This is a genomic window from Rhizobium sp. BK316, assembly GCF_014193695.1.
Lineage (GTDB): Bacteria > Pseudomonadota > Alphaproteobacteria > Rhizobiales > Rhizobiaceae > Rhizobium.
This window is the reverse complement of the sequence record NZ_JACHZR010000010.1, coordinates 1-56768: the sequence shown is the minus strand read 5'-3', so window position 1 is coordinate 56768 and position 56768 is coordinate 1. Positions and strand designations below refer to the sequence as shown.

The window sequence follows — 56768 nt, the reverse complement described above, 5'->3', positions numbered from 1 at the left end:
GGCACGCCGCTGAACGAATCGTTGCGAGCGCTCAACCGAGCCGATGCCTCCTTCGACCCCAAGGAATTCTTGAATGGCGCCCGCATGGCCTACGAGATGATTGTCATGGCCTTTGCCGATGGAGACCGTAAAACGCTGAAGAATCTTCTCTCCCGGGAAGTCTATGACGGCTTCGACGCGGCGATCAGCGATCGCGAAAACAAAGGCGAGAAGATGAAGTCCACCTTCGTGGGTATCGACAAGGCCGAGATTACCCATGCCGAGACCAAGGGCAGCGAGGCGCAGATTACCGTGCGCATCATCAGCCAGCTGATCTCAGCGACTTACGACAAGAGCGACGCACTGATCGACGGCGATGCCGAAAATGTCGCCGAGGTCAACGACCTCTGGACCTTCGCTCGCGATACGCGATCGCGAGACCCCAACTGGAAACTCGTCGCGACCGAATCGGAACATGAGTGACGCAGCCGGCTTTGCCCTTCAGGCAGTCAGTTTCGACGCAATGGAAGGCTGGAGGGATGACGATCCCTCCAGCCTTTTTGAAGTCATGGCTAGCTGTCGCCGTCATATTTCCGAAACGAACCCTTATCGTACCGGTTCGCTGGGGCTGAGTTCAGCCGATCTTCTTCCATTGCTGGAGGAAGCAGAGGCGTTTCGTCCGTCCTCGGCAGAGGAAGCCCGCGCCTTTTTTGAAAAGCACTGTCAGCCGTTCCGGATTGTCCGGGCCGACGGCGTCAGTGGTTTCGTCACTGCCTTCTACGAACCGGAAATCGACGTTTCCGACAGACAGGATGCGACCTACCGTTTTCCCATCTACCGGCGCCCGGAGGACCTCATCGACCTCGATGATCAAAATCGTCCAGGCAAGCTCGATGGTTCTTACGTATTCGGGCGGTTGCGTGACGGGCTGATCGATGCCTATCCGGATCGTCGTGACATCGATCAGGGCTATCTCGAAGGCTGCGGTCTTGAGATCGCCTGGGCGAAATCGAAGGCCGATCTTTTTTTCGTCCATGTCCAAGGCGCCGCTCGTCTGCGTTATCCGGATGGCAGCATCGGACGTATCACCTATGCCGCCAAAGCCGGCCATCCGTTCTCGGCCATCGGCAAGCTGCTGATCGACCGTGGCGAAATTGACCGCGCCGACATATCCATGCAGTCAATCCGCGCCTGGCTCGCTGCCCATCCGGACCAGGTCGACGAAATCCTCTGGCATAACCGCTCCTATATCTTCTTTCGGGAAGCGCCGGTGGACGATCCGAATGCGGGGCCGATCGCCGCAGCGAAGGTACCATTGCTTGCGGGTCGCTCGCTCGCTGTTGACCGCCTGGTCCATACTTTCGGCTTTCCATTCTTCATCCGCTCCGAAAGCCTGACGCATCTTGATGGCGGCAAGCCGTTTCAGCGGCTGATGCTGGCCCTGGACACCGGTTCGGCAATCGTCGGCCCCGCACGCGGCGACATTTTCACCGGTTCGGGTTATGCTGCGGGAGAACTGGCAGGGACGGTGCGCAACGATGCCGATTTTGTAATTCTCATTCCGAATACCGCTGCAGCGAGGTTCCTCTGATGGCGAAGGACCGCAAGCTCAGCTCGGACGAAAGAATCCTCTGGGGCAGGGTAGCCCGCAGCACCCGGCCTATGCCTGGCAAGACGGATGAGCTGACCGCGCTCGACGCATTCCTGCTGGAAGCCGAAGCAGCGGCCGAACAGGAAAAGGCCGAAAAGCAGAAGACGGCTTCACCTCATCTGCAGCAGCCAGCACCGCAAATGCCCGCAAAACAGCCATCGGGCGTCCACCATCCGCTGGAGCGGCCGGTCAAGCGCAAGATCGCAAAGGGCAAACTGGCACTGGAAGCGCGCATCGACCTTCACGGCATGGTGCAGAGCGAAGCACATTCTTTCTTGCTCGATTTCCTGATCCGGGCTCATGAGCGCGGTATGCGGCATGTTCTCGTCATTACTGGCAAGGGTAGCTCCATGGGTAGCGAAGGCGCCTTGAAACGTGCCGTGCCGCTCTGGTTCTCCAAGCCGGAATTCCGCTTTCTGATTTCGTCCTATGAGTCGGCGGCCCAGCATCATGGTGGCGAGGGTGCGCTCTATATCCGCCTCTCCCGGCGCTCCGGAGAAACGTCGTGACGCCGTTTGCTGAAGCAGTCCGCAAGCTGCGCGCCCGCAAGGGCGTGACGCAGAAACAGATGGCGGCCGCCCTGAATGTTTCGCCTGCCTATCTCTCGGCGCTCGAGCATGGAAGGCGCGGCGTGCCGAGCTTCGATCTCCTGCAGCGCATCGCCGGCTACTTCAACATCATCTGGGATGAGGCGGAGGAACTCTTCCTCGTTGCAGGCTCTTCTGATCCGCGTGTGATCGTGGATACTTCGGGCCTGCCGCCCGAATATACCGAATTCGCCAATCGCCTTGCCAAGCGAATTCGCAACCTTGACAGCACCGATATCGCCCGGCTATCGGCGTTTCTTGAAAATGGCGGCAAAGGGGACGGAAAAGCGTCATAATCCCCTGATTTATGCCTTGTTTTAGGGCCTTGCCATTGGGAACTCGCTGCAAAAAACCTATATTCAACATTGAAAAAGCCGGTGATTCGCAAGGCGCGCCGTTGCTGACGACAACAGGGAAAATCTCGACAGAATGACCGATGCACCCGCGACGGAAAACGGCGTAAATACCGAATATGGCGCAGATTCCATCAAGGTTCTGAAAGGCCTTGATGCCGTGCGCAAGCGCCCCGGCATGTATATCGGCGATACCGACGACGGCTCCGGCCTTCACCATATGGTCTACGAAGTCGTTGATAACGCGATCGACGAAGCGCTCGCCGGTCATGCCGATATCGTTACCGTTTCGCTTAATCCTGATGGTTCGGTGACTGTGACGGATAATGGCCGCGGCATTCCGACGGATATCCATAGCGGCGAAGGCGTATCGGCTGCCGAAGTCATCATGACCCAGCTGCATGCCGGCGGTAAGTTCGACCAGAATTCCTACAAGGTTTCGGGTGGTCTGCATGGCGTCGGCGTTTCGGTCGTCAACGCGCTCTCGGTGTGGCTGAAGCTGAAGATTCGCCGCCACGGCAAGATCCATGAGATGAGCTTCACCCACGGCGTTGCCGATGCGCCGCTGAAGGTGACCGGCGAAGCCGGTAACGAGACCGGCACGGAAGTTAGCTTCATGCCGAGCTCCGGAACCTTCACCATGACGGAGTTCGATTATGGCACGCTTGAGCACCGCCTGCGTGAACTGGCCTTCCTCAATTCCGGCGTCCGCATCCTGCTGACGGACAAGCGTCATTCCGACATCAAGCAGGAAGAGATGATGTATGACGGCGGCCTCGAGGCCTTCGTCTCCTATCTCGATCGCGCCAAGAAGCCGCTCGTCGAAAAGCCGGTCGCGATCCGCGGCGAGAAGGACGGCATTACCGTCGAAGTCGCCATGTGGTGGAACGATAGCTACCACGAGAACGTGCTCTGCTTTACCAATAACATTCCCCAGCGCGATGGCGGCACGCATATGGCCGGTTTCCGCGCCGCATTGACACGCCAGATCACCTCCTATGCCGATACCTCTGGCATCACCAAGAAGGAAAAGGTGACACTGACCGGTGATGACTGCCGCGAAGGCCTGACCGCCGTCCTGTCGGTAAAGGTGCCGGATCCAAAATTCTCGTCGCAGACCAAGGATAAGCTCGTTTCCTCGGAAGTGCGTCCGGTTGTCGAAAGCCTGGTCAACGAGGCGCTCAGCACCTGGCTCGAAGAACATCCCGGTGAAGCCAAGGTTCTCGTCGGCAAGGTCGTCGAAGCCGCTGCTGCCCGCGAAGCCGCCCGCAAGGCGCGCGAATTGACGCGCCGCAAGGGTGCGCTCGATATTGCTTCGCTTCCTGGGAAGCTTGCCGATTGCTCCGAGCGTGATCCGGCCAAGTCCGAAGTTTTCCTCGTCGAGGGCGACTCGGCAGGCGGTTCGGCCAAGCAGGGGCGCTCGCGCGAAAATCAGGCGATCCTGCCGTTGCGTGGCAAGATCCTGAATGTCGAACGCGCCCGTTTCGACAAGATGCTGTCGAGCCAGGAAATCGGCACGCTGATCACTGCACTCGGCACCGGCATCGGCAAGGACGAATTCAACGCCGAAAAGCTGCGTTATCACAAGATCATCATCATGACGGACGCTGACGTCGATGGCGCCCACATCCGCACGCTGCTGCTTACCTTCTTCTTCCGCCAGATGCCGGAACTGATCGAACGCGGCCATCTCTATATCGCCCAGCCACCGCTCTATAAGGTCTCGCGCGGCAAGTCGGTGCAGTACGTCAAGAATGAAAAGGCATTGGAAGACTATTTGATCGGCCAGGGTCTCGATGACGCGGCGCTGAAGCTCGCCAGCGGTGAGGTCCGCGTCGGGCAGGACCTGAACGAGGTCATTCACGATGCCCTGCGTCTGCGTGCACTGCTCGATAACCTGCATTCGCGTTACAATCGCGCGGTCGTCGAGCAGGCAGCCATTGCCGGCGCGCTCAATGCTGAACTGGTCAGCAATGCCGAACGCGCTCAGGAACTGGCGATAGAAGTGGCCAAGCGCCTCGATATTATCGCCGAGGAAACTGAACGTGGTTGGGAAGGCAGCCTCACCAGCGAGGGCGGCATTCGTCTGGAGCGCATGGTCCGCGGCGTCAAGGAAGTCATTGTGCTCGATATGGCACTGATCGGTTCCCAGGATGCTCGCCTTATCGACCAGCTCACGCCGCGCATGAAAGAAATCTATCAGATACCGCCCGCACTGAGCCGGCGGGACGGGGATCAGGAAATTTCCGGCCCTCGCGCTTTGCTCGATGCAATTTTTGCAAGTGGTCGCAAGGGCCTGACAATGCAGCGCTACAAGGGTCTTGGCGAAATGAATGCCGAGCAGCTTTGGGAAACGACGCTCGATCCGAACGTTCGCTCCCTGCTGCAGGTAAAGGTCAGCGATGCGACCGATGCCGACGGTCTCTTTGCTCGTTTGATGGGCGATGAGGTCGAGCCACGCCGCGAATTCATCCAGGAAAATGCACTGAGCGTCGCAAACCTCGATATCTGACCGAAACCGCTCACGAAAGAGCCCCGCAGCCATCAGGCTTGCGGGGCTTTTTATTTGTAATCAATCGTTGCCGATGAAATGACCGTTGAAGGCGACTTCCGAAAGCGGCTTGCGCTGGCTCGGAAATTCGCGCTCGCGGTTGCGCTCGGAAAGGGTGTTCTTGTCGGCGATGCGACCGACGGCAATGCCGGCTTCGACGCGATAGCCATCGGGAACACCAAGCTTTTCCTTGATCTCGTCATGCTTGATGCCGCCCATGCCATGGGCATAGAAGCCGGAAATACGGGCTTGCATGGCAAGATGGCCCCAGGCTGTCCCAGCATCGAAAGAGTGCGTATAGCTTGAGCGTCCCTCGCTGCGAGCGCCGTTGAAGCTGCGCGAGACCACAAAGATCAGCGCCGAAGCGTTCTTCGCCCATTCCTGGTTGGATTCGACGAGCAGGCTCACGAATTCTTCCCAATGCTCGGAGCCCTTCAATGCATAGAGGAACCGCCACGGCTGCATGTTTGCGGAGGACGGTGCCCAGTGTGCGGCATCGAGCAGTGTCAGCAGCTGAGCCTCTTCGATGATCTCGCCGGTAAAGGCGCGGGGCGACCAGCGGTCGAGAAACATCGGATCGATTGCATATTCGGATTCGCGGCTATTGGCTTTCGTCATACTGGCTTCCGGAAGTTGGCGATGGACGGGGATTCCATCGCGGAGATCACTTAAGTGATATTTCCGCGCTCGCTTGCTTGGCAAGCAGAGTTTGGTCGCAGCCAGTGCACAATCTGTTTCCAGAAACTGGCCTTACGCGCGCGAGGAACTCCCGGTAAAGCAGCGTCAAATCCGATCGATCAGGAAATACGGCATGCTGGTGAATGGGAAATGGACCGAAGACTGGCAGCCGGTCCAGGCGAAGGACGAGAAGGGTGGTTTCGTCCGTCAGATATCGAGCTTCCGCAGCTGGGTGACGCCTGACGGCAGCGCGGGTCCGACGGGCGAGGGTGGTTTTGCCGCCGAGGCAGGGCGCTACCATCTCTATGTTGCCTATATCTGCCCCTGGGCTTCGCGCACGCTGATCGGCCGCAAGCTCAAGGGGCTTGAAGACGCCGTTTCGGTTTCGATCGTCGAACCGGCGCTCAGCAAGCAGGGCTGGCGTTTTGGCGATTATCCCGGCGCGACTGCGGATGAGTTGAACGGCGCCACCTATATGCATGAGATCTATACCAAGGCGGATCCCGATTTCACCGGGCGAGCGACGGTCCCAGTTCTCTGGGACAAGAAGCGCGCAACGATCGTCAACAACGAATCCTCCGATATCCTGCGCATGTTGAACAGCGGCTTTGGTGATCTCGCGGATGGCGACATTGATCTCTATCCGGCCGCTCGGCGCAGCGAGATAGATGCCTTCAACGAGCGCATTTATCCGTCACTGAACAACGGTGTCTATCGCACTGGCTTTGCGACGACGCAGATCGCGTATGAGGAGGCTTTTGCGGAGGTCTTCGCATGCCTCGACTGGATCGAACCGCAGCTTGAGGGACGCAGCTTCCTTTTTGCTGACCATCCGACGGAAGCCGATATTCGCCTGTTCGTCACGCTGGTGCGTTTTGATATCGCCTATCACGGCCTCTTCAAATGCAATCTGCGGCGCCTCTCCGATTATGCCAACCTCAGGGCTTTCTGCCGCCGGATGCTGGATTGGCCCGGCATCGCCGAGACCGTGAATTTCGATCACATCAAGCGGGGCTATTATTCGATCGAGAGCCTCAATCCCATCCGCATCGTTCCCGTCGGACCGCAACTCACCGAAATTTTCTAGCCGGGCGTACCGCTTCCGCGGAAAGGCATAATGACACCGATGAATAATTCGTTCATAGGTTGCGCACCCGCTTTCCATGAGGAGGATATTCATGAAGCTGATGCGCGTTGGAGAAGCGGGCCGCGAAAAGCCGGCCCTGCTCGATGCCGATGGCAAGATCCGCGATCTTTCTGCCCATGTCGCCGATATCGGCGGCGAAGCGATCACGCCCGCTGGCCTTGCGAAGATTGCAGCCCTTGATCCGAAGAGCCTGCCGGAACTGGCCCCTGGCCGTATCGGAGCCTGCGTTGCCGGCACCGGAAAATTCATCTGCATCGGCCTGAATTACTCAGACCATGCGGCCGAAACGGGCGCGACCGTGCCCCCCGAACCCGTCATTTTCATGAAGGCAACGTCGGCGATCGTCGGCCCGAACGACAATGTCCAGATTCCGCGCGGTTCCGAAAAGACCGACTGGGAAGTCGAGCTTGGTGTCGTTATCGGCAAGACCGCCAAATATGTGAGCGAAGCCGAGGCCCTGGATTATGTTGCCGGCTACTGCGTCTCCAATGACGTCTCCGAGCGCGCCTTCCAGACCGAGCGTTCCGGCCAATGGACCAAGGGCAAGTCTTGTGACACCTTCGGGCCGATCGGCCCCTGGCTCGTCACCAAGGATGAGGTCGAGGATCCGCAGAACCTCGGCATGTGGCTCAAGGTCAACGGGCAGACGATGCAAGACGGCTCCACCAAGACCATGGTCTATGGCGTTGCCTTCGTGGTCTCCTATCTCAGCCAGTTCATGTCCCTGCAGCCTAGTGACGTCATTTCTACCGGCACGCCTCCCGGTGTCGGCATGGGCATGAAGCCGCCGCGTTTTCTGAAGGACGGCGATGTCGTCGAACTCGGTATCGAAGGTCTCGGCACTCAGAAGCAGCTCTTCGTAGCAGATCGTTAACTATTTTTCCGGCTAAAAAGCTTAAACTTTGTGCACCAAGATAATGCCGGGGATCAATTTTCCGGCATTTTTCTTTCGGATTGTAATGTTATGTTGCTGTGCAACAAAAACCTGTTAGCCTACGTTGATGTGCCAGCGTTAACGGAAAGAACCCGGTGCCCTTCAATTGGCGCCGTCTTTGCCGGATAGAGAAAGGTGGCGCCCTTCATGTTCTACCAGCTTTATGAATTGAACCATGCAGCGTTGGCACCGTTCCGCGCTGCAGCCGATATCATGCGTTTTGCCTATTCCAATCCGCTGAACCCCTTTTCACAGACTCCGATGGGCCGCACTATTTCGGCCAGTCTCGAAATGTTCGAGCGAACGACCCGCCGTTACGGCAAGCCGGAATTCGGGCTCAACGAAACTTTGATCGACGGCAAGAAGGTTGCGGTGCGCGAGGAAATCGTCTGGGCGCGCTCCTTCTGTAACCTTCTGCATTTTTCCCGCGATGTGCCGGCCGGCAATAACGGCGATCCGCGCATTCTCATTGTCGCGCCGATGTCCGGCCACTATGCGACCCTGCTGCGGGGCACCGTCGAGGCATTGCTGCCGAGCGCCGATATCTACATCACCGATTGGATCGATGCCCGCATGGTGCCGATGACGGAAGGCACCTTCGATCTTTCGGATTACATAGACTACGTTATCGAGATGCTGCATTTCCTCGGTCATGACACCCATGTCATCGCCGTCTGTCAGCCCTCGGTGCCGGTGCTGGCGGCGGCGGCCATCATGGAAGAAGCCAAGGATCCGCTCTCGCCGTCGTCCATGACGCTGATGGGTGGGCCGATAGACACTCGCATCAATCCGACGGCCGTCAACAAGCTTGCCAAGGAGCGCCCGCTCGAATGGTTTGCCGATAACGTTGTCATGAACGTGCCCTGGCCGCAACCGGGCTTCATGCGCCCCGTCTATCCCGGTTTTCTGCAGCTTTCAGGCTTCATGTCGATGAACCTCGATCGGCATCTGATTGCCCACAAGGAATTCTTCATGCATCTCGTGAAGAACGACGGCGAGCCAGAAAAGCACCGTGATTTCTACGACGAATATCTCGCCGTCATGGACCTGACTGCGGAGTTCTATCTGCAGACTGTCGAACAGGTCTTCATGAAGCACGCGCTGCCGAGGGGCGAACTGATGCATCGCGGTAAACGCATCGACCCTTCAGCGATCCGCAACGTCGCTTTGTTGACGGTCGAGGGCGAGAATGACGATATCTCGGGTGTCGGCCAGACGCAGGCTGCGCAGACCATCTGCATGAACATTCCCCAGGAGATGCGCATGCATTACCTGCAGCCGGATGTCGGCCACTACGGCGTCTTCAACGGTTCCCGCTTCCGCCGCGAGATTGCGCCCCGTATCGTCTCCTTCACGCGCCAGCATTCCCGTGCGACGAAACCACCGGTCCAGCGGGTCATCAAGGGCGGCAAATCGGTGTGAGTTAGAAAACGCTGATTTAATGTCATCGATTCAAAGCCTTGTCCGATTTAACCTGAAATCGTCTTGAAGGCCGGTTCAGCGGTAACCATCTGGTTTTCCAGCACTCGGCATCGTGTCGGGTGTTGAACGCAAGGATACCGCACGATGAACCAGTCAGCATTGCTTCGCCCGGATTGGACTCCGGCTACCGTTGCCTTGATGATCCTTGGCTTCATGGTTTTCTGGCCTCTGGGGCTGGCCATGCTTGCCTACATCATCTTCGGCGAGCGCCTGCGCGGCTTCAAGCGTGACGTGAACCAGGCGACCGATGGCTTCTTTGCAGGCTGCCGCCGTTCGCATGGCCGTCACCGCCCGCATTTCTCGACGGGCAACGTCGCCTTCGACGATTGGCGCAAGGCCGAGCTCGATCGTATCGAGGAGGAGCGCCGCAAGCTCGATGAAATGCGTGAGGAATTCGATTCCTACCTGCGCGAGCTCCGCCGCGCCAAGGATCAGGAAGAATTCGACCGCTTCATGCGCGAGCGCAAGAACGGCAGACGCGACGACAATGGTCCAGTCGCAGAGTACCAGACGCCGTAAAGTGTGATCACAGAAAATCTACGGCCGGCATCGCTTCCGATGCCGGTTTTTCTTTGCGCGGATTTCCGCCGAATCGTATAGAAAATCCCTATGTTTCCGCTTCCGAAGATCCGCCGCCCGACAAGAAAACCGGCGCCGCCCGAAACGCGGACGCTCGATGTCGCCGGCCGCCTCATGCCCTTGACGATCAAGCAGCATGATCGGGCAACCCGGATCACGCTTCGCATTGAGCCAGGCGGCCGGGCACTGAAGATGACGGTGCCGAAGGGGCTTGCTGCCCGCGAAGTCAACGCTTTCCTCGATCGGCATCAGGGCTGGCTGCTGACCAAGCTCGCGAAATTCTCGACAGATACGGGTCTGCGCGACGGTGGCGAAATTCTCTTTCGCGGTATCAGACATCGCATCGAGCACACCGGCAGCTTGCGCGGCCTGACTGAGGCCGTCATGCTGGACGGCAAACCGGTGCTTCGCGTCAGCGGCATGTCGGAACATATCGGCCGGCGCATCGCGACCTTCCTCAAGAAGGAAGCCCGCGCCGATCTTGAGAGACTGTCGCGCCTGCATGCCGGCTCCATCAAGGCGCCGATCCGCTCGATTTCCATGAAGGATACCCGCAGCCGCTGGGGTTCCTGTTCTTCGGAAGGAAATCTGAGCTTCTCCTGGCGCATTGTCATGGCGCCACCTTCGGTGATCGATTACCTCGCCGCCCATGAGGTTGCGCATCTGAAGGAAATGAACCACGGTCCACACTTCTGGGCGCTCTGCAAGAGGCTTTGCCCGCACATGGAAGAGGCGAAGTCCTGGCTGAAGCGTCACGGCAGCCAATTGCACGCGATCGACTTCGATTAAGCGCCGCGTTAAATGCGGCCAGCATTGCAAATTGGCTCGACTCTTCGCCCGTTTCGTGTCACTTCGCTGCCATGAGACCGGATATCAAAATCTGCGGTTTGAAGACGCCTGAGACTGTCGAGCGCGCATTGAAGCGCGGAGCGACACACATCGGCTTCAATTTTTTCCAGAAGAGCCCGCGTTACGTTGAGCCCGATATTGCCGGCAAGCTCGCTGAGCCGGCGCGTGGCAAGGCGAAGATCGTTGCTGTCGTGGTTGATCCAACCAATGACGATCTCGATGAAATCGTAGCCCTTTTGCGCCCCGACATGCTGCAGCTCCACGGTAGCGAGAGCCCCGAGCGCGTGCTGACCATCAAGGCGGTGTATGGCATCCCGGTCATCAAGGCGTTGTCGGTCCGTACTGCCGATGACTTGAAAAGGGTTGAGGCCTATATCGGCATTGCCGACCGCTTCCTTTTCGACGCCAAGCCGCCCAAAGACTCTGAACTACCGGGTGGTAATGGCGTTTCCTTTGATTGGGGTCTGCTCACCTGGCTTGACGGCAGCGTCGACTACATGCTGTCAGGCGGGCTCAACAAGGCCAATGTCGGGCAGGCGCTGGCGATGACCAGGGCTCCGGGTGTCGATACCGCTTCCGGTGTCGAGAGCGCTCCGGGTGTGAAAAGCCTGGACATGATCGATGAGTTTTTCGATGCGGTTGAACAGGCGTGTATGCCTGAAACGACCTCAGGGAGTTGAAAGTGAACGAGACGCCTAAACCGAATTCCTTCCGCGCCGGTCCCGACGAAGACGGCCGCTTCGGCATTTACGGGGGCCGCTTTGTGGCCGAAACCCTGATGCCTCTGATCCTCGATCTGCAGGAAGAGTGGAACAAGGCGAAGGATGATCCGGAATTCCAGGCGGAATTGAAGCATCTCGGCGCCCACTATATCGGCCGTCCGAGCCCGCTCTATTATGCCGAGCGCCTGACGGAGCATCTCGGTGGCGCCAAGATCTATTTCAAGCGTGAAGAGCTGAACCATACCGGTTCGCACAAGATCAACAACTGCATCGGCCAGATCCTGCTTGCCAAACGCATGGGCAAGACGCGCATCATTGCCGAGACCGGCGCCGGCCAGCACGGCGTGGCCTCCGCCACCGTCGCCGCCCGCTTCGGCCTGCCCTGCGTCGTCTACATGGGGGCGACCGACGTCGAGCGCCAGGCCCCGAATGTGTTCCGCATGAAGCTGCTCGGTGCCGAGGTAAAGCCTGTTACGGCTGGCAGCGGCACGTTGAAGGATGCGATGAATGAGGCGCTGCGTGACTGGGTCACCAACGTTGACAACACTTACTACCTGATCGGCACCGCCGCCGGCCCGCACCCCTATCCGGAAATGGTGCGCGATTTCCAGGCCGTCATCGGCACGGAAGCCAGAGAGCAGATCCTTGAGGCCGAAGGCCGCCTGCCTGATCTCGTCATCGCTGCCGTTGGCGGTGGTTCGAATGCGATCGGCATCTTCCATCCCTTCCTTGATGATAAGGACGTCAAGATCGTCGGCGTCGAAGCCGGCGGCAAAGGGCTGCAGGGTGATGAACATTGCGCCTCCATCACCGCCGGCTCGCCCGGCGTGCTGCATGGCAACCGTACCTATCTGCTGCAGGACGATGACGGGCAGATCAAGGAAGGCCATTCGATCTCGGCTGGTCTCGATTATCCCGGTATTGGCCCGGAACATTCGTGGCTGAACGATATCGGTCGTGCCGAATATGTGCCGATCATGGATCATGAGGCGCTCGATGCCTTCCAGACGCTGACGCGCCTCGAAGGCATCATTCCGGCGCTTGAGCCTTCGCATGCGCTTGCCGAAGTTATCAAGCGTGCGCCCAAGATGGGCAAGGACGAGATCATCCTGATGAACCTCTCCGGCCGTGGCGACAAGGACATCTTCACCGTCGGCAAGATCCTGGGAATGGGTGAGTAAAGAGATATGACCGCACGTATGGATAAACGCTTCGCCGATCTGAAGGCGGAAGGCCGCCCGGCGCTCGTAACCTATTTCATGGGCGGCGATCCCGACTACGAGACCTCGCTCGGCATCATGAAGGCGCTGCCGGAAGCCGGTTCAGATATCATTGAACTCGGCATGCCGTTCTCTGATCCGATGGCCGATGGTCCGGCGATCCAGCTGGCCGGCCAGCGCGCCCTGAAGGGCGGTCAGACGCTGAAGAAGACGCTGCAGCTCGCTGCCGACTTCCGCAAGAGCAATGACACGACGCCGATCGTCATGATGGGTTACTACAACCCGATCTATATCTACGGCGTCGAGAAGTTCCTCGACGATGCGCTGGCATCCGGCATCGATGGCCTGATCGTCGTCGACCTGCCGCCGGAAATGGACGATGAGCTCTGCATCCCGGCGTTGAGGAAGGGCATTAATTTCATTCGCCTGGCGACGCCGACGACGGACGAGAAGCGCCTGCCGACCGTTTTGAAAAACACGTCGGGCTTCGTCTATTATGTTTCGATGACCGGCATCACCGGTTCGGCCCTGCCGGATCCGTCGCTGGTTTCGGGTGCGGTCAAGCGCATCAAGGAGCATACTGATCTGCCCGTTTGCGTCGGCTTCGGCGTCAAGACGGCGGAACATGCAAAGGTCATCGGCGCCTCGGCTGACGGCGTGGTCGTCGGTACCGCGATCGTTAATCAGGTGGCCACCAGCCTGACGGCGGATGGAAAGGCGACGGCTGATACGGTTCAGGCCGTTGCGACGCTGGTTCGGGGTCTTTCCACAGGAACGCGTTCGGCGCGCCTTGTTGCTGCCGAATAGTTTCCCCACATTGGCACTAGTCAATCAGGAGTATTCGAGTTGAACTGGATCACCAACTACGTTCGCCCGCGGATCAATTCCATGCTGGGCCGTCGCGAAGTGCCGGAGAACCTCTGGATCAAGTGCCCGGAGACGGGCGAGATGGTCTTCCACAAGGACCTGGAAAGCAACAAGTGGGTTATTCCTGCCTCCGGCTATCATATGAAGATGCCGGCCAAGGCGCGCCTTGCCGACCTGTTCGACAAGGGCGAATACGAAGCCCTGCCGCAGCCGAAGGTCGCCCAGGACCCGCTGAAGTTCCGCGATTCCAAGAAATATAGCGACCGTCTGCGCGACAGCCGCCTTAAGACAGAGCAGGAAGACACGATCCTTGCCGGTCTCGGCAATGTGCAGGGCCTGAAGCTGGTCGCGGTCGTACATGAATTCAACTTCATCGGCGGCTCGCTCGGCATGGCTGCCGGCGAAGCGATCGTCAAAGCCTTCGAACGTGCGATTGCGGAAAAGTGCCCGCTCGTCATGTTCCCGGCCTCCGGCGGTGCGCGCATGCAGGAAGGTATCCTGTCGTTGATGCAGCTTCCGCGCACGACGGTTGCCGTCGATATGCTCAAGGAAGCGGGCCAGCCCTATATCGTGGTTCTGACCAACCCGACCACCGGCGGCGTGACCGCATCCTATGCCATGCTTGGCGACATTCATCTGGCCGAACCGGGTGCCGAAATCGGCTTTGCCGGCAAGCGCGTCATCGAACAGACGCTGCGTGAAAAGCTCCCCGAGGGCTTCCAGACATCGGAATATCTGCTGGAGCACGGCGTGGTCGACATGGTCGTCAAACGTCACGATATCCCCGAGACGCTGGCGCGCCTCTTGAAGATCCTGACCAAGAAGCCGGTTTCGGCTGCAAATGATGCCAATGGGGTGATTGCTCTGGCGGCGAGCGCCTGAGCAGCAGACCTCACAAGATAGGGCGGGCCGATGACGGACAGAGGCCAGATCTCGGTGAGTGAGGCGGCGCAGGAGATCGAAAAGCTCATGGGATTGCATCCTAAGGGCTACGATCTGTCATTGGACCGCATCAAGCGTCTTCTGGAAGCACTCGGCAATCCCGAGCGCAATCTTCCTCCCGTCATTCATATCGCCGGCACCAATGGCAAGGGTTCGACATCGGCCTTTTGCCGCGCACTTCTGGAGGCAGGCGGCTATGCCGTTCATGTCCATACGTCCCCACATCTCGTAAACTGGCATGAGCGCTACCGTCTGGGCGTTGCCGGTGGGCGTGGGCAACTGGTTGACGATGCCGTCTTTGCCGAAGACTTGCGGCGGGTGGCGAAGGCCAATGATGGTGAGAATATCACCGTCTTTGAAATACTGACGGCCGTCACTTTCATTCTTTTTTCCGAACATCCGGCTGATGCCGCGATCATTGAAGTCGGCCTTGGCGGTCGTTTCGATGCGACAAATGTCATCGAAGATCCTGCCGTTTCAGTCATCATGCCGATTTCGCTGGATCATCAGCCGCATCTCGGTGATCGCGTGGAACTGATCGCGGCGGAAAAGGCCGGAATCATGAAGCGCGGCCATTCCGTCGTCATCGGGCATCAGGAATATGACGCGGCGCTTGACGTGCTGATGTCGACCGCCGAGCGGCTGAACTGCCCGAGCGCCGTCTTCGGTCAGGATTTCATGGCACATGAAGAATATGGCCGACTGATCTATCAGGATGAATTCGGCCTCGCCGACCTGCCATTGCCGCGCCTTCCCGGCCGGCATCAATATGCGAACGCCGCAGCCGCCATCCGGGCCGTCAAGGCTGCGGGCTTTACCGTCACCGAGCCGATGATGGAAAAGGCGATGGAGACGGTGGAATGGCCCGGTCGCTTGCAGAGGCTGACGAAAGGCAAGCTGTTGAGCCATGCACCGGCGAAATCGGAAATCTGGGTCGATGGCGGCCACAATCCGGGGGCTGGTGAAGTGATCGCCGAAGCCATGGCGAATTTCGAAGAGCGTCAACCGCGCCCGCTGTTCCTGATCTCGGGCATGATCAACACCAAGGATCCGGTCGGTTATTTCAAGGCTTTTGCCGGATTGGTGGAAAAGGTCTATTGCGTGCCGATCCGTGGCAGCGAAGCGACGATCGATCCGGTCATTCTCGCCAATACTGCCTGCGATGCCGGCCTTGTAGCAGAACCGATGTCATCCGTCACCGACGCTCTGGATGCTATCGCCTCGGCCGTTGACTCGGCAGCGCCACCGCCGCGTATTCTGATCGGCGGCTCGCTCTATCTCGTCGGCGATGTGCTGGCGGAAAACGGCACGCCGCCCAAATGAAAAAGCCCGACAGATGCCGGGCCTTTCTCATCGAATTCATCGATATCGTTAGGATGCGCTGGAAATCCAGTTGGAAAGCGCCGTCTTCGGCTTTGCACCGACAGAGATGTCGGCAACTTCGCCGCCCTTGAAGATCGCAAGCGTCGGGATCGAGCGAACGCCGAACTGGGCAGCCAGTTCCGGGTTTTCATCGATGTTGAGCTTGGCAACCTTGACCTTGCCGGCCAGTTCCGTGGCGATTTCTTCGAGGCTCGGAGCAATCATTTTGCATGGACCGCACCACTCGGCCCAGAAATCGACGACGACGGGTTCTGCCGATTCCAGAACTTCTGACTGGAAGTTGTTGATATCGACCTTAACGGTAGCCATAGGCTGCTCCTTTACCGGAATTTGCTGTTGGACAAGATGTGAGGGTGCGGTGCCGGAATTTCAATGTCCGATATTTCACTTTGTGTTGAGTCCTGCAAGTGCAGAAGCCAAAGCCTGCTCACTGAGCATATGGATGGTAGCATTTTCCGTATATACCAGGATGCAATCGATCCGCTTGGCAGGATAGAGCGGCTTCAGAATTTCCCGGTAGATCGCAAGCTGAGCCTTGTGCGCGAAGGGGATGGCCTCGTCGCTCACCGGCGGCACACGATTTGTCTTGTAGTCCATGATAACGACGCTTTCGGGCAGGACAGCAAGCCGGTCGATACGGCCGGAAACCGCATAGTCCCGTCCCTCCAGCGTCAACGTTCCCATGATCGAAATCTCGGCCTGCGCATGGACGTTGAAGACGGCTCGTAGCCTTTGATCTTCCAAAAGTTTCATAACCGAATCGACCAGAGCTCTCCGTTCGACTGTCGGCCAGAATCGCGCCGCGCGTTCGGCATAACGTTTTGCCGCCTCAGTCCGCTCCTCCTCTGGAATATCCGGAAGTGCCTGCAGCATCCGGTGAATGAGGCGGCCCTTTTCCAGGGAACGATCGCTGCTTTCAGGGTCGCTGAAGAGCGGTGAGGTCACCAGCAGATTATCGGCCTCCTCATCAATGATCGTGCCAGCGCCGGAAGGACTGAGGGGCCGCGGCAATTGTTTCTGCGGCGGAAGAGGGCGGAAAAGGTCCGGCGGGACCGTTTCGCCGCTTGCCTGTTCCGGGCTGCGATCCATCCGCTCGAAGCTGCGTTCGACCTGTTGCACACGCCAGCGGACGCCCTCCCATTCCCCATCAGGGCCTGAAAAGCTCGCTTTCTGGACATGCGGATGCTCTTCGCTGAGCGCGGTGGAGATCATCAGATGCCAGGTATCGTTGTTCAGGCGCACGCCGCGATAACCGCAGACGATCAGCCGGTCGGCGGCGCGCGTCATCGCGACATAGAGCAGGCGCCGGTATTCCTCCTCGGCAAGCAGCTGAATGCGGGCCGCATCGCTCGATGTCAGCGAATTGCCGAGATCGCTGACCGGAATCCAGACCGGTATCGGCGGCTCGCCCGGTTCGGCGTCGATCAGCCGCAGTTTTGGCAGATGCGTGTGAGTAAAGGCCTTGGAACCTCCGTCCACCAGAAAGACGATCGGCGCTTCAAGACCCTTGGAGGCATGCACCGTCATGATGCGCACCTCGTTTCGACCCTTGTCCTGCTCGCGTTTCACTTCCGGCGCCTCGAGTTCCAGCGTCGAGATGAAGGATTGCAGGCCCGGAAGCGTTGACGTCTCATGATCGAGCGCAAAGGTGAGGAATTCGTCCAGGATATCGCTGACCTCGGTGCCGAGCCGAGCCAAAAACTGACGCCGGCCGCCATGGCTGCCGAGAACCCGGGCATAGAAATCATGGACTGAGAGGTTTCGGGACTGGGCGAGAAAGAGTTCCAGCCTTGCGACGGCCGCGCCAAGCCGCTCATTGCCGTCGGCCGCATATTTGCGAAGGTGGTCCCAGACACTTTCATTGTCGTTGCGCAGCGCAGCGATCGCGAAAATATCCTCTTCCGAGAGATTGAAGAGCGGGCTCTTCAAGACGGCAGCAAGCGAGAGATCGTCTTCCGGCAAGAGAAGAAAACGCCCAAGTGCCATCAGATCCTGCACGGCGATATGGCTGGTCAGCACAAGCCTGTCCGCGCCGGCAACGGGAATGTCGCCGCGCCGTTTAAGTTCGCGCGTCAGCGCATTGACGAAGGCGTCGCGTTTGCGGACGAGAACGAGGACATCACCGGCCTCGATGAAGCGTTCCTTGCCCTTTTCGATAATCGTTTCGCGGCCGACGAGAGTACCGATCGTATGGGCGATGCGCCGCGCCAGGATGGCAGCCGGGGCGCTTTCTGGTGTCGCGTCGAAGGGAGCGGTCCAGTCTTCATCCTTCACGATGACATCAGGCACGACCATTTCCCAGAGATCGACGGCGCCGGGATGGCCGATACGGCTGGACCGATGAACGACCGGCTCCATGCCGAGACCTCGCGCATTGTCCGGCGGGGTGAAGATATGGTCGACAGCGAGCAGGACGTCAGACGTGGAGCGGAAAGAGAGCGGCAAACGAACCGTCGAGAAGTCAAGGCCGCTATTCTGCACCCGGCGCTGCGTCCGCTCCTTCTCCTCGGAAAACCGCTCCGGCCGTGCGCCCTGGAAGGAGTAGATCGACTGCTTTTCGTCGCCCACCGCAAACAGCGTGCGAACCGCGGGCCGCGAACTTTCGCCGGAGAAGAAATCCTCTGCCAGCGACTGGATGACGCTCCATTGAATGGGGCTGGTATCCTGCGCTTCGTCGACGAGGATATGGTCGATACCCTGGTCGAGCTTGTAATGGATCCACGGGCCGACGCCGCTCTTGGTGAGCAGATCGGCAGTGCGGGTGATCAGATCTTCGAAGTCGAGATGGCTGCGCTGCTTTTTCAGTTCCTCGTAATCCCCGTTCAGGCGATCTGCGAGCACGAGAGCGGCATGCGTTGCCGTATGCATCCGCATTATCTTTAGCCGGTTCCGACAATTGACGACATGAGCGCGTGCCGTGGCGATCGCATCGGCAAGCTGTGGCGCCTCGGCAAGCATGGCCTTTACGAAGAATTGCCCGTCCGTCTTCGGCTCACCCTTCGACGTCAGAAAAACCTTCTCCAGAATCTGCATCCGTATCGCGATGTCGGATTCGCGCGCTGCACTGCGCAGGCCTTCGGCGACGTCCTGCGCCTTCGCTCCGCCCTTGCCAGCTGCGAGCGCCAGGTAGAGCTCAAGCACCGTACCCGAGAGCCCCGGAAGCGGCCAGTATCGTTCGGCCAGTCCCTCTTCCGTATCATCGGGTGAGAGCCCGAGCTTCTTTCGCAGCAACATGTCGGCGCCGCCGTGCTGTTCGGCTGCGGTCATGAAGCTGCGTATGGCGTTGCGGTTGGCAACGATCTCGCCGAGCAAATTTTCAAGCCCGAATTCATCGCCGAGATTGAGCACATAGGCGAAGGCCTCAGCGAGGGGCGGGTCATTCTCCGGCGCCGTTGCCGTCAGCAGCGAGCGGCGCGCATCGGCCAGCAGCGTTGCGGCTGCCCGGTCGTCGAGAACCGAGAAGTGCCCGGCGACGTTTGCTTCCAGCGGAAACTGGTGCAGAAGCGCTTCGCAAAAGGCGTGGATCGTCTGGATCTTCAGCCCGCCTGGCGTTTCCAGCGCTTTGGCGAACAGGTGCCGAGCTTCTGCAAGTTTCAGAGAATCCGGCTCACGACCTTCGATCTGGGTGATGCGCTTGGAGAGTTCTTCATCGGGAAAAATCGCCCACTCCGCCAGCCGCTCGAAGACACGGTTCGACATTTCGGAAGCGGCGGCCTTCGTATAGGTGAGGCAGAGGATCGCAGACGGACGTGCGCCGGCAAGCAGCAGCCGGATGACCCGCTGCGTCAGGACGTGTGTCTTGCCGGAGCCGGCATTGGCCGATACCCAGGCCGAGCGGGTGGGATCGGAGGCAATCGCCTGCTGGATCGTCGTCCAGCCGATCCAGGTGCCGGGATCGTCACCCTCGGGAAGCGCGGTCGGATCAATCATCGCCGCCTCCATCCGGATCGGCGGTCGCCCATTCCGCACCGCGGGCGAGATGGTCGTAATCGCCACCGAAGTCGAATTGCTGGGCGGGGATCAGCCGGGAGGTAAAGCCCTTTTCGCCCGACTGCAGCAGGGTGACGAATTTCACGAGTTGATCGATCGATTCCTCGGCAAGCTGCATTGCCGATTTTGCCTTGTCGCTGTTGGCCTCCTCATTATTGACCTTGTCCACCAGGAAGCGGCTGCCCGGCCGCAAGCGGACATAGAGCAGGTCATTCGGTACGAGGCTGCCGGCATCACGGAAGGCGCCGGCCTGAAGGGCCGCGGCCTCAAGCGCGAGCTGCGGGTCGAGCAAGGCGCGGGCCTGTGTCGGAGAGGGGTTGTAGCCAGTCTTGTAGTCGATGATGTCGGCGCTGTTTGGCCCCTTGATATCGATACGGTCGGCAACGCCGGTGAGCCGGATATCGATCCCATCGAGTTCGATGCCGCCCCTGACTTCCGTCAGCCTCTTCTGCACATCAGGCTGCCGCCCAGCCTCCCAGTTCAGGAAAGCGCGCGCGACTTCGCGGAAGCGCGGCCGCCAGACGGCGTCGATATGCGGCGGCAACTGCTCCATGTCGAAGAGTTCGGTCAGGACGATTTCCATCGCCGCTGCCGCCTCCGGCGTTCCTGCTATATGGCCTTCGCGAACAAAACGATCGATGATCTTGTGGTAGAGCGTACCGCGTTCTGCCGCGCCCGGATCGCGATTGAACGGGTCGACGGGATCGAGCCGCAGCACGCGTCGCGCATAAATCGCATAAGGGTCGCGGCGCAGCCGACCGACTTCGCTGAAGGAATAGGATTTGGGCTGCAGTTCCCGTGGCGGCTTTGGAGAGGGCCTCTGCGCTGGCGCCTGATTGTCACCGATGTCTATCTGGTTTGCCCAGTGAACGAAGCGCGCGCCCCGCTTGCGCAATTGCTCTTCGAAGTCCTCGCCACCGAGAGCCATCAGCCGTTGCAGCCACCGGGAGGCGACCGTTGGCGTCGAACCTTGGCGCAAGGCGCGTGAATAGATCAGATGGCGTGTGCCATTCGCCATCTCGAAGTCATGTGCCAGCTGGCCGATGCGCCGTTCCGGCGGCTCCAGCCCGATTTCCGTCTTCATCATGCGGGAGATGAAGGGGTTGTTGGCGGTCTGGCCGGGCCACGATCCTTCATTGAGACTGCCGAGGATCAGCGTATCGACATTCTGCAGGCGGGCTTCCAGCGTGCCGAAGATGAAGAGGCGAGGGTGACTGAGCGCACCGGGCTTGACGGCATGTCCGGCCGACAACGCCTGCATGATATCGATCCATTGCGGCCCCTCCGCCTCCATCTGGCCGTCAGTATCGATCACCTCACCAAGCAGGCTTGCAAGGGCATCGCCAGCCTCTCCGGACCAGAGGCCGGCCAGATTACCGTGTTCATCGGCAGCGACGCCTTCCAGAGCGCGGCCCGTTCGTTCGGCCCATTGCGAAAGCATAATGCCTTTCGAATGGCCGTCGTTACCGGGATGCCGCGCCAGTACCGATACGAGCGGCTCGACGGCGCATCCCACCTGCCGGGCAAGCTGTCGGGCCATATCGATAGCCCCTGGCGGCAACGATTTGCGCCAAACCGGCGCATGCCTGTCGAGCGCCTGTTCAGCAAGCTGGTGGTCGAGCAACGGCTCGAGTGATCCTATATCCACCTCCGCCACACCGCCGCGCAGCGCCAGAAGTTCCAGCGCTTCCACCGAGCTTGTCAGAAAGTCGCGCTCCAGCCTGAAGCGGGCAAGCGGGTGTTTCAGCAGCGAGACGATGGCAACGGGATCGCCGGGACGTAAACTCGCCTCCAGCAGCAATTGCAGCAGCGTTCCCTGTGGCGTTGCCGAAAGCGGCGTGCCGGCCGAATCGTCGGCGAGAATGCCGAACCGGGAAAGCTCCGCCATGACCCGGCGGGCAAGATTGCGGTCCGGCGTGATCAGCGCCGCCCGGCTTTCATCGTCGCTGCCCGGCCGCTCGAGCGCAAGCCGCAGGGCAACGGCGATCGCGGTTGCCTCCTCACGTTCATTTGCGGCTTCGATCATCGAAACATCCGCGAATGCGTCGGCGACTGCGCCTTCGGTCAGGCCTTTTTTCCATTCGCCCCATCCGCTTGTCGCTTCGGATGGCGTCAGCGCGCACGAGAGCATTTCGGCACGGAGGCGCAGGTCGGCCTCCGGTTCCTCGATCGGATGCACATCCCCGCGAGCGAGCTTCAGGCGCTTCAAGAGTACGGCAAGACCATATTGCGGATGCGTGCGGCTTGCCGGATTGGCCCGCTGGCCCGGTAGGAGATCGGGCGCGACCAGACGCCAATGTTCCTCCGGCATGGAAAGATCGAGACCAGGGAGTACGATAACGCCTTCAGGCAGGCAAGCCACGGCGCCGATGAGGTCGGCGGTGGCAGGAAGCGAACCCGTCGAACCGGCGATGATGATCGGCCCGGCAGGCTTCATCGTCGAGAGCCTGGCGGCCTCGGCGCGCAGAATGGCATTGCGATGGCGGGCCGGTGAGGAACGGCCGAGCTCGACAAGTCGATCCGGCCAGAAAGCGCTGGCGATCTGCAGGAATTCGGCCGTCAATTGCCACCAGGCTGCATGGTCGCCGGTATCGAGCTTTGCGAGCTCAGACCATGCGAGGTCTTCGGTCTCGATCGAATCGATCAGTTCCGCCAGATTGCGGGCAAGCCAGATGGCGTCCGCCGGGCTGGCGGGCGCGACGAGGGGCGATTCCGAATGGATGTGCCGGACGATCTCGGGCAGCTTGTTGCGCCAGGCAAGGATCAGCCGCGCCAGCTCCAGAAGCCGTGCCGTATTGGAAAGCGGCTGCTCAAGGTCGATCGTTGCGGGCAGCGCCTCGTCAAAATAGCCGCTGTCGTCATCTGTCTCTCCCAGCGGGCGAATGACCGGCAGGATTGCCGAACGGCCGCCGAGTAGATCGACGAATTCCGAACGCAGCACGCGTACGGCACGCCGCGTCGGCAAATAGATCGTCACCTTGGCAAGAGACAGCGGATCGCCAGGATCATGCCGGAAGAGTGGCGTCAGGCGTCCATCGCAGAGCGATGCCGCCAGCGTTTTCAGGAAGGGAACGCCAGACGGGATCGTGAGAATGCGTGGCTGGTGCCGCTCCGCCATTCGTCACGCAAACGTCCGGAACCGCCGGATCGTTTCCTCTGCTTCGCCGATCGCATCAGGCGTGCCAACGGTCAGCCAATGGCCGTTCATCAGCATGCCGAAAAGCCTGCCTCGGGCAATCGCCTTATCGAAATAGATATTGAGGTTGAAGGCGTCTTCAGGCGCATCGTCGAGCAGCGCAGGGCTCATGACGATCGCGCCGGCATAGACGACTGGGTTGGAGGGATCGTCGCGATAGCGCGTCAGCCGTCCGTCGGCGGCAAGGCTGAAATCGTTCTTGCCGTTATGACCCGTCGTGTCTTCGATACGCACGCAGAGAAGCGCCATATCCATGTGCTTCGCATCGAAGAATCCGGCTAAGCGCTGTAGATTGCTCGGTTGCCCCGCGGGTTCACCGATCCAGAAAAGGTCGGCATTCATCACGAAGACCAGCTCCCGATCGAGCAGCTTGAGACCTTTTGCCAAACCGCCGCCGGAATTCATCAGCGCATCGCGCTCATCGGAAATGAGGATATCGAGCCCGCGATAATGTCTCAGATGGTCTTCCATCTGATCGGCGAAATGATGAACATTGACGGCAGCGCGTTCAACGCCGGCACCAACAAGTGAATCCAGCGCATAGTCGATCATCGGCTTTCCACCGATTTTCACCAGAGGTTTCGGAATCGTGTCGGTGATCGGGCGCATGCGGGTTCCGAGTCCCGCGGCCAGCACCATGGCTTGTCTGACGGTCATGCTGATCCGGTCTTATGATTCGACTTGGACTATTCCAGTCCTTGTGCACCATTCGCGCAAGGGGGCAAGCGCGTCGTGTTCCAGCGCCACCTTCAGATAGGACAGCGTGCGCGGCATATGTTGCAGATAGCCGGGTTTACCGTCTCGCTGCAAGAGCCGTACCCAGAGTCCGGCGAGTTTGCAGTTGCGTTGCGCTGACATGATTGCCCATGCCTTCATGAATCCGGCTTCGTCGAAACCGCGCTCAGTACGCCGCAATAACAGATAATCGTCCATCAGATGCCTGAAGAGATCGGGCTCTATGGTGACACGGGCGTCTTGAACGATGGAAGCAAGATCATAGGCAGTCGGCCCGATCATCGCATCCTGGAAGTCGATGATGCCGATCTTGCGGATGCCGCTTTCGTGTCCGCGCCAGATGATATTCGGCGAATGGAAATCGCGCAGCAGGAGATTGGTTTCAGCCGGTTGCAGTTCGTCGATCAAATGATCCCAGATCGCGAGATATTCCTCGCGCTCTGCGTCGGTGGGCGGGGTGCCGCGCTTCCAGCCGATATGCCAGTCGAGCACGAGCCGCACTTCCATCGTCATCGCCGTGCGATCGAAGTCTGGAATGTGATGGATATGCGTGGACGAAACCGGGATATCCTGCGGAATCTGCATGGAATGAAGATAGGCAAGACAGGCGACGCTTTGCCGGTAACGCTCGGCGATCGGTCGCCCGCTGGCATCGAGCACGCCTTCAGTGCCGAGATCCTCGATCAGCAGTATGCCCTGGTCGTAATCGACCTTGTAGATCTCCGGCGTCGCAAAGCCCCGCTGCCGCAACGCATCAGCGATTGCTACGAACGGATAGGCGTTTTCCGCAAGGTGTGCGACCTTAGGGTAAGGCTTGCCGTCCAGTACCGGCGGACCGTCGGGTAACGGCGGCCAGTCCATCAGGATCTTGCGATCGCCCTTCCCGGGATAGATCGATTCATAGGCGCGGAGTGACGCGTCGCCAATCAGGAACCTCCGCTTGGCATTACCATAGCCGGCAGCGGCGAGGAAGTTGCGTATCGCCAGCACGCGACGGATACGTGCCGCAGTCTTCTCCGGTGCCGTGATCGTCACCCGCCGGCCGGCGGCCTCGTGTTCAAGCCGCAGCGAAATGCGTGTTTCAGGCAACTCGCCTTCTGCCATCTCGGGCCATTCGACGATACAGATGCCGTTATCGAGCGCCTCGTCGAAGCCGAGCTCAGTCAACTCGGAGGGATCGCCGAGCCTGTAGAGGTCGAAATGCGAGATCGGAATGCGCAGCTCGTAGGATTGAACCAGCGTGAAGGTGGGGCTTGGAACTTCCAGCCCGTCGTCATCCGCCATCGTGCGCAGGAATGCGCGTGCGAGTGAGGATTTTCCGGCGCCGAGATCGCCTGATAGTGCCAGGCAATCACCCGCTTTCAGCGCCAGCGCCAGATCGTTGCCGAGGCGGATGGTTGCTGCCTCGTCTTCCAGAAAAAGCGAGATTTCGTCGCGCTGCGTCATTCGGCGGCGACGGAATGCGGCATGTTGATGGAAGGGATGCGGCAGGTCACCGTCGTCCCCTTGCCCGGTTCGCTGTCGATGCCGACCTCACCGTTGTGCAGGCTGACGAAGCTGTCGACGATCGAAAGGCCAAGCCCCGCTCCGCCGCGCTTTCCGCTCTTGGCGCCGGTCGCGAAGCGATCGAACACCGTAGCAACCATCTCGGGAGAAATGCCGGGGCCGCGATCCCTGACAGAGAAGACGAAATCCGTGCCTTCCCGGCGGCATTCGAGCGAAATGGATGCACCTTCCGGCGAGAAGTTGGCGGCATTGGCGAGAAGCTTCAGCAGGATCTGCTTCAGCCGCTGCGGATCGGCAACGATCGAGCCGAGAAAGGCCGGAGCGGTGATTTCAAGCGAAACACCACTTTCCTGCAGCCGGTCGGCGATCTGCATGGAGACGTCGTCCAGAAGATCGGCAAGATCGATTTCCGCATAGTTGAGCCGCATGATGCCGGCATCGACGGTCGCGAGATCGAGGATGTCGTTGACGAGCGTCAGCAGCACCGAGGACGAAGTGGCGATATGGTCGATATATTCCGCCTGCCGTTCATTCAGTGGGCCGACGCCCGGCGTGCGCAACAGATCGGTGAACCCGATGATATTCGTCAGCGGCGAGCGCAGCTCGTAGGAGACGTGCTGCACGAAGTCATTCTTCAGCTCGTCTGCCTTGCGCAGCGCCTCGTTCTTTTCCGTCAGTGCCCGTTCGGCGCGAACGCTGTCGGTCATGTTGACGAAGGTCAGCATGGTCTGCGCGTTCGGCAGCGGGATGACGGCGAAGTCGAGAACGAGGCCGGACAGCAGTTCGAGCGTTCCCTGGCTGGAGCGGCGCTCATCATCGAAGCTGGTGATCAGCTCGGCAAAGGTCTTCCAGCCGTCGGGTTGGTCATAGGACGGCGCGCAGGCCTCGCCGATCGCACGGATATGCGTGCCGGGCTTGGCTTCCGTCTCGGTAATGCCCCAAAGAGCCCGGAAGGCCGGGTTGGAGAGACGGATACGGCCGTCAGGCCCGAAGACCGCGACGCCTTCCGACAGATGATCGATCGTTTCGCCTTGTACCTTCACCAGCGTGTTGTAGCGCGTTTCGAGATCGACCTGCTCCGTCAGGTTCTCGAAGACCCAGGTCGCACCGCCCTGCGGATGCGCCGTGGCGAAGACGCGCAGCGTCTGCCCGTTCGGCAGGTGCCAGAGGTCGGATTGCGTATCGAGCGAGCGATAGACGGAAAGCGCTGTTTCCTTCCACGATTTCCAGTTCAACTGGTCGGGCAATTTCTTGGCGGCGCGCAGGCGCTCCAGAAGTTCGCTATTGTCGGGCTTGCTCTCGAGGAACGCGATATCGAGTTCCCAGAGTGCGACGAAGGCCTGATTGTAGAACTGCAGTCGGCGGTCGCCGTCGAAGATGGCAACGGGCGTCGCCAAATGGTCGAGCGTCTCGGCATGGCTTTTCAGCGTGCGTTCCAACTCGGCGCGAACTGCTTCGACATCGGAGACGTCGACGGCAATGCCGGCAGAGCCACTCGGGACCTTGACGTCAACCACATCGAAGAACGTGCGGTTGCCACGCACGACGGTCGAAATCGTGTCATGGAAAGGCGATTCCGGCATTGCCGTGGCGCGGATGCGCTCACGGGCAACGGTCGTCAGGATTTCGCGGCCTTCATTAACGGCCTGTTGGGGTGATTGCGCTTCGACGGCATCGCCATAGGCATGGTTGACCCAGGTCAGGCGGCCGGCGGTATCGCGCTGCCAGGCCGGCATGTCGATCGCGTCGAGCATGGTCTGGAAGGCGGAAATCGACGTCATCAACCGATCGCGCTCGATCTTCAGTTCGGCGAGTTCAGCGCGCAGATTGTTGAGCGCCACGAAACGAACGAAGGCGCGGCCACCGGAAACCCGGCCCTGGGCCTCAAGCACCTCGTCCCGGATTGTTTCGACCACCATGTCGAAGCTTTCGGCCTGCTCACGCAGCCGCCCGATCGCCCGTTCCAGTTCGGAAGCCGAGCGTGCCTTCAGCCAGAGACCAAAGGCAAGGAATTCATTGTCCTGCGGCGCGCCGGTTTCCGGTGGAAGCTGACCGAGGAGTTCAGGCCGAGCGACGCCGTCCCAGATGACGATACGCCGGTTCTTGTCGGCAATAAGCGCCTGATATTGGGAAATGCGCTGCTGCGCATCCGACAGCGCCGAGCGAATCTCGCGGCTCTCATTTTCGAGATTGCCACGCTGGCGCACCAGCCAGAGCGTCGAAAGCAGGGCAGCCGAAATCACGCCAATGACGACGGAAAGGCCGACAACCTGCGAGGAGGTGAAAAGATGCGCCGACCCGCCGATGACGGGCTCTGCTTGCGCCAGAACCGGCCAAGCCGGGACGAAGATCGCGGTGCTCACAGCGCACAGCTTTGCAATACGTGCCACAGACCAGTTTTTTTGCCCTGCAGTCACGGGGACTGCGGCAAACCCATATTTTTGGCCTGCCGGAAGCGGGCGATCAGCAGCATAAGCGCTATCCTCCGCCTGACCGAGCAGGCTGTGTTTCATTTCCGACATCGGCGGTATGTCTCCGTCCTTTAATGTGCCGCATCACGACAAGACATCCCATTTTCGTGGAAAACGAAGAGCTCCGAGCCACGAATCAAGTCTTAAAATAATACTTCGGAAGGGAATCGTCGGAAAGAGAGCGCCTAAAAAATAAGCCCCGGCATTTGTCAATGCCAGGGCCACCACATCTTGTGGATATCTAGGATTTGATCAGTACCTGTAGTGGTCAGACTTGAAAGGACCCTGCGGCTTCACGCCGATATAGGCAGCCTGCTCTTCGCTGAGCTGGGTGAGCTTCACGCCGAGCTTGTCGAGATGCAGGCGCGCGACCTTCTCATCCAAGTGCTTCGGCAGGATGTAGACCTTGCTTTCATACTGGCCGGGCTTGGTGAAGAGCTCGATCTGCGCCAGCGTCTGGTTGGTGAAGGAAGCCGACATGACGAAGGACGGATGGCCCGTCGCGTTGCCGAGGTTCAGCAGGCGGCCTTCGGAGAGAAGGATGATGCGATTGCCCTTCGGGAACTCAATCAGGTCGACCTGCGGCTTGACGTTCGTCCACTTGAGGTTACGAAGTGCTGCAACTTCGATTTCGTTGTCGAAGTGGCCGATATTTCCGACGATCGCCATGTCCTTCATCTGACGCATGTGGTCGATGCGGATGACATCCTTGTTACCGGTGGTGGTGATGAAGATATCGGCCGAGGAAACGACGTCCTCGAGCAGAACGACCTCATAGCCGTCCATGGCGGCCTGCAGGGCGCAGATCGGATCGGCTTCGGTCACCTTGACGCGGGCGCCGGCGCCGGAAAGCGAGGCAGCAGAACCCTTGCCGACATCGCCGTAACCGCAAACGACGGCAACCTTGCCCGCCATCATGACATCGGTGCCGCGGCGGATGCCGTCGACCAGCGACTCCTTGCAACCATACTTGTTGTCGAACTTCGACTTGGTGACGGAGTCGTTGACGTTGATGGCCGGGAAAGGCAGCAGGCCCTTCTGGCTCAGCTGATAGAGGCGGTTGACGCCCGTCGTGGTCTCTTCGGTCACCCCCTTGATGGCATCGCGCTGCTTGGTGAACCAGCCGGGCGTTGCTGCAAGGCGCTTCTTGATCTGGGCGAAGAGGATTTCCTCTTCTTCGGAGTGCGGGTTGGAAAGAACGTCCTCACCGGCTTCGGCACGGGCGCCAAGCAGGATGTACATGGTGGCGTCGCCGCCATCGTCGAGGATCATGTTGGAGAGGCCGCCATCGGCCCACTGGAAGATCTTATCGGTGTAAACCCAGTAATCTTCAAGCGACTCGCCCTTGATCGCGAAGACCGGAACGCCGGAAGCGGCGATTGCTGCTGCGGCATGGTCCTGCGTCGAGAAGATGTTGCACGATGCCCAGCGGACTTCGGCGCCGAGGGCAACCAGTGTCTCGATGAGAACGGCGGTCTGAATTGTCATGTGCAATGAGCCGGTGATGCGTGCGCCCTTCAGCGGCTTCGATTCACCGAATTCAGCGCGGCAGGACATGAGGCCGGGCATTTCGGTTTCAGCGATGGTGATTTCCTTGCGTCCGAAATCTGCAAGGCCGATATCGGCGACGACATAATCTTTTTCAATGCTCATAGGGCTCTCCAGGCTGAAACGTCTCAAAACCATCGCAAGGACGCGACGATGACCGCAACGGAACGAACGCGTGCGGAATGCACGTCATGCTCGCCGTTTAGCAGGCTTCGGTCGGGAAGGCAACGGGGATATAAAGAAGTCTTTATATCTTTATATGGCGCTGGAGATCAGATCTCTTCGCCGAACTTGTTCTGGATGAGCTCATCGAGGGCATTCAGCGCTTCGGCCGCCTGGTTGCCGGTCGCCGAGACGACGACGCTGGAGCCGGGGCTTGCCGCAAGCATCATCAGCCCCATGATCGAGGTGCCGCCGACCGTCATGCCGTCCTTGGAAACGGTGATCGTTGCATCGAAGGCATCGACAGTCTGGACGAATTTTGCCGAAGCGCGTGCGTGCAGGCCACGCTTGTTGATGATGAGGAGTTCCCGGGAAAGCGGTGTCATGGAGGTTTCTTACTTTCCGCTCAGGACCCGGCTCGCAACGTTGATGTATTTGCGGCCGGCCTCGGAAGCCTCGGCAAGCGCCTTTTCCATATTGTTCTCGCCGCGCACGCCGGCGAGCTTGATCAACATCGGCAGGTTGACGCCGGCGATGACTTCGGTATGGCCGCTGCTCATGACAGAGATTGCGAGGTTGGAAGGTGTACCCCCGAACATGTCGGTAAGAATGACGACGCCATGGCCGTCGTCTGCGCCGGAAACGGCTTCGAGAATGTCCTGTCGTCTCTGGTCCATATCGTCTTCCGGTCCGATGCAGACCGTTTCGATGAATTTCTGAGGACCGACGACGTGCTCTACGGCATGACGAAACTCTTCAGCCAGCTTGCCATGAGTGACAAGCACAAGTCCGATCATGATATTACTGCTCCCATGGCATACGCAAACCGTGGCCCCAATATCGCAACGCAGCAATTACGTCCACCGGTGGGGGCACATCTTGGCGATCAAAAGCCGAAGTGCAAGATAAAAATATAAATATATAGGCCGTATCAGGCCGTCCGGAAGGCCTCAACTTCCTATTTCCGGCGCTTTTGCCATCAACACTGCAAGGGGCAGGGAGAGGTTGGGCAACAATCGCAGTGCAGGCAACTCGAAACCCTCGGCAAGAACGGCGGTTTCCCCTTCCGCAGGAAGCCGGTTCTCGCCCCTGGCGCTGCCTGGCAGGACTGCAAAATGCATCGCCGCCTGGGTAATATGATCGTGCTTCACGATGCCCGTGCCGCGCAGTTCGATAAGCCCGGCAATGGCAGGCGGACAGGCGGCAGTGATTGCTCCGTCCTGTTTCGAAAGAAGCACCTGATCATCGGCCACGAGGACAGAAAATATTCCCTGCCGCCGCGCCTCCGCCATGCACGTAAAAGCGGTCATCGACTTGCCCCAGCCCGAAGGGCCGGTGAACAGCAGGCCGGTCTTTCCAATGACGATTGCGGTGGCGTGGATGTTGATCATGCCGCGGTATCGGCCGGGAGGGCAAGGATGAAGCGGGCACCAAGCAATTTACCGCTTTCGTCGTCGACGATGTTTTCGGCCCGTAATGAACCGCCATGCGCCTCGGCGATCTGCCGGCTGATGGAAAGTCCGAGGCCGGAATTCTGGCCGAAACCTTCGGATTCCGGTCGGTCGGTATAAAAGCGTTCGAAGATGCGGTCGATATTCTCTGCCTGGATCCCCGGACCGTTGTCTTCGATATAGACGACGCAACGGGAGCGGGTACGGACCAGGCGCACCGTGATCTTGCCGTCCTGCTCCGGCACGAAGGAGCGAGCATTTTCAATCAGGTTGGTGATGATCTGGCCGATACGCAGGTCATGCCCTTTGACGACAAAGCGCGTCTTGACGTTCGGCTTGCGATCCACGGCATAGTCTATGTCGACCTTTTTCTTGGTGCTGCGGATCTGGCGCGACACGTCGATGAGATCGCGCAGAAATACTTCCAGATCGACAGATCCCGCATCGACGCGCGCAAGCTCGGCATCGAGACGCGATGCATCCGAGATATCGCTGATCAGCCGATCGAGGCGGCGGACATCGTGCTGGATGACATCCATCAGCCGCTTCTTGGAATCGTCGGATTTGGCGAGCGGCAGTGTTTCGACGGCACTGCGCAGCGAGGTTAGCGGGTTCTTTAGCTCATGGCTGACATCGGCCGCAAAGCTCTCGATCGCATCGATCCGGTCGTAGAGGGCCGTCGTCATTTCGCGCAGCGCAATGGAAAGGTTGCCGATTTCGTCCTGACGCGCGGAAAAGTCTGGAATTTCCTCACGTTCCTTGGCGCCGCGGCGCACCCGGATGGCCGCCGCCGAAAGCCGTCGCAGCGGATTGGCGATCGTCGAGGAAAGCACGAGCGCCATCAGCACGTTGACGAGCGTTGCAACGCCGAAGACGCGCATGATGGCGAGACGCTCGGCATGCACGATATTGTCGATATCGCCGGCCTGCGTCGACAGCAGCAACACACCGAGCACGGCCCGGAAACGCTGGATCGGTACGGCAACCGAAACGATGAGCTCGCCCTTTTCCGTCGTGCGCACGACTGCGCCGCGCACACCCGTCAGCGCGTTCATCACCTCGGGATAGATAGAACCATCACCACCTGGTGCTTCCTTGTAGACAGGAAGATTGCCCGGCTGCAGAGCCTTGTTGAAGAGGGCCGTGAACCATTCGCCCCAGGTCTGCTTTTCTTCCTCCACCGGCGGCAGGTCGAAACGCAGCACCTGGCCACGAGAATAGAGATGGCGGGAATCGAGCAGCAGATTGGCGTCGGCATCGAAGATGCGGGCGCGGGTGCGGGTCGGAGAGATCAGCCGTCGAAGAACCGGCGCCACCTTTTCCGGATCGATCGGGAATTCGAGATCCTCGTCGTTCGGCACCGGTGTGATGCTCTGGCCGGCCTGCAGTTCGAGCAGCTTCTGCGGATCGATGGTGATCGAGTTCGTATCGACGGAAGCCGAAGCCGAAACCGCGCCGGCGATGATTTCGCCCTGAGTCAGCAGGCTCTCGACGCGCGCGTCGATCAGGCCTTCTCGGAACTGGTTGAGGTAGAGAATACCGCCGACGAGGACGAGCAGGGCCGCGAGGTTGAAGAAGACGATGCGACGCGTCAGGCTCGAAAAGACAGCATTGCCGAAGATACGGCGGATCAGGGTGAAGGGATGCGACCAACGCCTACCCCTGACGCGTCGGGTGCTCACGCCCTCCGCATCATCCAGATCCCTTTCCTGCACCAACTGTGCCAATCACGGCCCTTTCGGAGGGCAGGGCCAGCTTGGCCGGCCCGCCGCCCTCATTCGTCTCTCCCTGCGCTTTGAAGCGTCAGGCTGCTTCGCGGAAGCGGTAACCCACACCGTAAAGCGTTTCAATCATATCAAAGTCTGTATCGACCATCTTGAACTTCTTCCGCAGCCGCTTGATGTGGCTGTCGATGGTGCGGTCGTCAACATACACCTGTTCGTCATAGGCGGCATCCATGAGGGCGTCGCGGCTTTTCACCACACCCGGGCGCTGGGCCAGCGAATGCAGGATCAGGAATTCAGTGACGGTGAGGGTGACGGCCTCACCCTTCCAGGTGCAGGTGTGGCGTTCCTGGTCCATGACCAGCTGGCCGCGCTCGAGCGAACGGGCCTGCTGAACCGCACCTGCCTTTGGCGTACCGACGGTCGCAACGCCGCCGGTAGCGGCGGCCTCACGGCTCGAAGCGCGGCGCAGCACTGCGCGAACGCGCTCGACCAGCAGTCGCTGGGAGAAGGGCTTGGTGATAAAATCGTCGGCGCCCATCTTCAGGCCGAAGAGCTCGTCGATCTCTTCATCCTTGGAAGTTAGGAAGATGACTGGCATGTCCGACTTCTGACGAAGGCGGCGAAGCAGCTCCATGCCGTCCATACGCGGCATCTTGATATCGAAGATCGCCAGGTGCGGCGGGCGCGCCAGCAGACCGTCCAGCGCGGAAGCGCCATCCGTATAGGTCTCGACCTTATATCCTTCTGCTTCCAGTGCAATCGACACGGAAGTGAGGATGTTGCGGTCGTCGTCAACGAGCGCGATTGTCGGCATGGTGTTGGTCTCCGTCATCAGTGCGCAATCTCCCGGATTGGTCGTCCCCAGGCGGTCTTCGTGACCGGTTGCGCTTATGGAGGATAAAGGTGGAACAAATTGTGGCAAAGATAAAGGGGTAGATTGCCAGCTCTCATCAGCCGCAATCGCAAGTGGTGCGACAAGTTGTTTCAACAGGAGGTCTTCAAACGATTTAAAATAGATTCTCGGAATTTAAATCGATTAATTATTTGATATTATTATATTTTCTAAGTTATAGGCTATTGCCATTTAAAATTTCTCCTCTTACTTTCGCTTAGATTTTAGCGGCCAAGGCGCCTCAGCGAAGGGAAAAGCTATGGAGACGTTCGGAGTTCACAACCAGGCAATCGAGCTGGCGACGATCGGTTTCGGCGACATACGGAGCGTCCGTTACAACCTCTCTGCCGCTCTTCTTTACGAGGAAGCGATTCGCCGGGGAGAGGCCGAACTGACAGCCCAGGGCGCACTTCGTGCCACGACCGGCCAGCACACCGGCCGGTCGCCGCGCGACAAGTTCGTCGTCCGCGATGAGAATACGGATGGCCAGATCTGGTGGGATAACAACAAGCCGATGTCGCCGGAGCATTTTGCCCTGCTGCACAAGGATATGCTGGCCCATGCCGCGGGCAGGGATCTCTTCGTGCAGGACCTGATCGGCGGTGCCGATGCCGGTCAGGCACTCCCGACCCGCGTTGTGACCGAATTCGCCTGGCATTCGCTCTTCATCCGCAACCTGCTGATCCGTCCGAAGGCAGACGCGCTCGCGAGCTTTGCGCCGAAGTTGACGATCATCGACCTGCCGAGCTTCAAGGCCGATCCGGAGCGTTACGGCTGCCGCACCGAAACGGTGATTGCCTGCGATCTCACCAACGGCATCGTTCTGATTGCCGGCACCTCCTATGCCGGCGAGATGAAGAAGTCAGTCTTCACAGTGCTAAACTACCTGCTGCCCGAAAAGGGTGTCATGCCGATGCACTGCTCGGCCAATGTCGGCCCTGCGGGTGATGCTGCGGTCTTCTTCGGTCTGTCCGGTACGGGCAAGACGACGCTTTCGGCTGACCCGGCACGCACCTTGATCGGCGATGACGAACACGGCTGGAGCGAAAACGGCATCTTCAATTTCGAAGGCGGCTGCTACGCCAAGACCATTCGCCTCTCGGCAGAGGCCGAACCGGAAATCTATGCCACGACACAGCGTTTCGGTACGGTGCTTGAAAACGTCGTTCTCAACGAAAACCGAGAGCCGGATTTCGACGATGCGTCGCTGACGGAAAACACGCGCTGCGCCTACCCGATGGACTTCATTCCGAATGCATCTGAAACCGGCCTTGCGCCTCATCCAAAGACGATCATCATGCTGACGGCCGACGCTTTTGGCGTCATGCCGCCGATCGCCAAGCTGACGCCCGATCAGGCCATGTACCACTTCCTGTCCGGCTACACCGCCAAGGTGGCCGGTACGGAAAAGGGTGTCGTGGAGCCGGAAGCAACCTTTTCGACCTGCTTCGGCGCACCCTTCATGCCGCGCCATCCGGCCGAATACGGCAATTTGCTGAAGGAGTTGATCGGCCGCCACGGCGTGGAATGCTGGCTGGTCAACACCGGCTGGACCGGCGGTGCCTACGGCATCGGCAAGCGCATGCCGATCAAGGCAACCCGTGCTTTGCTGACGGCCGCACTTTCCGGCGAACTCGCCAAGGCTGAGCTCCGCGCCGATGCGAATTTCGGCTTTGCCGTTCCGGTAGCGGTTGAAGGCGTCGATACTGGCATCCTCGATCCGCGCTCGACCTGGGCCGACAAGCAGGCCTATGACGCGCAGGCCGAAAAGCTGGTCTCCATGTTCATTGCCAACTTCGCCAAGTTCGAGGACCATGTCGACGGCGGCGTGCGCGACGCAGCCCCCGGCATCAAGGTCGCTGCCGAATAAGCCGCCGGCAAACTTCTGGAGATTCACGTGAAACCCGGCGTTCCCAAGCGCCGGGTCTTCGGTTGCTCAGGCGCCGGGTTTCCACCGCTTTCAATTCGCGGCCATTATGCGCTAGAAGGCTGCATGGCCAGCGACGCTCTTTATATCGACGACAGGATTACCATCGCCGGATGGGAGCTGACGGAACAGTTCGTTCTGGCAGGTGGTCCTGGCGGTCAGAACGTCAACAAGGTCTCGACCGCCGTCCAGCTCTTCTTCAATATTCCCAATTCCCCCTCGCTCAACGAGAGGGTCAAAACCAATGCGATCAAGCTTGCCGGCAGGCGCATGTCGAAGGACGGTGTGCTGATGATCGAGGCAAGCCGCTTTCGCAGTCAGGACCGTAATCGCGAGGACGCACGCGAGCGGCTGAAGGAATTGATCCTTGAGGCCGCCAAGCCGCCACCGCCGCCGCGCAAGAAGACCAAGCCGACGAAGGGCTCGATCGAGCGACGCCTGAAGGAAAAATCCGGCCGCTCGGAAGTCAAGAAGATGCGCGGCCGACCGGGCGGTGGAGAATGACATGCCGGAGCTTCTAAGCGGCATCCGCCATCTGCCAGACTATCTGGATTGCGCTCGCCAGGAAGCGCTGGTTGATATCATCAGGAATATTGTCGCCGAGGCGCCGCTCTACGTGCCGATCATGCGCGGTACCGGCAAGCCGATGTCGGTGCGCATGACCAATTGCGGCTCGCTCGGCTGGGTGACGGACAAGGCGCGCGGCTATCGCTATCAGCCGATGCACCCGGTGACCGGCAGGCCGTGGCCGGCACTCCCGTCGGAGTTGCTGGAGATCTGGGGCGACGTTTCGGGCTACGACAAGCCGCCTGAAGCCTGCCTCGTCAATTTCTATTCGGATGAGGCGCGCATGGGGTTGCATCAGGACAAGGATGAGAACGACCTGAAAGCGCCGGTCGTCTCGATTTCGCTCGGCAATGCCTGCCTGTTTCGCGCGGGTGGCGTGAACCGCAACGACAAGACCATGTCCCTCAAGCTGTCGAGCGGCGATGTCGTCATTCTCGGCGGGGAAGGGCGGCTCTGCTTCCACGGCGTCGACCGCATCTACCCGACCACCTCGACCCTTTTGAAGAACGGCGGCCGCATCAATCTGACGCTCCGCCGGGTCAATCCGTAGAAGCAATTCCAGTAAGGGTTTTCGTCAGGAATTGCGTAGCTCAAAGCTTGCGCAGCGCCACCTGTTCGATCAGATGATCTTTGCCCTTGTGCAGGATGAGATCGGCACGCGGCCGCGTCGGCAGGATGTTCTGGCGCAGGTTCTTGAGGTTGATATTCGCCCAGAGGTCCTCGGCGATCGCAACCGCTTCTTCATCGCTGATCGATGCATAGCGATGGAAGTAGGAATTCGGATCCCGGAAGGCCGTTTCCCTGAGCCGCATGAAACGCGTCACATACCAGTTGTGGATCTGCGTTTCCTCGGCGTCGATATAGATCGAGAAGTCGAAGAAGTCGGAAACCATTGGCACGATCTTGCCGTCGGCCGGCAGGTCGCGCGATTGCAGGACATTGATACCCTCGAAGATCAGAATGTCAGGCCGGTCGACGATCTTGTATTCATCCGGCAGCACGTCATAGACGAGGTGGGAATAGGAGGGCGCCTTTACATCGGGCAGTCCGGCCTTGATCGCCGACAGGAAACGTAGGATCGCCGCAGTATCGTAGCTTTCCGGAAAACCCTTGCGCTGCATCAGGTTCTCGCGTTTCAGCACGGCATTGGGATAGAGGAAACCGTCCGTGGTGACGAGATCGACCTTGGGACTGGAAGGCCAGCGGCCGAGCAGCTCCTTCAGGATACGTGCCGTCGTGGATTTGCCGACGGCGACAGAACCGGCAATGCCGATCACGAACGGCGTCTTCGCCACATCCGACAGGCTGAGGAAGCGGTTGCGCTGCTCGAACAGCAGCTGCGAGGATTCCACATGTGCCGAAAGCAGCCGCGACAGCGACAGATAGATGCGCCGGACTTCATCGAGATCGATCGGGTCGCCCATGGAGCGGAGCCGTTTGACCTCATCGGCCGTCAGCGTCATCGGCGTGTCGGCACGAAACTTTGCCCACTGTTCCGATGTGAAGAAGTGATAGGGGGAATAGGAAGCGGTCTGGAAGTGATCCAGCTTTTCCGCCACCCCGATAATCTGTGTCGCGATACTCATGAACTCTGCCGGCTGGCCTTTTCCTTGAGGCCGGATTGCGCGGTCCGCCGCGCAAGTTCGGTCATGACATTCTCTACTGGTATTTCAGCAATCTTCAATACGACCAATAGGTGATAGAGAACGTCGGCTGCTTCATAGGTGAGGTTATCGCGGTCGTTGGTGACAGCCGCCATGACAGCTTCGATCGCTTCCTCGCCGAGTTTCTTGGCCGCTTTTTGCTGTCCGCCGGCCACCAGCTTGGCGGTCCAGGATTCGTCCGGAGAGGCCTTCGCCCGCTCTTCGACGATCCGCTCGAGGTCGGAAAGGGAAAATCCGCTCATGTCCTGCTTCCAAACTCAGTCGAGGCGCATCGCGATGCCGCGCTCAGACATATAGTGTTTCGCTTCGCCGACGGAATAGGTGCCGAAGTGGAAGATCGATGCGGCAAGCACCGCATTGGCATGGCCTTCCTTCACGCCGGCCACGAGATCGTCGAGATCACCGACGCCGCCAGAGGCAATGACCGGCACGCGAACGGAATCGGCGATCGCGCGCGTCAGTTCCAGATCGTAACCGATCTTCGTGCCGTCGCGGTCCATAGAGGTGACGAGCAACTCGCCGGCGCCGCGGGCAACCATCTTTTGGGCGAATTCCACCGCATCGATGCCGGTCGCGTTGCGGCCGCCATGCGTGTAGATCTCCCAGGCACTGAAATTATCGCCGCCGACTTTGTGCGTCAGGCGGCGCTTGGCATCGATTGACACGACGATGCACTGATCGCCGAACTTGTCAGCCGCTTCGGCCACAAAATCCGGATTGTTGACCGCAGCCGAATTGATCGAGACCTTGTCGGCACCGCACAGCAGCAGCTTGCGGATATCGGCAATGGTCCGCACGCCGCCGCCGACGGTAAGCGGCATGAAGCACTGCTCAGCCGTGCGCGCGACGACATCGAAGATCGTCTCGCGATTGTCCGAGGAGGCGGTGATGTCGAGGAAGCAGAGTTCATCGGCACCGGCCGCATCATAGGCCTTGGCTGCTTCGACAGGATCGCCGGCATCGACCAGATTGAGGAAATTGACGCCCTTGACGACACGACCGTCCTTGACGTCGAGGCAGGGGATTATGCGGGCTTTCAGGCTCATTATACAGTCTCCTTCGCCCGTGCTGCTTTGATGAGATCGAGCGCCTCCTTGGGATCGATCCGCCCATCATAAAGAGCCCGTCCGGAGATGGCGCCTTCGAGCTTGCGGGCATCCGGTTGAAGCATGCGTTTGATGTCATCGATCGAGGCAAGTCCGCCCGATGCGATGACAGGAATAGAGACGGCGTCCGCCAGTTCCAGCGTCGATGTCCAGTTGATGCCTGTCAGGATGCCGTCACGATCGATGTCAGTATAGATGATCGCGGCAACGCCGGCGCCCTCGAATTTCTTGGCCAGTTCGATGATCCCGAGCTCGGATGCTTCCGCCCAGCCTTCGACGGCCACCTTTCCGCCCTTGGCGTCGATGCCGACGGCAACGCGGCCCGGAAATGTCTTGCAGGCTTCGATGACGAGCGCCGGGTCACGGACGGCAACGGTGCCTAGGATGACGCGGCGCAGACCGCGCGAAAGCCAGTTCTCGATGTGCTCGAGCGTTCGGATGCCGCCGCCGAGTTGAACCGGGTTTTTCGTGGCCTTTAGGATCGCTTCGACGGCATCGCCATTGGCCGAATGTCCCGCAAAGGCGCCGTCGAGATCGACCACATGCAGCCATTCGAAACCCTGCTCTTCGAAGGATTTCGCCTGGGCGGCCGGATCGGTATTGTAGACCGTCGCCTGTTGCATGTCGCCGAGCTTCAGGCGAACGCATTGTCCGCCCTTCAGGTCGATCGCGGGAAAAAGGATCATTCGTCTCAAGTCCGTAGCATCATGGGCACTATCAGTGCATTCCACGCATCTACGATATCCGAACGAAAAAAGACAGCGGCAATGGTGAGAGCGGCGAAAAGGACGATCAGCAGCAGCGCCACGGTGAAGCCGACCCGCACCTGGCGCCAGAAGCCGGTACGCTTCCTCACCGAATTTTCGATGTCGCGCACCTGCCGCAGCGCCTCGCTATTGGTGGCGACAAGCTGGATCTGCGGCTCCATGGCCTCGACATAGGTCTCGGCATAGCTTGAAAGGATCTGCGAGGCACGGTCGCGCAACGTGTTGCGCAGATCGGACGAAAGGTAATTGCTCGTCACCGCCGCGATTTCTGCCTCAATGGGCGAACGGCCAGCATTGCGCTTGCGATAGCTGACGATGAAATCGCGCTTTTGGCGCTCGTAGAGTGCGTAGGCGAGCAGACCGATCAGGTCATCCTCGCCTTCGATATAGAATTCCAGCACGGCTTCGGCGAGATCGCCGGCGCTTATCTCGTCCGATCTCAGCCTGGAATTCTCTTTTCCCGGAAAGGTCTCCTGCATCAGCGGTCGAGCCTTTCTTTCAGTGTCTTGGCAGCATTGGAGAGCGCTTTGCGATGCAGAGCCTCGTCGACCTGGCGGACGATCGTCCCGCCGGGCAGCCTGATATCGACGAATGGCGGCTGGCCCTCTCTGGCAGGCCGCAGCCTGTAAAATATCTTTCCTGTCTTTTGCGAAGCCGGCATCGAGCGCGCTCCTGTATCTGCCTTCCCTTACAGGGGAAATAAGGCGCGCATATTAAAAGCCAGCCCTCAGGGCGCCCAGCGCAGGAAATTCGCAATCAGCGCCAGTCCGAGCTTCTGGCTCTTTTCCGGGTGGAATTGCGAACCAGCCATATTGTCCCGGCCGACGAAGGCCGTCATCGGCCCACCATAATCGGTGGTAGCGATCACGTCAGAGGCTTTCTCGGCAGCGAAATGGTAGGAGTGTACGAAATAAGCATGCAGGCCATCAGGTCCGGTCGGAATACCGTCGAAAAGCGGATGATCCTGTTTCAGGTCGAGCGTGTTCCAGCCGATCTGCGGGATTTTCAGCTCGGGGTCGGCAGGTGTCATCTCGACGACGTCGCCTGCAATCCAGCCGAAACCTTGCGTCACCGTCTTTTCAAGACCGCGCGAGGACATGAGCTGCATGCCGACGCAGATGCCGAGGAAGGGACGCGCCTTTTTCTCGACGCCTTCGAGCAGGGCCTCCGTCATACCAGGCACGGCATCGAGCCCGCGGCGGCAATCGGCATAGGCGCCGACGCCCGGCAGCACGATGCGGTCGGCCGCGGCAACGATCTCCGCCTTGTCGGTCAGATTGATTTCGGCCTCGATGCCGGCTTCGCGGGCCGCACGTTCGAAAGCCTTGGTGGCCGAGCGCAGATTGCCAGAGCCGTGGTCGATAATCGCGACGCGCATTATTTGCGCCCTCCGTCAAAACCGAAGAGACCGAGCGAAGTGGAATGGCCCTGCCGTGCCTGCGGGCCGGAAGCCTGGTTCCATTCGGGCGCCTTCAAATCGGCGCCGGTCTCGATGTTGGAAAAATAGATCTCTTCCGCAAGATCGATCGAGGACGCGCCGATCGCGGCCTCCTCGCGCCAGCCGCGGGAAGCAAGGTTGCGGATGCGGAAATTCTGACCCTCGAACCCGACGAACAGGTTGACGGCAAAGGCGAGCGCTATTCCCGCCGACCCGAAGCCCGGCTCTTCCGTCAGCACGCCGCCGATCGCCTGCAGCGCGAAGGCAATGATCGCATGGAGCCAGAGCCGGTGTGCCAGGAGCCAGATCCAGGGAAAGAGGAAGGCAAGCCACGAGAAACCGTCGCGGATCGTGCGCGTGTCCTCGCGCTGACCATCAGGCGGAACAAGAAAAACGTAGCTGGATGCCATCTGACGCTCCCTGCTGGGGTTCAGGCGAGTGTGCCCTTGGTCGAGGGAACACGGCCCGCCTGCCGTGGATCGATCTCTGTCGCCGTGCGCAGAACGCGGGCGACGGCCTTGAAGCATGTCTCTGCAATATGGTGGTTGTTGGCACCATAGTGATTGAGAATATGCAGGGTGATCCCGGCATTCTGGGCCAGCGCCTGGAAGAACTCGCGCACCAGTTCCGTATCGAAAGTGCCGATCTTCGGCGCGCTGAAGGAAACGTTCCAGACGAGGAAGGGGCGGCCGGAGAGATCGACGGCAGCCTTCGTCATCGTCTCGTCCATGGCGAGGTCGATCGAGGCGTAGCGAGTGATGCCGCGGCGATCGCCGAGCGCCTTGGCGATCGCCTGGCCGATCGCGATACCGGTATCCTCGACCGTGTGATGGTCGTCGATATGCTGATCACCCTTGGATTCGATTTCCATGTCGATCAGCGAATGTCGCGAAAGCTGATCCAGCATATGATCGAAGAAGCCGACGCCCGTCGAAATCGTCGATTTGCCGGTGCCGTCGAGATTGACGGAAACGGAAATGGACGTCTCGTTGGTCTTGCGGGAAACACTGCCCGTGCGGCTTGCTGCGGTCTCGGCCATATGGCTTTCTCCTTGAAATCAAGGTGGTTCCTTATCAGGCAGATTGTGAAATATCCAGAAGCGCAGGGCAGAAAAGGCAGGCCATTTGCAATCGTCGCGCGCCGACTTACATAGGGTTCAACAGGGCCGATGTTCGGCCCGCTGGAATCGCCCGTGAGTTGGGGCAACAGGTGTTTGATGACGACAATTATTACAGTTCGCAAAGGCGGCAAGGTCGTGGTGGCCGGTGATGGCCAGGTCAGTCTCGGCCAGACCGTGATGAAGGGCAACGCGCGCAAGGTCCGCCGCATCGGCAAGGGCGAAGTGATCGCAGGTTTTGCCGGCGCTACCGCTGATGCCTTCACCCTTCTGGAGAGGCTCGAAAAGAAGTTGGAACAGTATCCGGGTCAGCTGATGCGTGCTGCCGTCGAACTCGCCAAGGATTGGCGTACCGATCGTTACCTGCGTAATCTCGAAGCCATGATGCTGGTCGCCGACAAGTCGGTAACGCTCGCTATCACCGGTAACGGTGACGTGCTGGAACCAGAGCATGGCGTCGCGGCCATCGGCTCCGGCGGCAATTTCGCGCTGGCAGCAGCTCTTGCGCTGGCAGACACGGATAAATCAGCAGAAGAGATCGCCCGTCGTGCGCTCGATATCGCTGCCGATATCTGCGTCTACACCAACCACAATGTCATCGTGGAAACGCTGGACGCGGAATGACGGATTACGTCTTCCGTCTCGTCACGGTGGCTGATTTGCCGCTTCTGGCCGAATGGCTGGAACAGCCGCATGTCCGCCGATGGTGGGGCGAGCCGGAGAAGGCGCTGGTCTCGATTGAGGAGCATCTGCGTGATCTGACGGTCGAACTCTATATAGTGACGCTCGACGATAGGGATTTTGCCTTCATTCAGGTGGCAGATCTCGATGATGAAGACGATGCTGCGCTGAACGGCCAGCCCGAAGGCACCTGCGGTATCGATCAGTTCATCGGTATCGAAACGCTTCTGGGAAAGGGTCACGGTCCGGCCTTCATGGCGAATTTCTGCCGGGCGCTCTTCGATAGGGGGAAGAACCGCGTGCTGGTCGATCCTCATCCGGACAACATCGTCGCAATCAGAGCCTATACCAAGGCAGGCTTTCAAAGACTTGGCGAAACCACTACGAATTACGGCCGGGCACTCCTCATGGCCCTGGACCGCCAGGAGAATGATAGACAATGACCACCTTTTCTCCCCGCGAGATCGTTTCCGAGCTCGACCGCTATATTATCGGCCAGCATGAGGCCAAGCGCGCCGTGGCGATTGCGCTCCGCAACCGCTGGCGCCGCCATCAGCTCGATCCGAGCCTGCGCGATGAAGTCATGCCGAAGAATATCCTGATGATCGGCCCGACCGGCGTCGGCAAGACGGAAATCTCCCGTCGCCTCGCCAAGCTCGCCGGGGCACCCTTCATCAAGGTCGAAGCCACGAAGTTCACCGAAGTCGGTTATGTCGGCCGCGATGTGGAGCAGATCATCCGCGATCTCGTCGAAGTCGGCATCGGTCTTGTGCGCGAAAAGAAGCGCACCGAGGTTCAGGCAAAGGCCCATATGAGCGCGGAAGAGCGTGTTCTCGATGCGCTCGTCGGCGCGACGGCTTCGCCCGCCACCCGCGAAAGCTTCCGCAAGAAGCTGCGCAGCGGCGAGCTCGACGACAAGGAAATCGATATCGAAGTGGCCGATGCCGGCTCAGGCATGGGCGGCTTCGAAATCCCCGGCATGCCGGGCGCCAATATCGGCGTGCTGAACCTGTCTGAAATGTTCGGCAAGGCGATGGGCGGCCGCACCAAGAAGGTGCGCACCACGGTGAAGGCATCTTATACGGACTTGATCCGAGACGAATCCGACAAGCTTATCGACAACGAAGTCATCCAGCGCGAGGCCGTTCGGTCGGTCGAGAATGACGGCATCGTCTTTCTTGACGAGATCGACAAGATTGCGGCGCGCGATGGCGGCGCCGGCGCTGGCGTTTCCCGTGAAGGCGTTCAGCGAGACCTGCTGCCGCTCGTCGAAGGCACGACGGTTTCGACCAAGTACGGCCCGGTGAAGACGGATCACATCCTCTTCATTGCCTCCGGTGCCTTCCATGTTTCCAAGCCGTCGGACCTGCTGCCCGAACTGCAGGGCCGTCTGCCGATCCGCGTTGAACTGCGTCCGCTGAACAAGGAAGACTTCCGCCGCATCCTGACGGAAACCGAGGCAAGCCTGATCCGCCAGTACAAGGCACTGATGGAAACCGAAAGCCTGACGCTCGACTTCACGGATGACGCGATCGATGCGCTTGCCGATGTCGCCGTCCACCTGAACTCCTCTGTCGAGAATATCGGCGCCCGCCGCCTGCAGACGGTTATGGAGCGCGTACTGGACGACATTTCCTATAATGCACCGGATCGCGCCGGCACGGACGTGAAGATCGATGCTGCTTACGTGCGTGAACATGTCGGCGATCTGGCGCAGAATACTGATCTGTCACGCTTCATCCTGTGATCGGCAAATATCGGTTTTTGCCTTTGCGCAGGTAATGCCAAAACTTTGACGATCCTAACTCTCGACAGCGGGCCTTTTACTTTCTAGTGAAAGGCCCGCTTTGTTTTTTTACCGGCTTTATTCGGACAAGATTCTGGTCCAGTCAGCCGCTTCACAAAGACGACAGGGAAGACGGGAAAGCAGATCGTGCGACGCCTTTTGACAAGCCTTGTGATTGCCATGACCATTGCAGGCTCGGTTCCTGCCCTTGCCGCGCAGGCTGTTCCGCCCGGCAACCGTCATGCCGAGCAGCCGGATATCCCTGGCGCTTCTGTCCGCCGCACCAAGGGCACCAAGACGACCTTCGATCTCAAATATGAGAAGGTCTATGACCTGCTGTCGACCGACCACGAACTCATGGGCAAGATCAAGAAGGTCTCAAATGCCTATGGCATCAACCCGATCCATGTGATCGGCGCGATCGTCGGCGAGCACACCTACAATGTCGACGCCTATGATCGCCTCCAAGCCTATTACGTCAAGGCCGCCTCCTATGCCGGCGAAAGCTTCCGTTTTGCCTATGATGGCGAAAACGTCGACGATTTTGTTGACCGGCCGCAATTTGCCGCCTGCAACGGCAAGAGCGATTCCTACACGCTCTGGAGCTGCCGCGAGGATGTCTGGGAAAGCGATTTCCGCGGTAAGACCATTGGCGGCAAGAGCTTCCCGAACAACCGCTTCAGCGCTGTCTTCTTCCAACCCTTCTATGCCGGCCAGACCTTCGGTCTCGGCCAGGTCAATCCGTTGACGGCGCTCATGCTGTCTGATCTGGTCAGTCGTGTTTCCGGCTACCCGAAGCTGAACGAAAAGAATGCTGGCTCGGTATATAAGGCGATCATGGACCCCGACATCTCGCTCGCCTTCGTCGCCGCCTCGATCCGCAGGTCGATCGACGACTACAAGGAGATCGCCGGCGTGGATATCTCCGACAATCCGGGAGTGACGGCGACACTTTATAATGTCGGCAATTCCCGTCAGCGCGCCGCAGCCCTTGCCGCCAAGAATCATTCCTCCGGCACGACGGTCTGGCCGGAAGAGAATTATTACGGCTGGCTGATCAACGACAAACTGGACGAGCTGAAGGGCCTGCTCTAACCTCCAGGCCTGCCGGGAAGATGATATTTCCGGCGAAAGGCTTTGCTCATGGATATGCGTCCGGACCCCTTCGTTCCTCCGGCACCGTTGCCGCGTACCGTGCCGCCGTCGCGGCTCGAGATCATCAGGACAATTTTCCGCAATCCGCTGGAGCTCTGGGGCGAGCCGTCCTACACGCTGCCGTGGATTCGCACTAGTTTCTTTGGCCAGAGAACGCTGATCGTCAACGATCCCGGTCTCATCAAGCATGTGCTGGTCGACAATGCCAACAATTACCGCATGTCCGACATTCGCCAGCTCGTGCTGCGCCCGATCCTGCGCGACGGACTTTTGACGGCGGAAGGCCTTGTCTGGAAACGCTCGCGCAAGGCCGTTGCGCCCGTCTTCACGCCGCGTCATGCAAAAGGGTTCGCCGACCAGATGCTGCGCCAGTCGGAAGACTACGCCCGCAAATATGCTGATGTCGGCGAGACCGGCACGATTTTCGATATCAGCACCGACATGACGGAGCTGACGTTCGCGATCCTTTCCGACACGCTGTTTTCCGGCGATATCGTCACCTCCAGCGGCCACTTCGCCGATGATGTTAACGAGCTGCTGCATCGCATGGGCCGCATCGATCCGATGGATTTGTTGCGGGCGCCATCCTGGGTTCCACGTGTGACACGCATCGGCGGCCAGAAGGTGCTGGAAAAATTCCGCGCCATCGTGCGCAACACCATGGATATGCGGCTTGCCAAGATGAAGGCCGACCGCAGCAAGGCGCCGAACGATTTTCTCACTCTGCTTCTAGAGCAGGCCGGTCCCGATGGCCTGACGAAAGAGGAGATCGAGGATAATATCCTCACCTTCATCGGCGCCGGCCACGAGACGACCGCCCGCGCGCTCGCCTGGACGCTCTATTGCGTCTCGAACAGCCCGCATATCCGCGAGGCGATGGAAAGGGAGATTGATGCGGTGCTCGCGTCAGATGTCGAACCGGTCGAATGGCCGGATCTGATGCCGCAGACACACGCCGCCTTCGAGGAAGCTTTGCGCCTCTATCCGCCGGCCCCGTCGATCAATCGGGCCGCTATCTCGGATGATTCCTGGACAAGCGCCAAGGGTGAACGGGTCGAGATCGAAACCGGTGTCACCGTGCTCGTCATGCCCTGGACGCTGCACCGTCATGAACTTCATTGGGATCGGCCGCGCGCCTTCATGCCGGAACGTTTCCTGCCGGAAAACCGCGCCTCAATCGGCCGCTTCCAGTTCCTGCCGTTCGGCGCCGGTCCGCGCGTCTGCATCGGCGCGACGTTTGCGCTTCAGGAGGCGGTGATCGCGCTGGCCGTTCTGATGCATCGCTATCGCTTTGATTCCACCGACCAGACGAATCCCTGGCCGGTACAGAAGCTGACGACACAGCCGCAGAACGGCATCCCGATGCGTGTCACGCGGCGGACTGTTTCCGGGTGTGCATAAATCTTTCGAATTGTTGCTGAATTGACTGTGAGTGAAAGCCGGGCAAAGTGGCAGCATCGAGAAAGCTGCCACTGCAAGGGAGACACCGCATGAGCCGCATTGAAAAGACTGGTCTCTTCATCGAAGCCGTCCTCCATGATTTCCTCGTGAAGGAGGCGTTGCCGGGCCTCGCCATCGATGCGGACAAGTTCTTCGCCGATTTCTCGGCGATCGTTCACGATCTTGCGCCGAAGAATCGTGCACTGCTTTTGAAGCGCGATCAGCTTCAGGCAAAGATCGACGATTGGTATCGTCAGAACGGCGCCCCGACAGATATGGACGCCTACCAGTCCTTCCTCAAGGAAATCGGCTATCTCTTGCCGGAAGGCCCGGATTTCCAGGTGTCGACCGCCAATGTCGATGCCGAGATTGCCTCCATTGCTGGCCCGCAACTCGTCGTTCCCGTCATGAACGCCCGCTACGCGCTGAATGCCGCTAATGCCCGCTGGGGCTCGCTCTATGATGCGCTCTACGGCACGGACGCTATCCCGGAAACGGACGGCGCTGAGAAGGGCAAGGGCTATAATCCGAAGCGCGGCGAGAAGGTCATTGCCTGGGTTCGCGATTTCCTTGATTCCGCCGCCCCCCTCGACGGCAGTTCCTGGAAGAATGTCGGTGCCTTCGCCGTCAAGAACGGCGCTCTGGCGATCGCTGCTGCAGATGGCAAAGCTCTGCCCCTGAAAGATGCCGGACATTTCGCCGGCTATCTTGGCGATGCAGATGCGCCGACGCATATCCTCCTGAAGAATAACGGCATCCATATCGAAATCGTACTCGATGCCTCAACGCCGATCGGCAAGATCGATCCGGCGCATATTTCCGACGTCTGCCTGGAATCGGCCATCACTACGATCATGGATTGCGAGGATTCGGTAGCCGCTGTCGATTCCGAGGACAAGGTCGTCGTCTATCGCAACTGGCTCGGTCTGATGAAGGGCGATCTGCAGGAGGAAGTGACGAAGGGCGGCTCGACCTTCGTCCGCAAGCTCAACCCGGATATAGCCTATACGGCACCAGGCGGCGAAAGCTTCGAGCTGCACCGCCGTTCGCTGATGCTGGTGCGCAATGTCGGCCACCTCATGACCAATCCGGCGATCGTCGATCGCGACGGCAACGAGGTACCGGAAGGCATCATGGATGCAATGATCACCGGCCTGATTGCGCTCTACGATGTCGGCCCGTCCGGACGCCGCAAGAATTCGCGTGCTGGCTCCATGTATGTCGTCAAGCCCAAGATGCACGGGCCGGAAGAAGTTGCCTTCGCCGTCGAGATCTTCTCGCGCGTTGAAGATGCGCTCGGCATGCCGCGCAACACCATGAAGATGGGCATCATGGACGAGGAACGCCGCACGACCGTCAATCTGAAGGAATGCATCCGTGCTGCCCGCGAGCGCGTCGTCTTCATCAATACCGGCTTCCTCGATCGCACCGGCGATGAAATCCATACATCGATGGAAGCCGGCCCGATGATCCGCAAGGGCGATATGAAGCAGGCCGCCTGGATTGCCGCCTACGAAAACTGGAATGTCGATATCGGTCTGGAATGCGGCCTCTCCGGCCATGCGCAGATCGGCAAGGGCATGTGGGCCATGCCCGACCTGATGGCCGCCATGCTGGAGCAGAAGATCGCCCATCCGAAAGCCGGCGCCAACACTGCATGGGTGCCGTCGCCGACGGCCGCTACCCTGCATGCCACGCACTACCACCAGATCAATGTCGCCAAGGTACAGGAAGGCCTGAAGGATCGCGCTCGCGCCAAGCTCTCGGATATCCTCTCCGTACCGGTTGCCGTACGGCCGAACTGGACATCGGAAGAAATCCAGCGCGAGCTCGACAACAATGCGCAGGGCATTCTCGGCTACGTCGTGCGTTGGGTCGACCAGGGTATCGGTTGCTCGAAGGTGCCCGACATCAACAATGTCGGCCTCATGGAAGATCGCGCGACGCTGCGCATTTCCGCCCAACACATGGCGAACTGGCTGCACCACAAGATCGTCACCAAGGAGCAGATCATCGAAACGATGAAGCGCATGGCGGCGGTCGTCGATCAGCAGAATGCCGGTGATGCGGCCTACATAAAGATGGCCGGAAATTTCGAAGATTCTGTTGCCTTCCAGGCGGCACTCGATCTGGTCCTGAAGGGCAGGGAACAGCCAAACGGCTACACCGAACCGGTCCTGCACCGCCGCCGCATCGAGCTCAAGGCGAAACAGGTCGCCTGAACCTGAGCAAGCCAGATATATAAAAAGGCCGCCGGATCGAAAACCCGGCGGCCTTTTTTATACCGAATTCAGTATCTAGCTTACTGGATAACGATGACCTTGGAGGTGGTCTTGCCTGGGCGGACGCGGCTGTAGAGGTCGATCACATCCTGGTTCATCAGGCGGATGCAGCCCGACGAGGCGGCGGTGCCGATCGAGGCCCATTCCGGAGTGCCGTGCAGGCGGAAGAGCGTGTCTTTGCCCTCTTCGTTGAAGAGATACATGGCGCGTGCGCCGAGCGGATTGCTGAGGCCCGGACCCATGCCGTCTTCGACATACTTGGCAATTTCAGGGCGACGGACAGCCATTTCCTTCGGAGGATGCCAGTTCGGCCATTCCTGCTTCCAGGCGACATAGGCCGTGCCGGACCATGCGAAGCCCTGCTTGCCGACGCCGATGCCGTAGCGGACGGCCTTGCCGTTGGGGAGGATGTAATAGAGGTGACGCTCGCGCGTGTTGACGATGATCGTGCCGGGGCGCTCGTCGCTCTGGTAGCTGACAATCTGACGACGGAATTCCGGCTTGACGCGGTCGATCGGGATTGCCGGCAGGGAGTATCCGGCATCCGACGTTACGCCATAGGCGTCGTTGAAGATTTGTGCCGTCTGAACGGTCGGACCCGCGCCTCTGTCGTTGGACGCGGTTTCGGACGTCGTGGAGCAGCCGGCCAGTGCTAGGGTCGCCAGCAGGCCAAATACAGGGAATGCATTGCGGATGCGCATGGATGACTCGTGAAGGTTTTGGGGCAATGAAGGACAGTCTTTCGACCATCGTTATTTATGGTTTATTTTCGATTAACTTCGCCTTTGCAAGGCTGCTGCGGTGCGACAAAATCCATCTGCGCCGCAAATTAGAAGCGCATGGTTTTTTTGCAACAACAGCCAACCCCATCTGACGGTTATCCATGACGATTTTGAGCGTTTATAATAACAATCCGTTAATCGATGGCCGGCAATCGGACAGGGCGATGATGGTGCGCCGTGGCATGCAGGTTTTGCTTCACGACATGCGCCACGCGGTGCTGCCGGAACTGCCGCTGGCGAGCGGCCGCCGGGCCGATCTGATTACAATCTCTGAAAAGGGAGAGGTCTGGATCATCGAGATCAAGACATCGATCGAAGACTTCAAGGTCGATCGCAAATGGCCGGATTACCGTCTGCATTGCGACCGGCTATTCTTCGCAACACACAAGGATGTGCCTGTCGATATCTTCCCGGAGGAGTGCGGCCTTTTTCTTTCAGATGGTTACGGGGCGCATATGCTGCGTGAAGCGCCGGAACACCGCCTGCCGCCGGCGACCCGTAAGGCCGTGACCCTAAACTTCTCGCGCGCTGCTGCGCAGCGGCTGATGATGGCCGAATGGGCAAACGGCAAGCCGTTCAACGTGCATGACGTCTAATTATTTCGGGGCGCGCTTGGCGAGGATGCGCTGCAATGTACGGCGGTGCATATTAAGCCGGCGCGCCGTCTCAGACACGTTGCGCTCGCATATTTCATAGACACGCTGGATGTGTTCCCACCGCACCCGGTCCGCCGACATGGGGTTTTCCGGCAGTTCCGCCTTCTCCCCCGGCCGCTGCGTGAGCGCCGCAAACACATCATCGGCGTCGGCGGGTTTTGCCAGGTAATCCACAGCCCCGAGCTTCACTGCCGTCACGGCAGTGGCGATATTGCCGTAGCCCGTCAGCACGATGATTCGCGTATCGTCGCGGCGCTGGCGAATCGCTTCGATAACGTCGAGGCCGTTGCCGTCGCCGAGCCGCAAGTCGACCACGGCATATTTCGGCGGCCGGCCCTTGGACTTTGCCACACCTTCCGCCACCGATTCGGCCGTTTCCACATGAAAGCCGCGTGCCTCCATAGCCCGTGCTAAACGACGCAGAAACGGGCCGTCGTCGTCGACGATCAGCAGGCTCGGGTCAGGCCCGATATGCTCCTCGCTGGAGCCGGCGGAAATCTCGTGGTTCTGATCTGTCATCGCTACGGTCCCGGCGGTTGAATGTCCGAATGCGTCAACCGCTTATATCTTGTTTATGCCCACAAAGTCATTTTGTCGAATTTGCGTCGATCAATACGCGCGGCCATTCGATTCGAATGCGGGCGCCGGCATTTTCCGGATCGCGGTTTTCGAAAAGCAAAGATGCGCCTGAGCGCTCCAGCAGCGTTTTGGCGATGAAAAGCCCCAGTCCCAAGCCTCCAGCCGTATCTTCCCTCTGCCGTTTGGTGACGTAGGGTTCACCGATACGCGTCAGAATATCGGGCGCGTAGCCGTTGCCGTCGTCCTCGATGACGATGAGCACCTTTTCGTGATCGTGCTCGACCGTGACCGTCACCTTCTCTCGCGCATAGTCGACAGCGTTCTCGATCAGGTTGCCGAGCCCGTACATGATGCCGGCATTGCGGTCGGTAACGGGCTCGCCCCTGCGCGGGCTCTTCTCTATCAACTCCAGCTTGATGCCGAATTCGCGATGCGGCGCCACAATTTCCTCCATCATCGAAGAGAGGGGTAGTCGCCGCAGATGCGCCTCACCCTCGGCAGAGAGCGTCGTCAGCCGGCGAAGGATGTCGCGACAGCGCTCGCTCTGGCTGCGCAGAAGCTGAACATCCTCGCGGAACCGGTCGTCATTCTTGAGCTCGCGCTCCATCTCCTTGGCAACGACGCTGATCGTGGCAAGTGGCGTGCCGAGCTCATGCGCAGCAGCGGCCGCAAGCCCGTCGAGTTGGGAAAGATGCTTTTCCCGCTGCAGCACCAGCTCAGTTGCCGCCAGCGCGTCGGCAAGCTGGCTTGCTTCCAGCGACACCCGATAAGCATAGAAGGCGGCAAAGGCCATGGTCGAAGCAATTGAACACCAGACGCCGAACTGCATGACATTGTGGACGTTGATTTCCATCCCGTCGTACCACGGAAGCGGAAAGGGCGAGAAGGCAAGCACGGTAATGCAGACCATCGCAAAGCCGATCAATGCTGTGCTGTAGCGGATTGGCTGTGAGGCGAAGGAAATGATGACGGGAACGCAGACCAGTGCCGCAAAGGGATTGGCAAGGCCGCCAGTAATGAAGAGCAGCGCGCAGAGCTGCAGAAGGTCGAAACCCAAAAGCGCGAAAGCGGCACGCGGTTCAAGCCGGTGAGTCGGCGGATAGCGGATCGTCAGATAGAAATTCACCCCGGCGAGTGCGGCAATCAGCGAGCAGCTGGCAACCAGCGGCAGGGGGAATTTCAACAGGAACGCGACGATGAAGACTGTGACCGCCTGGCCGATCACCGCCAGCCATCGTAATCGCACCAAAGTCTGCAGGCGCAGCCGCCGGCTGCTCAGCCTGTCTTCCAGCGTCTGGGTTTCGCTCTTCTCTATCACGCCAGGCTCCCACCGCATCGGCCCGAAAATCGGATCGATTTCCGGAGAGCCTTATGCGTAGATTCAAAGGCTTATAGCATCCTTCGTGCGTCCGAATGGACGCACGGCGCTCCAAGGCCGGCGGATTATGTACCACGGGGCTTTGCCCTTGTCGTCGGCGCCGCGTCATCAGGCTTCTCCGGCCAGGGATGTCTTGGATAGCGCCCCCGCATATCCGCGCGCACGTCTTTCCACGAGCCCGCCCAGAAACCGGGCAGATCGCGGGTCGTCTGGATCGGTCTGTGGGCCGGCGAAGTAAGCTCCAGAAGCAGAGGCAAGCGTCCGCCGGCGACCGCCGGATGCAGCTTGAGACCGAAAAGCTCCTGTACCCGGATCGTCAGCGTCGGTTCTTCGCCGTCATACTGGATCGGATGGCGTTGCCCCGTTGGCGCCTCGAAATGCGTTGGTGCAAGCCGTGCAAGATCGCGCTGCAGGTCGTGCGGCACGAGTGCCATCAGCCCGTTGGAGAGCCCGGAGACGGAAATATCCGAAAGTCCTCTCGCGTCCGTCTGGAAAGGGATGAACCAGTCTTCCATGTGGTCGAGCAGTGCTTCGTCGCTCATATCGGGCCATGGTTCACCGATCGTCCGGTGCAGGAAGCCGATTCGCTCCCGAAGCTGCAGGGCCTCCTTGGAAAAGGGAAGCTGATCGAGCCCCAATTCCTGCAATCCTTGCGCAAGCGCCCGCACCACCGCCTCGCCCGAGGGACGCGGAAGCGGCGCTTCCTCGAAAACGATCGCGCCAAGCCTTGTGGCTCGACGTGCCCGCACCTGCCGGCTCTGCCTGTCGAAAAAGGTCTGGTCGTCTGTCCGGATTTCGCCCGGCAGCTCAACTTCGATGTCGGCACGGGAAATGTCCGCTGCCGCCAGAATTCTCCCCTGTGCGGCCCGGCCCGTCAGGTCGGCAATGACCAGCATCTGGCTGCCAGCCAGCCGCTCGGTCTCTGCCAGCTCCGCACCGCGGCCATTTGCCATGACATATCGCCCGCGCGCGCCGCGCTGAAGTGCGACCCGATCCGGGAAAGCGTGCAGGAGAAGTCTTCCTGCAAGCGCAGGTTCAGCACTCGAAATCTTGTTGAAGCGTTCCGAGAGCCTTCCCGCGAGCCGCCTCGAAGCCTCCGCCCTTTCGCCTTTTTCACTTTTGAACCGTCGGAGACGCTCTTCCAGATCGAGACTGGTGCCGCCGAGCCCTTGCTCGGTCAAAAGTACTGAGATCAGCGCTGCATCCTTGGCATGACCCGATTCACCAGCCGAAACCACCATGGCAGCCAGCCGCGGCGGCAGGGCGAGGTCGCGCATCACCTTTCCGCGCGCCGTCAACGCTCCGTCCTTGTCCAGTGCCCCGAGCTGTACCAACAGCGCGCGGGCTTCCTTGATTGTCGTTTCCGGCGGCTGATCGACAAAGGCGAGCAATTTTGTGTCCTGGACGCCCCAATGGGCAAGATCGAGGACGAGACCGGAAAGGTCGCTCGAAAGGATCTGTGGTGGCGTGAAGGCCGGGAGCGCCGCCGTCTGGCCTTGGTGCCACAGACGGATGGCGATGCCCGGCTCCGTTCTTCCGGCGCGGCCGGCGCGCTGATCGGCCGAAGCGCGCGACACGCGCACGGTTTCCAGCCGCGTGATGCCTGTCGATGCCTCGAAGACCGGCAGTCGCTGCAGCCCGCTGTCTATCACGATCCGCACGCCGTCGATGGTGATCGAAGTTTCGGCAATCGAGGTCGCAAGCACGATTTTGCGCGTACCTGGTGCTGCGGGACGGATCGCCGCATCCTGCTCCTTCTGCCCGAGATTGCCGTAGAGCGGCGCAATTAGCGTCTCGGGGCCGAATCGTCCCTGAAGCCGCTCTGCCGTCCGGGTGATCTCCGCCTGACCAGGAAGAAAGGCGAGGATAGATCCCGATTCGCTCGCACGAAAATCGGCGATCGCCCGCACCATCGCATCTTCGATTCGCTCGCCGCCCGGCCGGTCTTGATAGCGAATCTCGATCGGAAAGCTTCGCCCCGTGCTTTCGATAACAGGCGGATGATCGAGCAGGATGGCGACCCGCTCGATATCGAGCGTTGCCGACATCACAAGGATGCGAAGATCCTCGCGAAGCGCCGATTGAACGTCAAGCGCCAGCGCAAGACCGAAATCGGCATCCAGCGACCGCTCGTGAAATTCGTCAAAGATCACAGTCGAGACGCCGGAAAGTTCGGGATCATCGAGAATCATGCGGGCGAAGACGCCTTCTGTAACAACTTCGATCCGCGTCCTCGCCGATATCTTGTTATCGAGGCGCATGCGGTAACCGACCGTTTCGCCCACCTGCTCGCCCAGCAGAGACGCCATCCGGCTTGCCGCGGCGCGTGCCGCCAGCCGGCGGGGTTCCAGCAGGATGATTTTCCCGTCGCCGCGCCAAGCCTGGTCAAGCAGATGAAGCGGTACGAGCGTCGTTTTCCCGGCGCCCGGAGGAGCCGAAAGTATCGCGCGCTTCTCCGTGCCAAGCGCCGCGCTGATGTCGGGCAGCACATGCGAAACCGGAAGCTCCGGCAAAAAAGGCATGGTCTTCACTTTCGGCCCGTTACCATTTCATAGGCAAGGATGGCGGCGGCCAGATCCTCGAGCGCTGCACCAACGGATTTGAAGAGCGTGATTTCTTTATCGTCCTTCCGTCCACCGCAACTGCCGGAGATCAGTTCCGCCAGCTCGCCGCGTATATCGTCTGCTTTTAATACCCCGCTTTTCAGCGGTTGCACGATGTCGCCGCCTTCGCTGAGCGCGCCGGCTCTCGTATCTACATATACGGCGGAGCGACGCACGGCATCATCATCGCTCTCGCGCATGCTGGGTTTGAAAGCGCCGACAAGGTCGAGATGGGCTCCGGGCTTAAGCCACTCGCCACGAATAAGCGGCTCGCTGGAGAGCGTTGCACAGGAAATGATATCGGCTGTTTTCGCTGCTGCTTCAATATTGCTCACAGCCTCGGCTCGCAACCCAAGTGCTCGCGCTTCCTCGGCCACCTTCTCCGCCGTTTCGCTATTGCGTCCCCAGACATGGTAGCGCCGGATCGGTCTGACTATCCCGTGTGCCTGCATGAGGTTGAGTGAAAGTCGGCCGGTACCGCAGACCAGCATTTCCTCCGAATCCGCTCGCGAGAGACAACGAGACGCCAAAGCGGAAGTCGCTGCGGTCCGTCGAGCCGTCAGTTCTCCGCCCTCGATTACCGCCAGCATCTGGCCGGTTGCTGCAGAGGAAAGCAGATAGCTTCCAAAAATCGCTGGAAGGCTTCGGCGAACATTGCCTGGAAAGACGGAAACAGTCTTGATGCCTGTATATTGCCCGGGAAGCCATGCCGGCATCAGCAGAAGAGTGGCATTTTCTTCCCCGGGCACCTCCATATCGTGATGATGGCGAACGGGCATGACGCAGGTGCTTCGAAACATTGCCTCGATGGCGTCGATAAGCTCCGCCCAAGGCAGCGCTGATCGCGTCTGTTGTTCATCGAGTACAAGCATTCTCAAACTCCGTATCGGCATGGATATATATGTGTTCCAGACTACCGATTGGGGCGGTCGAGGCAAGCGCTTGGAATTCGTGGCCACCCTGCCCATATAAAGAAGGCACTCAAAATCGAGACAGCTTGACCGTATCGAGCGAAAACCGATCCGAAACAGAGTGATTTTTGCCGGCAAATTGGCCCGTTCGATCGAGCGCTCAAAAACCACAAGCAAAATCAACCTGTTACAAAAATGTCAAAAAAGTTGGATTGGATGTGTTGACTGTTTTGATGTGTGAGGATTATAAGCCCAGTCACTGACGAGGGCGGCGGCGCTGCTGGCGACGAAGTTCCTCGTTCTGAAGAAATCAAGCGGATTGGCGGG

53 protein-coding genes (1 of these 53 running past the window's edge) are annotated in these 56768 nt (G+C 59.6%); 26 read left to right on the top strand and 27 right to left on the bottom strand.

Annotated features, from left to right (window positions below; genetic code table 11):
- The 5 genes from FHT87_RS30570 to gyrB all read left to right on the top strand — a co-directional run.
- Positions 1-462 carry the 3' portion of a Tim44/TimA family putative adaptor protein gene (locus FHT87_RS30570; protein ID WP_183734592.1) on the top strand. The gene continues 243 nt to the left of window position 1, outside the view, so 462 of the gene's 705 nt are visible here — the last part of the coding sequence; the start codon falls outside the window, past its left edge; the stop codon is at positions 460-462.
- Positions 455-1570, top strand: a complete 1116-nt coding sequence (locus tag FHT87_RS30565) for a murein transglycosylase A (RefSeq protein ID WP_183806454.1) — start codon at positions 455-457, stop codon at positions 1568-1570. Before FHT87_RS30570 ends, FHT87_RS30565 begins: the two co-directional genes overlap by 8 nt.
- A complete protein-coding gene (locus FHT87_RS30560; protein ID WP_183734594.1) occupies positions 1570-2139 on the top strand; it encodes a Smr/MutS family protein in 570 nt (189 codons plus the stop codon). The genes FHT87_RS30565 and FHT87_RS30560 overlap by 1 nt, the downstream gene beginning before the upstream one ends.
- Positions 2136-2513, top strand: coding sequence for a helix-turn-helix domain-containing protein (locus FHT87_RS30555; RefSeq protein WP_183734595.1), 378 nt, complete (start codon positions 2136-2138; stop codon positions 2511-2513). The genes FHT87_RS30560 and FHT87_RS30555 overlap by 4 nt, the downstream gene beginning before the upstream one ends.
- Positions 2514-2646: 133 nt before the next feature.
- A complete protein-coding gene (gene gyrB, locus FHT87_RS30550) occupies positions 2647-5082 on the top strand; it encodes a DNA topoisomerase (ATP-hydrolyzing) subunit B (protein WP_183806452.1) in 2436 nt (811 codons plus the stop codon).
- 60 nt (positions 5083-5142) lie between these two features.
- Here gyrB and FHT87_RS30545 read toward each other — a convergent pair whose 3' ends face one another.
- A complete protein-coding gene (locus tag FHT87_RS30545) occupies positions 5143-5739 on the bottom strand; it encodes a nitroreductase family protein (protein WP_183734597.1) in 597 nt (198 codons plus the stop codon).
- A gap of 193 nt (positions 5740-5932) precedes the next feature.
- Between FHT87_RS30545 and FHT87_RS30540 the strand changes: the two genes are divergently transcribed.
- From FHT87_RS30540 to FHT87_RS30495, 10 genes are all read left to right on the top strand, one after another.
- Entirely contained in the window at positions 5933-6886 is a 954-nt protein-coding gene (locus FHT87_RS30540) for a glutathione S-transferase family protein (RefSeq protein ID WP_183806450.1), read from the top strand.
- A gap of 91 nt (positions 6887-6977) precedes the next feature.
- On the top strand, positions 6978-7820 hold the full coding sequence (locus tag FHT87_RS30535) for a fumarylacetoacetate hydrolase family protein (RefSeq protein ID WP_183806448.1): 843 nt from the start codon (positions 6978-6980) through the stop codon (positions 7818-7820).
- Between the two features lie 207 nt (positions 7821-8027).
- Positions 8028-9302 carry a polyhydroxyalkanoate depolymerase gene (gene phaZ / locus FHT87_RS30530; RefSeq protein ID WP_183806477.1) on the top strand — a complete coding sequence of 425 codons (1275 nt, stop codon included), beginning with the start codon at positions 8028-8030 and terminating at the stop codon, positions 9300-9302.
- Between the two features lie 144 nt (positions 9303-9446).
- The gene (locus FHT87_RS30525; protein WP_183734600.1) at positions 9447-9881 is read left to right on the top strand and encodes a DUF2852 domain-containing protein; all 435 of its coding nucleotides are present in this window, start codon (positions 9447-9449) and stop codon (positions 9879-9881) included.
- A gap of 90 nt (positions 9882-9971) precedes the next feature.
- The gene (locus FHT87_RS30520; protein WP_183734601.1) at positions 9972-10730 is read left to right on the top strand and encodes a M48 family metallopeptidase; all 759 of its coding nucleotides are present in this window, start codon (positions 9972-9974) and stop codon (positions 10728-10730) included.
- Positions 10731-10801: 71 nt separating this feature from the next.
- Entirely contained in the window at positions 10802-11470 is a 669-nt protein-coding gene (locus FHT87_RS30515; RefSeq protein ID WP_183806475.1) for a phosphoribosylanthranilate isomerase, read from the top strand.
- 2 nt (positions 11471-11472) lie between these two features.
- Positions 11473-12693, top strand: a complete 1221-nt coding sequence (gene trpB, locus FHT87_RS30510) for a tryptophan synthase subunit beta (protein ID WP_183806446.1) — start codon at positions 11473-11475, stop codon at positions 12691-12693.
- Positions 12694-12699: 6 nt separating this feature from the next.
- Positions 12700-13539, top strand: a complete 840-nt coding sequence (trpA, locus tag FHT87_RS30505) for a tryptophan synthase subunit alpha (RefSeq protein ID WP_183806444.1) — start codon at positions 12700-12702, stop codon at positions 13537-13539.
- 39 nt (positions 13540-13578) lie between these two features.
- On the top strand, positions 13579-14481 hold the full coding sequence (gene accD / locus FHT87_RS30500; protein ID WP_183734604.1) for an acetyl-CoA carboxylase, carboxyltransferase subunit beta: 903 nt from the start codon (positions 13579-13581) through the stop codon (positions 14479-14481).
- 30 nt (positions 14482-14511) lie between these two features.
- Positions 14512-15864, top strand: a complete 1353-nt coding sequence (locus FHT87_RS30495; RefSeq protein WP_183806442.1) for a folylpolyglutamate synthase/dihydrofolate synthase family protein — start codon at positions 14512-14514, stop codon at positions 15862-15864.
- Positions 15865-15912: 48 nt separating this feature from the next.
- On the opposite strand, the gene trxA is transcribed toward FHT87_RS30495, so the two are convergent.
- From trxA to FHT87_RS30435, 12 genes are all read right to left on the bottom strand, one after another.
- Positions 15913-16233 (bottom strand): thioredoxin, encoded by a 321-nt coding sequence (trxA, locus tag FHT87_RS30490; RefSeq protein ID WP_183806440.1) that lies wholly within the window; start codon positions 16231-16233, stop codon positions 15913-15915.
- Positions 16234-16308: 75 nt separating this feature from the next.
- The gene (gene addA, locus FHT87_RS30485; protein ID WP_183806438.1) at positions 16309-19854 is read right to left on the bottom strand and encodes a double-strand break repair helicase AddA; all 3546 of its coding nucleotides are present in this window, start codon (positions 19852-19854) and stop codon (positions 16309-16311) included.
- Positions 19847-23032 (bottom strand): double-strand break repair protein AddB, encoded by a 3186-nt coding sequence (addB, locus tag FHT87_RS30480; protein ID WP_183734608.1) that lies wholly within the window; start codon positions 23030-23032, stop codon positions 19847-19849. The genes addA and addB overlap by 8 nt, the downstream gene beginning before the upstream one ends.
- Before the next feature lie 3 nt (positions 23033-23035).
- Positions 23036-23767 (bottom strand): nucleotidyltransferase family protein, encoded by a 732-nt coding sequence (locus tag FHT87_RS30475; protein WP_183734609.1) that lies wholly within the window; start codon positions 23765-23767, stop codon positions 23036-23038.
- A gap of 12 nt (positions 23768-23779) precedes the next feature.
- On the bottom strand, positions 23780-25291 hold the full coding sequence (gene tsaE, locus FHT87_RS30470) for a tRNA (adenosine(37)-N6)-threonylcarbamoyltransferase complex ATPase subunit type 1 TsaE (protein ID WP_183734610.1): 1512 nt from the start codon (positions 25289-25291) through the stop codon (positions 23780-23782).
- A complete protein-coding gene (locus FHT87_RS30465) occupies positions 25288-27873 on the bottom strand; it encodes a PAS domain-containing sensor histidine kinase (RefSeq protein ID WP_183734611.1) in 2586 nt (861 codons plus the stop codon). Before FHT87_RS30465 ends, tsaE begins: the two co-directional genes overlap by 4 nt.
- 201 nt (positions 27874-28074) lie before the next feature.
- Positions 28075-29475, bottom strand: a complete 1401-nt coding sequence (gene ahcY, locus FHT87_RS30460) for an adenosylhomocysteinase (RefSeq protein ID WP_183734612.1) — start codon at positions 29473-29475, stop codon at positions 28075-28077.
- 167 nt (positions 29476-29642) lie between these two features.
- Positions 29643-29918 (bottom strand): HPr family phosphocarrier protein, encoded by a 276-nt coding sequence (locus FHT87_RS30455; protein WP_183734613.1) that lies wholly within the window; start codon positions 29916-29918, stop codon positions 29643-29645.
- Between the two features lie 9 nt (positions 29919-29927).
- Positions 29928-30329 carry a PTS sugar transporter subunit IIA gene (locus FHT87_RS30450; protein WP_007813746.1) on the bottom strand — a complete coding sequence of 134 codons (402 nt, stop codon included), beginning with the start codon at positions 30327-30329 and terminating at the stop codon, positions 29928-29930.
- Positions 30330-30482: 153 nt separating this feature from the next.
- Complete coding sequence (locus tag FHT87_RS30445; protein WP_183734614.1) at positions 30483-30923, bottom strand: serine/threonine protein kinase; 441 nt, start codon at positions 30921-30923, stop codon at positions 30483-30485.
- Entirely contained in the window at positions 30920-32710 is a 1791-nt protein-coding gene (locus FHT87_RS30440) for a sensor histidine kinase (RefSeq protein WP_183734615.1), read from the bottom strand. Before FHT87_RS30440 ends, FHT87_RS30445 begins: the two co-directional genes overlap by 4 nt.
- Before the next feature lie 76 nt (positions 32711-32786).
- Entirely contained in the window at positions 32787-33524 is a 738-nt protein-coding gene (locus FHT87_RS30435) for a response regulator transcription factor (protein WP_210276856.1), read from the bottom strand.
- 337 nt (positions 33525-33861) lie between these two features.
- Between FHT87_RS30435 and FHT87_RS30430 the strand changes: the two genes are divergently transcribed.
- From FHT87_RS30430 to FHT87_RS30420, 3 genes are all read left to right on the top strand, one after another.
- Positions 33862-35472, top strand: a complete 1611-nt coding sequence (locus tag FHT87_RS30430) for a phosphoenolpyruvate carboxykinase (protein ID WP_183734617.1) — start codon at positions 33862-33864, stop codon at positions 35470-35472.
- Between the two features lie 123 nt (positions 35473-35595).
- Entirely contained in the window at positions 35596-36033 is a 438-nt protein-coding gene (gene arfB, locus FHT87_RS30425; RefSeq protein WP_183734618.1) for an alternative ribosome rescue aminoacyl-tRNA hydrolase ArfB, read from the top strand.
- A 1-nt stretch (position 36034) separates the two neighbouring features.
- Complete coding sequence (locus tag FHT87_RS30420) at positions 36035-36646, top strand: alpha-ketoglutarate-dependent dioxygenase AlkB (RefSeq protein ID WP_183734619.1); 612 nt, start codon at positions 36035-36037, stop codon at positions 36644-36646.
- A gap of 40 nt (positions 36647-36686) precedes the next feature.
- On the opposite strand, the gene coaA is transcribed toward FHT87_RS30420, so the two are convergent.
- The 9 genes from coaA to hisB form a co-directional block, all read right to left on the bottom strand.
- Positions 36687-37682, bottom strand: a complete 996-nt coding sequence (gene coaA / locus FHT87_RS30415; RefSeq protein ID WP_183734620.1) for a type I pantothenate kinase — start codon at positions 37680-37682, stop codon at positions 36687-36689.
- Positions 37679-38002: a phosphoribosyl-ATP diphosphatase gene (locus tag FHT87_RS30410; RefSeq protein WP_183734621.1), complete on the bottom strand. Its 324-nt coding sequence runs from the start codon at positions 38000-38002 to the stop codon at positions 37679-37681. The genes coaA and FHT87_RS30410 overlap by 4 nt, the downstream gene beginning before the upstream one ends.
- 15 nt (positions 38003-38017) lie before the next feature.
- Entirely contained in the window at positions 38018-38806 is a 789-nt protein-coding gene (gene hisF / locus FHT87_RS30405) for an imidazole glycerol phosphate synthase subunit HisF (protein WP_183734622.1), read from the bottom strand.
- Positions 38806-39552 carry a 1-(5-phosphoribosyl)-5-[(5-phosphoribosylamino)methylideneamino]imidazole-4-carboxamide isomerase gene (gene hisA / locus FHT87_RS30400; protein WP_183734623.1) on the bottom strand — a complete coding sequence of 249 codons (747 nt, stop codon included), beginning with the start codon at positions 39550-39552 and terminating at the stop codon, positions 38806-38808. Before hisA ends, hisF begins: the two co-directional genes overlap by 1 nt.
- A gap of 5 nt (positions 39553-39557) precedes the next feature.
- On the bottom strand, positions 39558-40112 hold the full coding sequence (locus FHT87_RS30395; protein ID WP_183734624.1) for a hypothetical protein: 555 nt from the start codon (positions 40110-40112) through the stop codon (positions 39558-39560).
- On the bottom strand, positions 40112-40294 hold the full coding sequence (locus FHT87_RS30390; protein ID WP_183734625.1) for a hypothetical protein: 183 nt from the start codon (positions 40292-40294) through the stop codon (positions 40112-40114). The genes FHT87_RS30395 and FHT87_RS30390 overlap by 1 nt, the downstream gene beginning before the upstream one ends.
- 66 nt (positions 40295-40360) lie before the next feature.
- Entirely contained in the window at positions 40361-41011 is a 651-nt protein-coding gene (hisH, locus tag FHT87_RS30385; RefSeq protein ID WP_183806436.1) for an imidazole glycerol phosphate synthase subunit HisH, read from the bottom strand.
- The gene (locus FHT87_RS30380) at positions 41011-41481 is read right to left on the bottom strand and encodes a DUF2628 domain-containing protein (protein WP_183734627.1); all 471 of its coding nucleotides are present in this window, start codon (positions 41479-41481) and stop codon (positions 41011-41013) included. Before FHT87_RS30380 ends, hisH begins: the two co-directional genes overlap by 1 nt.
- Before the next feature lie 20 nt (positions 41482-41501).
- Entirely contained in the window at positions 41502-42110 is a 609-nt protein-coding gene (gene hisB / locus FHT87_RS30375) for an imidazoleglycerol-phosphate dehydratase HisB (protein WP_183734628.1), read from the bottom strand.
- A gap of 177 nt (positions 42111-42287) precedes the next feature.
- Between hisB and hslV the strand changes: the two genes are divergently transcribed.
- From hslV to FHT87_RS30345, 6 genes are all read left to right on the top strand, one after another.
- On the top strand, positions 42288-42812 hold the full coding sequence (gene hslV / locus FHT87_RS30370) for an ATP-dependent protease subunit HslV (RefSeq protein ID WP_183734629.1): 525 nt from the start codon (positions 42288-42290) through the stop codon (positions 42810-42812).
- Positions 42809-43312: a GNAT family N-acetyltransferase gene (locus FHT87_RS30365; RefSeq protein ID WP_183806434.1), complete on the top strand. Its 504-nt coding sequence runs from the start codon at positions 42809-42811 to the stop codon at positions 43310-43312. The genes hslV and FHT87_RS30365 overlap by 4 nt, the downstream gene beginning before the upstream one ends.
- Complete coding sequence (gene hslU / locus FHT87_RS30360) at positions 43309-44616, top strand: ATP-dependent protease ATPase subunit HslU (RefSeq protein WP_183734631.1); 1308 nt, start codon at positions 43309-43311, stop codon at positions 44614-44616. Before FHT87_RS30365 ends, hslU begins: the two co-directional genes overlap by 4 nt.
- Positions 44617-44802: 186 nt before the next feature.
- Entirely contained in the window at positions 44803-45750 is a 948-nt protein-coding gene (locus FHT87_RS30355) for a DUF1402 family protein (protein WP_183734632.1), read from the top strand.
- Positions 45751-45798: 48 nt separating this feature from the next.
- The gene (locus FHT87_RS30350) at positions 45799-47211 is read left to right on the top strand and encodes a cytochrome P450 (protein WP_183734633.1); all 1413 of its coding nucleotides are present in this window, start codon (positions 45799-45801) and stop codon (positions 47209-47211) included.
- An 89-nt stretch (positions 47212-47300) separates the two neighbouring features.
- Positions 47301-49472, top strand: coding sequence for a malate synthase G (locus FHT87_RS30345; RefSeq protein ID WP_183734634.1), 2172 nt, complete (start codon positions 47301-47303; stop codon positions 49470-49472).
- An 80-nt stretch (positions 49473-49552) separates the two neighbouring features.
- Here the strand turns inward: FHT87_RS30345 and FHT87_RS30340 are convergent, their stop codons facing one another.
- Entirely contained in the window at positions 49553-50233 is a 681-nt protein-coding gene (locus tag FHT87_RS30340; protein ID WP_183734635.1) for a L,D-transpeptidase, read from the bottom strand.
- A 2-nt stretch (positions 50234-50235) separates the two neighbouring features.
- Here FHT87_RS30340 and FHT87_RS30335 point away from each other — a divergent pair, with 2 nt between their 5' ends.
- Both FHT87_RS30335 and FHT87_RS30330 read left to right on the top strand, forming a co-directional pair.
- On the top strand, positions 50236-50406 hold the full coding sequence (locus tag FHT87_RS30335) for a hypothetical protein (protein ID WP_183734636.1): 171 nt from the start codon (positions 50236-50238) through the stop codon (positions 50404-50406).
- Positions 50407-50415: 9 nt separating this feature from the next.
- Positions 50416-50910, top strand: coding sequence for an MmcB family DNA repair protein (locus tag FHT87_RS30330; protein WP_183734637.1), 495 nt, complete (start codon positions 50416-50418; stop codon positions 50908-50910).
- Here FHT87_RS30330 and FHT87_RS30325 read toward each other — a convergent pair whose 3' ends face one another.
- The 4 genes from FHT87_RS30325 to FHT87_RS30310 form a co-directional block, all read right to left on the bottom strand.
- Positions 50911-51489: an ActR/PrrA/RegA family redox response regulator transcription factor gene (locus FHT87_RS30325; protein WP_183734638.1), complete on the bottom strand. Its 579-nt coding sequence runs from the start codon at positions 51487-51489 to the stop codon at positions 50911-50913. It abuts the gene before it with no gap.
- A 67-nt stretch (positions 51490-51556) separates the two neighbouring features.
- A complete protein-coding gene (locus FHT87_RS30320; RefSeq protein ID WP_183734639.1) occupies positions 51557-52885 on the bottom strand; it encodes an ActS/PrrB/RegB family redox-sensitive histidine kinase in 1329 nt (442 codons plus the stop codon).
- Between the two features lie 107 nt (positions 52886-52992).
- Positions 52993-55449: an ATP-dependent helicase HrpB gene (gene hrpB / locus FHT87_RS30315; RefSeq protein WP_183734640.1), complete on the bottom strand. Its 2457-nt coding sequence runs from the start codon at positions 55447-55449 to the stop codon at positions 52993-52995.
- Between the two features lie 5 nt (positions 55450-55454).
- Positions 55455-56402, bottom strand: a complete 948-nt coding sequence (locus tag FHT87_RS30310; RefSeq protein WP_183734641.1) for an ornithine cyclodeaminase family protein — start codon at positions 56400-56402, stop codon at positions 55455-55457.
- Between the last annotated feature and the right edge of the window lie 366 nt (positions 56403-56768).

What these genes read in the sequence shown, in the direction of transcription:
- FHT87_RS30565 (WP_183806454.1), top strand. Translation starts at nt 455, where the DNA reads ATGAGTGACGCAGCCGGCTTTGCCCTTCAGGCAGTCAGTTTCGACGCA.
- FHT87_RS30560 (WP_183734594.1), top strand. Translation starts at nt 1,570, where the DNA reads ATGGCGAAGGACCGCAAGCTCAGCTCGGACGAAAGAATCCTCTGGGGC.
- gyrB (WP_183806452.1), top strand. Translation starts at nt 2,647, where the DNA reads ATGACCGATGCACCCGCGACGGAAAACGGCGTAAATACCGAATATGGC.
- FHT87_RS30545 (WP_183734597.1), bottom strand. Translation starts at nt 5,739, where the DNA reads ATGACGAAAGCCAATAGCCGCGAATCCGAATATGCAATCGATCCGATG.
- FHT87_RS30540 (WP_183806450.1), top strand. Translation starts at nt 5,933, where the DNA reads ATGCTGGTGAATGGGAAATGGACCGAAGACTGGCAGCCGGTCCAGGCG.
- FHT87_RS30535 (WP_183806448.1), top strand. Translation starts at nt 6,978, where the DNA reads ATGAAGCTGATGCGCGTTGGAGAAGCGGGCCGCGAAAAGCCGGCCCTG.
- phaZ (WP_183806477.1), top strand. Translation starts at nt 8,028, where the DNA reads ATGTTCTACCAGCTTTATGAATTGAACCATGCAGCGTTGGCACCGTTC.
- FHT87_RS30525 (WP_183734600.1), top strand. Translation starts at nt 9,447, where the DNA reads ATGAACCAGTCAGCATTGCTTCGCCCGGATTGGACTCCGGCTACCGTT.
- FHT87_RS30520 (WP_183734601.1), top strand. Translation starts at nt 9,972, where the DNA reads ATGTTTCCGCTTCCGAAGATCCGCCGCCCGACAAGAAAACCGGCGCCG.
- FHT87_RS30515 (WP_183806475.1), top strand. Translation starts at nt 10,802, where the DNA reads ATGAGACCGGATATCAAAATCTGCGGTTTGAAGACGCCTGAGACTGTC.
- trpA (WP_183806444.1), top strand. Translation starts at nt 12,700, where the DNA reads ATGACCGCACGTATGGATAAACGCTTCGCCGATCTGAAGGCGGAAGGC.
- FHT87_RS30495 (WP_183806442.1), top strand. Translation starts at nt 14,512, where the DNA reads ATGACGGACAGAGGCCAGATCTCGGTGAGTGAGGCGGCGCAGGAGATC.
- trxA (WP_183806440.1), bottom strand. Translation starts at nt 16,233, where the DNA reads ATGGCTACCGTTAAGGTCGATATCAACAACTTCCAGTCAGAAGTTCTG.
- addA (WP_183806438.1), bottom strand. Translation starts at nt 19,854, where the DNA reads ATGATTGATCCGACCGCGCTTCCCGAGGGTGACGATCCCGGCACCTGG.
- addB (WP_183734608.1), bottom strand. Translation starts at nt 23,032, where the DNA reads ATGGCGGAGCGGCACCAGCCACGCATTCTCACGATCCCGTCTGGCGTT.
- FHT87_RS30475 (WP_183734609.1), bottom strand. Translation starts at nt 23,767, where the DNA reads ATGACCGTCAGACAAGCCATGGTGCTGGCCGCGGGACTCGGAACCCGC.
- tsaE (WP_183734610.1), bottom strand. Translation starts at nt 25,291, where the DNA reads ATGACGCAGCGCGACGAAATCTCGCTTTTTCTGGAAGACGAGGCAGCA.
- FHT87_RS30465 (WP_183734611.1), bottom strand. Translation starts at nt 27,873, where the DNA reads ATGTCGGAAATGAAACACAGCCTGCTCGGTCAGGCGGAGGATAGCGCT.
- ahcY (WP_183734612.1), bottom strand. Translation starts at nt 29,475, where the DNA reads ATGAGCATTGAAAAAGATTATGTCGTCGCCGATATCGGCCTTGCAGAT.
- FHT87_RS30455 (WP_183734613.1), bottom strand. Translation starts at nt 29,918, where the DNA reads ATGACACCGCTTTCCCGGGAACTCCTCATCATCAACAAGCGTGGCCTG.
- FHT87_RS30450 (WP_007813746.1), bottom strand. Translation starts at nt 30,329, where the DNA reads ATGATCGGACTTGTGCTTGTCACTCATGGCAAGCTGGCTGAAGAGTTT.
- FHT87_RS30445 (WP_183734614.1), bottom strand. Translation starts at nt 30,923, where the DNA reads ATGATCAACATCCACGCCACCGCAATCGTCATTGGAAAGACCGGCCTG.
- FHT87_RS30435 (WP_210276856.1), bottom strand. Translation starts at nt 33,524, where the DNA reads ATGCCGACAATCGCGCTCGTTGACGACGACCGCAACATCCTCACTTCC.
- FHT87_RS30430 (WP_183734617.1), top strand. Translation starts at nt 33,862, where the DNA reads ATGGAGACGTTCGGAGTTCACAACCAGGCAATCGAGCTGGCGACGATC.
- arfB (WP_183734618.1), top strand. Translation starts at nt 35,596, where the DNA reads ATGGCCAGCGACGCTCTTTATATCGACGACAGGATTACCATCGCCGGA.
- FHT87_RS30420 (WP_183734619.1), top strand. Translation starts at nt 36,035, where the DNA reads ATGCCGGAGCTTCTAAGCGGCATCCGCCATCTGCCAGACTATCTGGAT.
- coaA (WP_183734620.1), bottom strand. Translation starts at nt 37,682, where the DNA reads ATGAGTATCGCGACACAGATTATCGGGGTGGCGGAAAAGCTGGATCAC.
- FHT87_RS30410 (WP_183734621.1), bottom strand. Translation starts at nt 38,002, where the DNA reads ATGAGCGGATTTTCCCTTTCCGACCTCGAGCGGATCGTCGAAGAGCGG.
- hisF (WP_183734622.1), bottom strand. Translation starts at nt 38,806, where the DNA reads ATGAGCCTGAAAGCCCGCATAATCCCCTGCCTCGACGTCAAGGACGGT.
- hisA (WP_183734623.1), bottom strand. Translation starts at nt 39,552, where the DNA reads ATGATCCTTTTTCCCGCGATCGACCTGAAGGGCGGACAATGCGTTCGC.
- FHT87_RS30395 (WP_183734624.1), bottom strand. Translation starts at nt 40,112, where the DNA reads ATGCAGGAGACCTTTCCGGGAAAAGAGAATTCCAGGCTGAGATCGGAC.
- FHT87_RS30390 (WP_183734625.1), bottom strand. Translation starts at nt 40,294, where the DNA reads ATGCCGGCTTCGCAAAAGACAGGAAAGATATTTTACAGGCTGCGGCCT.
- hisH (WP_183806436.1), bottom strand. Translation starts at nt 41,011, where the DNA reads ATGCGCGTCGCGATTATCGACCACGGCTCTGGCAATCTGCGCTCGGCC.
- FHT87_RS30380 (WP_183734627.1), bottom strand. Translation starts at nt 41,481, where the DNA reads ATGGCATCCAGCTACGTTTTTCTTGTTCCGCCTGATGGTCAGCGCGAG.
- hisB (WP_183734628.1), bottom strand. Translation starts at nt 42,110, where the DNA reads ATGGCCGAGACCGCAGCAAGCCGCACGGGCAGTGTTTCCCGCAAGACC.
- hslV (WP_183734629.1), top strand. Translation starts at nt 42,288, where the DNA reads ATGACGACAATTATTACAGTTCGCAAAGGCGGCAAGGTCGTGGTGGCC.
- FHT87_RS30365 (WP_183806434.1), top strand. Translation starts at nt 42,809, where the DNA reads ATGACGGATTACGTCTTCCGTCTCGTCACGGTGGCTGATTTGCCGCTT.
- hslU (WP_183734631.1), top strand. Translation starts at nt 43,309, where the DNA reads ATGACCACCTTTTCTCCCCGCGAGATCGTTTCCGAGCTCGACCGCTAT.
- FHT87_RS30350 (WP_183734633.1), top strand. Translation starts at nt 45,799, where the DNA reads ATGGATATGCGTCCGGACCCCTTCGTTCCTCCGGCACCGTTGCCGCGT.
- FHT87_RS30345 (WP_183734634.1), top strand. Translation starts at nt 47,301, where the DNA reads ATGAGCCGCATTGAAAAGACTGGTCTCTTCATCGAAGCCGTCCTCCAT.
- FHT87_RS30340 (WP_183734635.1), bottom strand. Translation starts at nt 50,233, where the DNA reads ATGCGCATCCGCAATGCATTCCCTGTATTTGGCCTGCTGGCGACCCTA.
- FHT87_RS30335 (WP_183734636.1), top strand. Translation starts at nt 50,236, where the DNA reads ATGACTCGTGAAGGTTTTGGGGCAATGAAGGACAGTCTTTCGACCATC.
- FHT87_RS30330 (WP_183734637.1), top strand. Translation starts at nt 50,416, where the DNA reads ATGACGATTTTGAGCGTTTATAATAACAATCCGTTAATCGATGGCCGG.
- FHT87_RS30325 (WP_183734638.1), bottom strand. Translation starts at nt 51,489, where the DNA reads ATGACAGATCAGAACCACGAGATTTCCGCCGGCTCCAGCGAGGAGCAT.
- FHT87_RS30320 (WP_183734639.1), bottom strand. Translation starts at nt 52,885, where the DNA reads ATGCGGTGGGAGCCTGGCGTGATAGAGAAGAGCGAAACCCAGACGCTG.
- hrpB (WP_183734640.1), bottom strand. Translation starts at nt 55,449, where the DNA reads ATGCCTTTTTTGCCGGAGCTTCCGGTTTCGCATGTGCTGCCCGACATC.
- FHT87_RS30310 (WP_183734641.1), bottom strand. Translation starts at nt 56,402, where the DNA reads ATGCTTGTACTCGATGAACAACAGACGCGATCAGCGCTGCCTTGGGCG.